This is a genomic window from uncultured Shewanella sp., from assembly GCF_947495455.1.
In the GTDB taxonomy this organism is placed as follows: domain Bacteria; phylum Pseudomonadota; class Gammaproteobacteria; order Enterobacterales; family Shewanellaceae; genus Shewanella.
On record NZ_CANLZC010000035.1, the window covers coordinates 1 to 48,945 of the forward strand.

Below are 48,945 nucleotides of genomic sequence, written 5' to 3' on the forward strand. Positions count from 1 at the left end.
TTCCTACTGCCTCTTGCAATACTGCTTCCCTGCACGGCTTTAACACTTAACGTCCTTGTGTTTGATAACTGGCAATCTTTGCCTTGCCCGTCATATCCCTATGCCATTGTCAATCCTTTGACAAGCTAATATCCTTAATCGGCATTTCCTACTACCTCTTGCAATACTGCTTCCCTGCACAGCTTTATCACACTCAAGCTTAGCAACACACCTCCTTGTTTAACGTCCCTGTGTTTGATAACCGACGATCCTTGCCTTACCGCCACGTCCCTATGCCATTGTCGATCCTTTGACGAGCCAATATCCTTAATCGGTACTTCCTACTACCATTTACAACACTGCTTCCCTGCACGGCTTTATCACACTCAAGCTTAGCAACACACCTCCTTGTTTAACGTCCCTGTGTTTGATAACCGACGATCCTTGCCTTACCGCCACGTCCCTATGCCGTTGTCCATCCTTTGACAATCCCTCCTTCATTAATGGGCATTTGCCATATCACTTGAAGTACTGGTTTTTAATACTCAAGTTTTGCAGCATTTGACGTCCTTGTATTACATTTTCCTGTTAAAATATGAGAATAAGTGACTTCCATGTCAACTGCTAGCATATCCTATGCCCAATTCTCATTTTGCTTCCTTGCTTGCCTATATAACTCGAAGACACATCTTGTGTTTTCTTGATAAACACTTAAATGAATAATATCCCTATCTAAGAGTAAACACTTCCTGTGTTCTTCTTCATTTAAGACTACATTGCTATCACTTATACATGGCTAGCACTCCTTGTGCCCATTGCTAAAAGAGCAAATGATATCCTTATCATTCATTACGCTCATCCTAAGCGCGGCTCTCTTTGATGCTTCCTTGCTGTCGTTCCACACTTCCTGTGTTTTATTTTTCTGCATAGATGAGAACATCCCTGTTAACTGCTAGCACATCCTGTACCCTCATCCATAGCATCCCTGCTTTTACTGCTCCTTGTATTTACCAATCAATATAGGATTGGACTTTCAACAAAAAGTGTTGAAAAATGATAAAAACTATCAAGTATCATCGAAAGCAATTCATTTTAGTTATCAAATAAAAGCTAAAGACCACTTCTATTTTATTTTCTTTATTCACTAGCTTAAAAAAACTTCGCTGCTTTTCGATAGGGTTATTTTAGGTTTTCTTCGAATAAAAAACACCGACCTTATTATGTATCTTCTTATTATCAGCATGTTTCATGTAGAACAAAATATCAGTAATACATTGAAAAAAAACATATTAAATCAAAGGTGGCGTCATTACCTCAACAAAAAAAGACCTATATCCCACAACTTTGTAGGATATGTCTTACATTCAGAGTGGCATTTACAACAAATAAGAACCACATAGAGAACAAAAAATAAACAAAAAGCTTATTTGGTTAAATAAAATACAAGTTCAGCACTTATAAAACCTTTTTTATACAGAAGTAACGGTTGATTAGGGTGAGTTAAAAGCTTTAGCATAGAAATAGAATAAGCCCTCAGGCCTTGCACTTAATACAGCACTGGCCCAAAAGTGATATGACAATATGGAGGATAGACAAAAAAATCGAGACGAATGAAATACTACAACAATAAACGGATCCATCAAGGAAAGATGGGCTGTGAACGCACATCTCTTGAAACATGACTTGATGGAAAACAGATTTGGGCAGAAAAAAATTTAGCTCAAATCTAACAGACCCTTCAAAAAACGGGCAACTGTCAGATCTGGTTTGAACTAGTACAGGGTAATCAATGGGATAAGTTTAAGATCCCTTTAGTAAAGTGATCAATTGTGATTCAAGCTCATCCTCATTCAAATCTTCTTGTGCAATAATTTCAATTCTTGAATCCATGACTTCATCAAACTCACTTAACTCCATTTCTCCCTCAACCCAGTTAATGCCTATGATCCCTTCATCAGTAATTAAGACTGCTTTCACTCTTACTGCCTTTATTGCACTAATAAATTGAAGCAAAAGAGACAAATCAAATTCATATTGAGGCGCAAAAACCCAAGCATAGGAATAATGTGCTTCAGCGAAGTGGTGCTTACACCATATACCTCGCTGATCAAACACAATATTCTTTGCATCATCAATTTCATCAAAAGCAGGAAATTGATAATGTGGAATACTACCAGACAATAGTAAACTTGGCTGGGATTGTGCTCTTGTATTTGACGCAACAGGCTCAAATTGTTTTTTTAAAGGTCGCGGTTGAGCCGACACAAAATGACAAGCATCATCCATATGCGCTAAAAGGGAAAGTGTCTCAATATCAGACTGCTCAGGCACTTTAGATGAAAACCTTAAACACTGGCTCTGCTTCAACCCCTTTTCTTGCAAAAATAGCATTAAGTTGACGAATTCATCATGGCGATATTCATCTGACTTGCTGGCCAAAATAATATCTGCAACAGCCAATTGCTGTAAAAAAGTATCATTGGTTCGATAACGACTTTCTACAACCTTGCGAGCATCCACCAAAGTAATACATGCTTGCATTGCTATCACATGTTTAAAATGTGGCTGAGTTAATGCTGTTAGCACTGCATCAGGATGACCTAACCCAGTCGGCTCAATAAGTAACCTATCGGGCTTAGCTTTAGTAATTAATTGTGTAATAGCCACCTGCATGGGGACTCCTGCAGCACAGCACATACAACCTCCGGCAACTTCTCGAATATGAACATCGGGTTGTTCCTGAGCAAGTAATGCACTATCAATACCGACATCACCAAATTCATTCACTAAAACGGCCCACCTTTCCTCCTTTGGCTTCACTAAAAATAGCTTTTTAATCAGTGATGTTTTTCCTGAGCCAAGAAAACCCGTTATGATATTGGTTGGTATTGCAGTTTGGATCATATCAATATGCCCTAAGATAATGATTCTATGAAAAAGTAAACACAGTCATATACCAATTCTATTATATAGATGATCAATTCAGAGCTTCTCAGGCTTTTCAATTCAAGGCGCATTTATGCAGTAATGGTGATTCCCTTTCAAATGAATGCAACGCTGAAGTGGAATGTCTGAGAAGCTCACTGTGTGCGGGTTTCAACATACTTTATGTGACTTAGCTGCTTTCGATATACGACTTCATGGATGAAGGAGGTAGGGCGACGTTTGAACCCAAGCCGAGAATCACTATTAGCTTCAATCATCTGCGACCACCATGGATGGTGGGACTGTCTGTTAATGCAGGAGCAATTAACGACCTTGCCTACAGCATGTTGAATTCCCGCTGAAAGATCACTTATGTAATAGAATTGGTATTACAATTAATAAGATTGACCTTTAAATTTAGATTTCGCCCCTTTTCTTCGAGCCCCTGCTTTGCTGCGATTCATTTTACCGCGTTTGTCAGTTGAGAAGCGGTATTTTTTTGTTTTTTCAAGTGCCGTATTCTCTCTATAACGAGCAGGTAAAGGCGCACCTAACTCATAACCCGGTAAAGTCACTTTCGGTAATGACTGTAAAGTAATGGCTTCAATTTCAGTTATAATGGCTTCATCTTGAGGAGAAACAAATGAAATCGCTCTGCCCTTCTCCCCTGCTCGTCCCGTTCTGCCAATGCGATGAATATAATCTTGAGGATCGTCTGGTAATTCAAGGTTAATCACTAATGGCAAAGAAGCAATATCTAAGCCACGTGCAGCAACATCCGTCGCCACCATGACACGAAGTCTGCCCGCTTTGAAACCCTTCAAAACACGATTACGTGCACCTTGTGTTTTATCACCATGAAATACGCCATTTTTTATTCCATCAAGCGTTAACTCTCGGCATAGATTATCCGCGCTTTCTTTTGTACTCACAAAAACCAAGACTTGCCGCCAATTATTACGCCCCACTAATTCTGACAGTAATTCCGTTTTACGGCGTTTATCGACTAAATAGACTTCCTGACTAATATTATCTCCCGTCGGCTGACGGGCCACATTGATCCAATGAGGTTTTGATAACATCTTTCCCGCGAGCTGTTTCACCTCATCATGATAGGTTGCCGAAAAAAATAACGTTTGATGCTGAGGTGCTAATTGCTTTTTAATCTTTTCAATATCACGAACAAATCCCATATCCAACATGCGATCGGCTTCATCGACGACAAGGTGAGCAACCTGAGAGAGGTTAACATGTTGTTGGCCAATATGATCAAATAGGCGTCCAGGTGTCGCGACTAAAAAGTCCACTCCAGACTGCAAAGCCTTACGTTGAGGATTCATATTGGCCCCACCATAGACAGCGGTCACTTTGAAAGGTAAAAACTGGCTATATTTCATAATACTCTGGCTCACTTGAATCGCAAGCTCTCGAGTCGGTGTCAATATTAACACCTTCACTCGAGACTGATGAGGCAATGCCTCATCATTAACCGATCCATTATCAAGTGCCGATTGAACCAACAACTGAAGTAAAGGTAAAGTAAATGCCGCCGTTTTACCTGTCCCAGTTTGAGCACAAGCCATCACATCATTACCTTGTAATGCTAAAGGGATCACCTCTGACTGAACCTGGGTTAATGCTTGATAACCACATTGAGAAACAGCATCGACAATTCTTGGATCTAAGCTGAGGCTAGAAAATTTCATGATAAACTCATAGGAGGGTTGTTAGGAGATAGTTGAGGCGCAAAGTTTACCAAGAAACCCCTGCTTTTAATAGCCAAAGCATGTTGCTTCCGTTAGTTTATCGCATTTTATTACCCGTATTATTGCGTGCTATGGCTCACTTTTCTCTAATTCAGTAAATTATCATGTGATAAGGTACGGTATAAATCATTCACCTTCGTGCTAAAATACTGATATATGTCCACCCAATGTCCAAGCCCAACTAAAACGCATGGATATATTCAACTAAACAAGCTGTTTATGCCAATCAATACAAAGTTTGACCAGTCAAAAATATTTACCCTGTCTATGCAAATTTATTATGAAGACACGGATTTTTCAGGTGTTGTTTATCACCCTAACTTTTTGAAGTATTTTGAACGAGCAAGAGAACATGTCATTGGCGCCAATACACTGTCCCAATTGTGGAAACAGCATCAACTGGGTTTTGCCGTTTATCGAAGCGATATGACCTGTTTTGAAGGCGTTGAATTTGCCGATGTCATTGATGTACGAACCCAGTTTTACTTTGAAAGCCAATATAGAACCCTATGGCATCAAGAAATATGGCGGCCTAACAGTAAACGAGCAGCGGTGATTGCCAATATTGAAATGGTGACTATGAATCAAGATCGCCAATTAGTCCCTATACCAGCACATGTGATGATTCAATTAGGACAAGATCCAGATTCAATACGTTGATCCCGCTCACACTTCCACTAAACAGACAGAATCAATAACCTTTTGTCGCTTTACTGTCACTTCCACAATGAAAGTGAATGATGAAAACAATAACTTCACTTTCTATACCTACCGCCAGTAAGCAAACAACCACAGATAATAGGCACTGGCATAAAATACCTGACACCTAAACCAATAAAACGGCTAATAGTCAAAAAGAAAAAATTAAAATACAATAAAGCCAATTAATTAGCTTAAAAACCTTATTGAACCCTTATCTTATTTAAGGGTATAGTATCGTTAACCTTTAGATAACAATAAACATAAAGTTAGCGTAAAAACATCACATACACTCCTTATCATTTTCTTTTGGAAATGGGATGTCCCCACGCTGAGATATTGGAATAAACGAATGAGTAAAACCTTCTCCACAGTCATACATCAAGAGATAAAACTATCACCCTCAGATGAGTTAATTTCAACCACTGACAAAAATGGAGTGATTACCTACGTCAATCAACAATTCATCGATATCTCAGGTTTTAGTCAAAATGAACTCATAGGACAAAACCACAATATTGTTCGACATCCCGATATGCCAAGTGCCGCTTTTAAAGAAATGTGGACAAAATTAAAGTCAGGGCAATCATGGAGAGGAATTGTCAAAAATAAGTGCAAAAACGGCCAGTTTTATTGGGTGGATGCTTTTGTGACGCCACTTATCGAAAATGGAGAAATTATTGGTTATCAGTCTGTTCGTATTGCTCCAAAAAGCCAATTCGTTAAAAACGCTGAAAAAATTTATTTAAAACTGAACCAAAAAAAATCCGTTTCCGATCCTATCAGCTTAACTCAAAAACGGATTCTGTCCGCTTTTAGTGCCAGTATTGGACTCCTCATTGCAGGCTATATTTGGGGATGGGGAGTCATTGTAGCGGGCATTTTACTCATGGGGATCAACTTAGCCATCTTTTACGACGAAGCTTTTCGAATCCCCTCAAAACTCATGGCAATGAAACATAACTATGACTCTATTAGTCGTTTTATTTATTGCGGCCGAGACACTTCATCCTTACTCGACTTTCAACTCATGATGAAAGATGCCAAATTACAAGGGGTGTTAGGCCGCTCTAGAGATCATGCTCAGCATATTGAAAATATTGCTGAAAAACTCGTTCTATCTACCCAACAAACCCATTCAAATCTCAATTTAGAAAACCAACAAATAGAACAAATTGCCAGTGCTATGGAAGAAATGGGCGCCTCAATAATCGAAGTCGCCAATAATGCTCAATCGACATCACTGAATATTGATGAAACCTGCCAACTTTGCTTAGATAGTCGCGATGCAATGCAAGATAATAGTAACAGTATCGATGCGCTAACAGCATCAGTCGTTGAAGCTGCAGCCAACGCACATCAGTTGAATAAAGAAGCAGAACACGTTGCTAGCGCAATGGGTGAAATTGATGCTATCGCCGAACAAACCAATCTCCTTGCACTGAATGCCGCCATTGAAGCTGCAAGAGCGGGTGAACAAGGTCGTGGCTTCGCCGTTGTTGCAGATGAAGTAAGAGCATTGTCTAGCCGAACACAAGAGTCTACCAATAGCATTTCTAAAAGTGTTGACAAAATGTTTAGTATGCTCAGTCGTTGGGCAAAACAAATGGACCAAAGTCAGTCCCAAGCACAACAATGTGCATTAGACACACAAAACTCTGCCACTAAGGTCAATACTATTTATCAATCTATGAACCATATCCATGATCTCGCTCAGCAAAATGCTGTTGCTGCAGAACAACAAAAGCAGGTCATAGGTGAAATAAACAAGAATATTTCTCAGATCAGTCAAGCCGGATTTGAAAACCTCAATGCGGTTAACATGGTCGAATCCTCTGTACTTGAGCTCAAAGTAAACGCTGAAAAAGCCAAGTCATTGAGGAAAACATTTAGTTAGCCCCTAAAAAACGTTTTGAATAATTATTCAAAACGTTTTTCTACCCAATAAAGCCAAAAACAAAAAAATAAAATTTATTAACTTATTTTCAATACTTTAAGGTGAGCGATAATCGCAGCAAACTCCTAAAGCGATATAAAATTAAGCAGCAAGCAAATATAATCACTGTATTTAACAATATAATTATTTTACATAGAAGGGATTTGGCGGTAGAGTTGCCGACTTATTTTTAAAATTGCGATAACGATTCTAAACGTTTGACTCATGTTTAAACATTGCATCAATACATGCAGGAAACACTCGCTATATGGGGTATAAAGAATGTCTACCAAAAAAACCCACAACTTAAAGACGATCCTCACTTTTATCGTTCCCTCTTTAATTGGCATATTATTGTTCATGACGCCTGTCAGTTATAATGATGCTATAACAATACCTATTGCTATTTTTGCAAAAGGGCTTGAAAGCCTCCTTGATGGTGTATTGACATCCGTTATTACCGGGATCGTTATTTTTACTGGCATCATGTCACTGATCACTAAGATTGCTCGCCCTCAATGGATCATCAAAAATGCATTCTTGCATTCCCTGTTTAATATTAGCCTTCCATGGTTAGTGATCCGCCTGCTCGGTACCGCCTTTATTATTCTCACTTTTTTCCAATTCGGTCCCGACGCTATTCGCTCTGAAAACACAGGCGCACTGGTATTAAATGACCTCTTACCCATACTTTTATGTGTGTTCTTATTTGCAGGTCTTTTATTACCCTTATTGCTTAATTTTGGCTTACTCGAACTATTTGGTAGCTTACTGACGAAAGTCATGCGCCCTATTTTTAACTTACCAGGACGCAGTGCCATTGATTGCATGGCATCTTGGCTAGGTGATGGCAGCGTTGGCATTCTACTCACCGCAAAACAATATGAATCTGGCTTTTATACCCAAAGAGAAGCAGCCATTATCGGCACAACTTTTTCCGCCGTTTCAATTACTTTTGCCTTAGTCATCATTTCACAAGTCCAACTGGAACATCTCTTCGTTCCTTTTTATCTGACGGTCTGCTTTGCAGGGATCATGGCGGCAATTATCGTCCCTAAATTACCTCCTTTATCTTGGAAAAAAGACACTTATGTCGATGGAACACCAAGACATCCGGACGATGAGGTTATTCCGGCCGATCACAGTGCCTTTTCTTGGGGAATACATTTAGCCCTCAAAAAAGCAGAAAACTCAGTGGGCGCTAAACAAACTTTTATCGATGGTTTGAAGAATTCTATCGATATGATTTTTGGTATTATCCCCGTCATTATGGGCATGGGAACCATTGCCCTTATACTCGCTGAATATACCTCTATTTTTGACTATTTAGGCATGCCCTTTATTCCATTATTGGAGCTTTTACATATCCCTGAAGCCACAGAAGCCTCAAGAACCATAGTGGTTGGTTTTGCCGATATGTTTATTCCATCGATACTCGCAGGCAGTATCGAATCTGATATGACGCGCTTTATTATTGCCGCCATGTCGGTCACTCAGCTTATTTATATGAGTGAAGTCGGTGCCTTACTCATTGGTAGCCGTATTCCCATCAATGTTCTAGAACTCTTTGCAGTGTTCATATTAAGAACATTAGTCACTTTACCCATTATTGCTGGTATCGCACATTTAATTTTTTAATCGAGATTAAAAAATAATCGACCATAAAAAAGAGCGGCCATCGCCGCTCTTTTTTATATCACTATACTTTCTTAAATCGCTTTCTTAAATCGCCCAACCACCAAAATAGAAAACCACTAACCCTAAAGTAATGATCAATACTCCCGGTTTAAGGGAGCGCCACTCTCCACTAAATAAGCGCCCGATCACCAAAGTCACAAACCCAAGCATGATGCCTGTGACAATATTACAACTTAATATGATGAATACGGCACAAGTCAGCCCTGCCATTGCATCCACTTTGTCGGTAAAATCAAGCTTAGTCACATTTGATAGCATTAATAACCCCACATACATCAATGCGGGTGCTGTCGCATAAGCAGGCACTAAATAGCTCAAAGGAGCAAGAAAAACCATCAACAAGAATAGCAAACCAACAATGGTCGCAGTGAGTCCTGTTTTTCCTCCCGCAGCAGTGCCTGCTGCTGATTCAATATAAACCGCTGCGGGTGCGCCACCAACCACACCTGCAAACATGCTGCTAACAGAATCAGAAGTTAATGCCTTAGCACCACCTTTAATATCGTCTTTCTCATCCAATAAATCAGCTTGCCCAGCGACTGCTCTAATCGTCCCTGTTGCATCAAAAATCGCTGTCATCACCAATGCAAGCACTATCGGTAATACCACAGGATTAATGGCACCCATGATATCCATTTGTCCAAATAAAGAATGCTCTGAACTAAAGTTCGGCATAGCCAATAAGCCTTGATACTGTACTTTAGGATCAAAAATAAGACCAAAAATAGATGACATAATCACCACAATTAAAATACCACCTGGTACTCCTTTGCGTTCAAGGCCAATGGTGGCTGCCAGTCCTATAACGGTTAAAATAACAGGTAAGCTATTAATATCCCCTAAAGTCACAGGTAATCCAGTATCATTTGCCACAATAAGCTGCACACTATTCGTCGCGATAAGGAGTAAAAATAGACCAATACCTATCCCCGTCCCATGAGCGATGCCTTTTGGCAAGTTACTCAACACCCACTGACGTGCTCCCGTAATACTGGCCAATGTAAATACCACCCCCATTAAGAAGATCGCACCTAAAGTCACAGGAATAGAAATCCCCTGCCCTAACACCATACTAAAAGCAGTAAAAGCCGTTAGTGAAATGGCACATCCAATCGCCATAGGTAAATTAGCCCAAAGCCCCATTAAAAGAGAACCAAAAGCGGCGATTAAACAAGTCGCAATAAAAACAGCTGCGGGATCAAAACCCGCACTGCCAAGCATATTAGGTACAACAATCACAGAATAAACCATCGCCAGAAAAGTCGTCAGCCCGGCTATCATTTCTTGACGTACAGTACTGCCCCTATCGCTAATCTTAAAATAACGATCTAACAATGTCCCTAATGGCGCTGTGCTCGTGGTTAGCGTCTGCTCAGACTTCATGTGATTATAACCTTAGATTTAATAGGAAGGAGATCAATAGATATCATTAGAAAGCTAAAATCACTCCTAGTAACTTATTGTTAATTTGAATAATATTTTCAAAGTCTATCTTCAAAAGACAGTTTTAAAAGCGGCTAGTTTACAGGATATGATGAATGTTAAATAGGTATGTTAGGCTTTCTATTAACCCTCAAATTAAAAAACAGAAATCCATATTTACAGCATATAAAAACAAGCTAAATTGATCATTTAGCTTGTTAAGCAAAAATTAAAACCCCCTTTATTTGAGTAAGTTTTTAAGGGTCGCGATAAAAAACTCGATATCTTTGCGGCTCACATCTCGATGTAATACTAACCTTAACGTTGTATTTTCAGTCACTAAAATACCTTTTTCTTTCAGCTGGCTCACTAGGTTTTTGACATCGAGATCCCCAAGCACCTTAGCAAATACCATATTGGTTTGAACCAAAGACAGATCCACTTCAAAGCCTTCTAACTGTGCCAATTCCTTAGCAAGATAGGTAGCATTATCATGATCTTCTGCTAATCTTTCCACTTGTTCGGTAATCGCAAGCTGAGCCGCAGCAGCGAGAATACCCGCTTGGCGCATTCCACCACCTAGCATTTTTCTCCAACGACGCGCTTTCTTAATTAAAAATGGATCCCCTAATAAAATAGATCCAACCGGCGCGCACAAACCTTTAGATAAGCAGATAGAAACCGAGTCAAAATACTGAGTAATCTGGCTAATTTCAATATTTTGTGCCACAGCAGCATTAGCGACACGCGCACCATCAAGATGCATTTTTAATCCATGATTAAAGGCAAGGGTTTGTGCACTTGCTAAATAGGATTGAGGCAACACTTTTCCGCCAATCGTATTTTCAAGACTCAGCAAACGTGTTTGAGCAAAATGCACATCATCGGGTTTTATCGCTGCTTCAATATCAGACAATAATAAGCTGCCATCAATTTGATTCATTAGGGGTTGAGGCTGAATACTCCCTAATACCGCAGCACCTCCACCTTCAAACTTATAATTATGCGCTTGCTGCCCACATAAGTATTCATCACCTCGTTCGCAGTGAGACATTAATGCAAGTAGGTTTGCTTGAGTACCAGAAGAAGTAAATAATGCAGCATCAAAACCAAAACGCTCTGCAGACATGGCCTCCAACGCATTAACGGTAGGATCATCACCATATACATCATCTCCCACTTCAGCATTCGCCATTGCCGCTCGCATGGCCTTTGTTGGCCTTGTTACCGTATCACTACGAAAATCGATCATTTCAACCTCATTAAAAATTATCTCAATGACATAATAAAATACAGGGTATTGCAAAAAACCAAAACGTAAATCAATATCGGCGGTCTCAAAAACCTGATTTTACCCACTGCAACACCGAAAAAGAATAAAATAAAGCCAACACGAAACAACCATGAAACTAAAATGATAACAGTTAGTGACAAAATAAGACTTATTAAGTAAAAACTGATTTATAAACATCCTCTTAATATGCTTATCATTCTATCCATGCTAATAAAAAAACACTCTAATCAAAATACACTAAGGCGACACTGATTTTTTATTCATTCACTCCCTTAGGTTCTCAAGTCATTTGAAACTGTGTATTTTGCTTTAACTATGTCATATACCCAATTAAAAATAATGGCGTATACAAAAAAGAATGCAAAGAACGCAGCTTCCAACAAAAAGGCCGACATCATACTTATTGATAAAACAAAAGCGACAACCGGCAAGGTCAATACAATTAAACCCATTTCAAAGCCGCAGGAGTGAAAAATACGTAATAGCAGTGTGCGATTAAGTCTATCGTAACCAAACTTCCAATCAAATATAAGGTTGTAAATATAATTCCATATGACTGCAAATAAACTCAGTCCCACCATAACCAAAGACATTGCCATACTGCCTTCATTCGTCAATAAATAAGAAGCAGGAATTAAAATCAATAAAGCAATAGATTCAAATAATACGGCATGGAAAACTCGACTCTTAATCATTCAAATAGCGCTCTTTTGCCTAACAAGTTGCCATTATTATCTAACACAAATACAATTATAAAAAGTTAGATACCATCACTTTTACTGATATGCCAACACTTGAGCAACTTAACGCATTTATCGCCACTGTCGAAGCAGGCTCCTTTTCGGCTGCAGCAAGAAAGTTAGGAAAAGTTCAATCAGCAGTGAGCCAACATATTTCAAATATGGAAGCAGATATAAACCATGCATTATTTCATCGATCAGGTCGATACCCCACGCTGACTAAACAAGGTCAACAATTGCTGCCACAAGCTAAAGCGGTCATTGCTCAACACGAGAGGTTATCCTTACAGATCCAATCTCTTGATTCTGTTGTCAACACTAGACTGACACTGGCTATTGATGAAGGGATCCCTTATACAAGACTCAGTGATACTTTAGAAAAAATAGCATCACTGTATCCTCAGATACATATTGAGATTTTATGTGCATCAAGCAAAGATATTGTCGAACTCGTTAAGCACAAACGAGCAACGGCAGGGATCATTTATAACGATGAGTTATACCCTGAGCATGTTGATTTTGAATCATTAGGTTCAGTACTCTTTGATATTTTTGTCAGCCCGGCACACCCACTCGCTCAAACCCATTCTCCTCATGTTGATATGTTAAAATTGCACCGACAATTAGTCATTGGCTCAAAAAACACTACATATATTAATGCATTATCACCGGATATTTGGCAGGCAGATAATTATTATATGCTATTGGAATTAACAAAATCAGGACTAGGATGGAGCTTCTTACCCCAACATTTATCAAAAGAAGCCCTAATGAATAAGCAAATTTGCAAGCTACCCATTGCATTTAATCAGCTGGGCTGGCAAGCCAATGTCGATATTATTCAACATAAAAGTGCTAGTGAGGATCTCATCAATCAGCAATTAAGACAACTACTCAAAACACTTCTTGCAAAATAATCATGCCCATTAACATTAATGGGCATGATTCACGGGTATAAAAGTATCATTTAGGAGGATAAGTTTTAAATAATGCGGCAACAGCCTGATTAACAGCTTCTGTTCTTGCCTGTGGCGATGTTTCCTGACGGATAGTGTCTTCTGCCGAACCACGCCAAATCAATTGATGGGTTTTATTATCTATCATATCAACAATTAATGTACCCACATTATATTCACGTACCGTGGTTTGCCCGCCAGCCATACCGCCCCATCCTGGACCAAAATAAGGGTGATAACCGTAGTAAGTATTAAAAGTATTCACATTGAATCGCTTATTGACTTTTGTCAGATAATTAATAAGTACATCGGCATCATTGGTATTCGTCAAGGTCAAACCTTTTAATCTTAATTGCTGCGCAATCGCCATACGCACTCTTTGATCCATTAATCCATCAAGATGATAAGCTGAATCTCCCATTCTCTTTTGGACCCAAGCATAGGTTTTTACCTGGCTAAAATCAAAACTGGGATTATAATCAGAATTGGTTTTTAACGTACTACAGGCACTCAGGGCAAATAACGCCAAAACAACGATTAGCTTCTTCATAGTCTCTCCATTAACAATGAAATATGATTGGTAATGATCCATAAAACAGTTTTGTTATTACCGATAACTCGATACATTTAGCATAGATTCAAAATCAGGGGTTTACAAACTCATAAGCCAATCATTTAAGTAAAAATAAGACAAAAGAATCCCATTTATAAATTGACTTATTTAAAATGCTAAATGATAATAATTATCAATTTCAACAATAAGGATGACTAGAATGTACTGGCTAATTTTAGGTTTCGTAGTGGTAAGCGCGATTATTGTCTTACTGCCACAGAATATGTCACTTGCCATTGCCGATGATCCCAAATTATCCAGTAAGAAAATAACCCATTTTATGCTACTTTTATTACCCATAATGGTGTTAGCTTGGCTATTGATCACCTTGATCAATGGCAATAACACGCATTTTGGTGCCACCGCCATCGGTTTTGTCCTCACTGCCTGCACAGTCGCCATACCAAGACTGCATAAACTGATACTTCCGGCCGCTATGCTAACAGCCCTTTGTTTTATCATGGAATCTATTTCTTAAGCCGCTATAAATAGTATAAGCAAATACCATTGGCAGTATTCACATTGGCAATATTCAATAGCCCCATTCACCAATTAATTTATATTTAAAAAATCGATATTAACTTCCTTCAAAAAATCACATCAATTCATGCAATAATGCCGATCAAACAGTAAAATGTTAAAAAATCATATTGAAGCTTACTTAATTTTGGTAAACTGAGTAGTAGAACCCTTAGCGCATTTATTTTTATGAAATTCGATCCTAATTCAAATTTAGTTTATAGCACAGATACAGGCAGGATCTCCCCCAGCCAAGTAGAGAAAGTCATTCCAGAAGGGGATGGGATCATTCGTATTCATAAAGAAAGTAAAGGGCGTAAAGGTAAAGGAGTATCCGTCATAAAAGGGTTAGCGCTGGATGAAAAAAACCTTAAAACCTTGGCACAGAAACTCAAGAAACAGTGTGGCTGTGGCGGAACCGTTAAGGATTTCAATATTGAAATACAAACAGATAACCGAGAATTATTAAAAAGCTTACTGGAAAAATTAAACTACACGGTTAAATTAGCAGGAGGTTAACCCCTCCTTCCACAGCTGATGGCTTTTAGGAGCACAAAGATGGACAGCTTACAAAATCACTTTTTAATCGCCATGCCATCCCTCAAAGAAACTTATTTTGAGCGTTCGGTCATTTACCTTTGCGAACATAATAAGAAAGGGGCAATGGGCATTATCATTAATCGGCCAAGTCCGATCCTATTAGATGAGTTATTACTCCAAATCAATGCCAAAGAAGATGATCACTCACACAATAATCCAGAGCAGAAAATACTGATCGGTGGGCCCGTCACCCCCGAAAGAGGCTTTGTTTTGCATTCCAGTAAAACTGGCTGGAAACAAAGTAAAACCCTTAACGATGAACTCATGTTAACCACATCACAAGACATACTCACCTCACTAGGCTCCAAAAATGCACCCAAAGAATTTATTGTGGCACTGGGAGCTTCTGTTTGGGATAGGGGTCAATTAGAGCAAGAAATAGCAGAAAATTCATGGTTAAGCATTCCCGCGAATAACACATTATTATTTGATGTCGATTATGATTTACGTTGGCAACATGCCACCCAACCTCTTGGGTTTGATGCATGGCAATTATCAAATCAAATCGGTCACGCATAACTAATCACCCATTAGGACGTTATTAATGGATTCACAAACAGTTTTAGGCTTTGATTTTGGTACAAAAAGTATCGGTATTGCTGTAGGCCAATCACTGACAGCTAGCGCAAGACCCTTAACCTCGATAAAAGCAGAAGATGGGATCCCACGTTGGGAGCAAATCGGTGAGCTCATTGCAGAGTGGAAACCCGATGTTATTGTTGTAGGCTTACCTCTTAATATGGATGGTACTGAACAAGAGTTGACAAAACGCGCTAAAAAGTTCGGCAACCGTATTCGAGGACGCTTTGAAATCAATGTTGAATTTCAAGATGAAAGATTAACCACTGCCGATGCAAAAGCCCGATTATTTGATATGGGGGGCTATAAGGCCCTCACTAAAGGGCAAGTGGATGCCATGTCCGCGGTACTCATCACCGAAAGTTATTTTGAAAATCAGTACCAATAAGCTCAAACTCAAGGGCTTTCACTATTCTGTGTCAGTGATCCGTGAACCTTAAAGAGATTCGTTCACGGGTTTCTCTAAACAACGGCAAACATTATTTTAAATAAGGCCTCACAAGATTTGCCATCATTTGAATATGTAAGTCATCATCATTTAATGCGCTAATATAACGATAGCGCTCTCCACCTGCTTCCTCAAAAATCAAACGATTCTCTTCCTCGATTTCTTCTAAGGTTTCTAAACAATCACTACTAAAAGCTGGACACACTACGGCTATATCTTTAACACCTTGTGTTGGCAAAGCCTCCATTGTGGCATCCGTATAAGGCGATAACCATTTCGCCTTACCAAAACGGGATTGAAACGTTGACATATAGTCAGTTTCGCTTAAACCGAGTTTTTCAACGAGCAATTGAGTCGTCTGTATGCAAAAACAATAATAAGGATCCCCCAACTTTAAATTCCGCTCAGGCATACCATGATAAGATAAAATTAATTTCTGAGGGCGCCCATTCAGTTCAAAATCCCGAGTAATGGATTCTGCCAGAGCATGAATAAAATCTGGATGGGTATGATAACCATTAATAAAGTGCAGTGAAGGCACAAAACGCCAATGTGATAACTCTTTAGCAATGGCATCAAATGCAGATGCTGTTGTTGGCGCGGCATACTGAGGGTAGAGAGGCAACACAACCAGTTTATCCACGCCTTCATTATGCATTTTCTGTAATGTGGTACTCACCGATGGCGAGCCATAACGCATACAAAAATCAACAACCACATCATCATCTAACTGCTTTGTTAACTTGAGCGTTTGCTTTTGAGTTATCGCCATCAATGGCGAGCCGAGTTTAGTCCAAATTTGTTGGTATAAAGCTGCCGACTTGGCTGGCCTAATTCTCAAAATAATCCCATGAAGAATAAGCATCCAAACTAATTTAGGAATTTCCACCACTCTAGGATCAGACAAAAATTCGGCTAAGTAACGCCTCACAGCCGATGTAGTTGGTTCATCAGGCGTGCCTAAATTCACAAGTAAAACACCGGTTTTACCACGAGACATATGCCCTTTATCTTTACTTAATCCTATATACTTAGCCAAATTTGCCTCTTAATGACTCATAACCAATAAGTGTCCTATTAAAGCATAAAATAACAATAATGATGATAAAATTTATTACAGAGTAAGAAGTCTGCTCACTTGCTCGATATTGATTGCTCATAACTTATACTTTCAGTTAACGTTTAAGCGCCTCTTTTGAGCCGAACCCTCTATTTAACTTCTCAGGTAGTTTAGATATAGACAACTTTGAAAACGATGAGCCTCCGGCTCTCAATGGTAATCAAAATATTAGTTTTATTAGCGCAGGTTTTGTTACCATTGAAATACATGATGTACCCAATAATCAAGTTTCGTAATTTGGAAAGTATCCATCGGCGGAATGTCTCTTGATAATACTCAAGCGGTCAGCTTCACTAGTGTCGATGTCAGTAGAACAGTCATCACACCCGATCCATTAAACATTATTTATGCTAATCCTGGCACAGCTGGAAGTATTACCGTTTCACTGTTTCAGGCTGATGATTCTCTCGTTGGGCACGGCGGGCATACTGTCAGTTTTACAGGCACTTACTTAGATGTTAATTTTATTACACATGATGACACAATTGACAATAGCGACGGTACCTACACAGCGACTTTTACTTGCCGTGGAAGCTATCCAAACAATGCAAATATCACGGCACATATTGATGGAATTGAAAGTGTGACTTTTCAAATAGATTGCGATTAACCATAAAATAATATCAATCCAAATCTAAAGTGACATTATCCAATGTATGAGTGAATGTGTTTTTTTCATTTGCGTTTAATTTAATCATTAAACGTAAATCATTTGCTGAATCAGCATAATGTAATGCATTATCATAGGAAATGTCCCCCCTGTGATATAATTGAAATAGTGCCTGATCAAAAGTCTGCATACCTTGCTCATTGGATTTCGACATAGTCTCTTTTAATAAATGCAATTCGTTTTTGGCAATTAAGCTCGATACTCTTGGCGTATTGATGAGTATTTCAATGGCAGCCAGTCTTCCTTCATCATTACAACTTGGCACTAATTGCTGAGCCACTATTGCACGTAAATTAAGCGATAAATCAAATAACAACTGTTGATGCTTGTTTTCAGGCACTAAATGCATAATACGATCTAAGGCTTGATTGGCATTATTGGCATGTAAAGTCGCCATACATAAATGACCGGTTTCGGCAAAGGATAGTGCAAACTCCATCGTCTCCATCGTTCGAATTTCACCTATTAAAATGACATCAGGCGCCTGCCTAAGGGCACTTTTTAACGCAGCATCAAACGTGAGACTATCAACACCAATTTCTCTTTGCGTGATCATAGATTGTCCATGCTCATGCACAAATTCCACAGGATCTTCTAACGTAAGAATATGCCCTCTAGAATGTTGATTACGATAATTAACCAGTGCCGCTTGGGAGGTAGACTTTCCCGTACCTGTCCCGCCCACCATAATAAAAAGCCCACGCTGACTCATCACTAGCTCTTTAAGTATCTTAGGAAGCTTTAAGTCATCCACATCGGGAATATGGGTTTCAATGCGCCTTATTACACACCCTGGCGCTTCTTTTTGCCAAAATGCGCTGACTCGAAAACGGCCCACATCAGGCAAAGAAAACGCGAAGTTTGCTTCACGAGTCTGATGAAATGTCTCTTTTTGCTCAATATTCATCAAAGCTTCCACAAAAGATAATGCATCATCTTTTGAAAACTTATCTTGAGACAGTGGCCTTAGCTCACCTGCTATTTTTGCACTAGGAGCAAAACAAGCTGAAATAAATAAATCTGACGCTTTTGTATCCACCATTTTAGTTAATAGCGATTCAATATCCATCTTTAAGACTCCATTATCTATGCAGACATAACAAAGATCCCTTAAAATTTCGGTTCAACATAAATCTTTATGATTTCAGTTAATTATGCTGACCGACATAGGACAAAAACCTTTAAAGTTTCGGCTTAACATACATCTTCATGACTTCAGTTAATTATGCTGACCGACATAGGACAAAAACCTTTAAAGTTTCGGCTTAACATACATCTTCATGACTTCGATTAGTTATGCAGGCATAACTAAGAACCTTTAAAATTTCGCGCTAGTATTAACACTTTTCTTCTCTGCATCTTCGCGAGTTATCACTCCGTGATTAAGCAATTCTTGCAAACATTGATCTAGCGTCTGCATACCATGAGTCATGCCCGTTTGAATAGCGGAATACATTTGCGGAATTTTATCCTCACGAATAAGATTACGAATAGCTGGCGTCGCCATCATAATCTCATGAGCGGCCACTCTTCCTCCTTCAATTTTTTTTATCAAGGTCTGAGAAATCACCGCTTGTAGAGACTCAGATAACATAGTGCGCACCATAGACTTCTCTCCTTCTGGAAACACGTCCACTATCCTATCAATGGTTTTAGCCGCCGATGTTGTATGCAAGGTGCCAAAAACCAAATGCCCTGTCTCAGCCGCCGTCATGGCTAAACGTATGGTTTCAAGATCTCGCATTTCTCCAACCAAAATAACATCGGGATCTTCACGCAATGCACTGCGCAGCGCCGCATTAAAACTATGAGTATCACGATGAACTTCTCTTTGATTAATAAGGCAGTTTTTATTTTTATGCACAAATTCAATTGGGTCTTCTATGGTCAAAATATGTTCATGCCGATTGTCGTTAATGTAATCGATTAATGCTGCAAGCGTGGTACTCTTTCCTGATCCCGTTGGCCCAGTCACTAAAACTAATCCCCTTGAAAAACTAGCCACTTTGATGAAAATATCAGGGGCATGTAATTGCTCTAAACTTAAAATGTCATTAGGAATAGTACGAAATACCGCTCCAGCGCCTCTTGCATGATGAAACGCATTGACTCTAAATCGAGCCAATTCAGGCACATCAAAAGAAAAATCAACTTCAAGATCAGTCTCAAAGGCTAATCGCTGTTTATCGTTCATAATGTCATAAACCAGTTGATGCACTGTTTCATGATCAAATACGGGAAGATTAATCTTTCTGACTTCGCCATCGACGCGTATCATAGGAGAAACATTCGCTGAAAGGTGGAGATCAGACGCATTATGCTTCACGCTAAACGCTAATAATTCTGTAATATCCATATTTCTTCAAATATCCATATTAAAGTTGAACACAATGACCAGCATTAAAAATAAACTTAAAGACTCTCAAAAAAGGATAGCTCAAGCAGCCAAAAACGTATCCCGTAAAACGCAAGAAATAAACTTACTTGCCGTCAGTAAGACAAAGCCTGTCAGTGATATTGTTGAAGCTTATCAGGCTGGTCAGCGCTTATTTGGTGAAAATTATGTCCAAGAAGCAGAAACAAAAATACGCGCTTTAAAAGAAACCTATGATGATATCCAATGGCACTTTATCGGACCATTGCAATCCAATAAAACCAAAACAGTGAGTCAACTCTTCGATTGGGTGCATACAATCGATAGAGAAAAAATTGCCACCCGCTTAAGTGAGCAGCGCCCACATACCCTTCCTCCCCTTAACGTTTGTATTCAAGTCAATATCGGCAAAGAAATCACTAAATCAGGTGTGCAATGCGATGAAATTATCACGCTTGCTCAACATATTAATACACTGCCCAATATTCAATTACGAGGACTGATGGCCATCCCTTCAGCCAATGTAAATGAACAAAAAGCCCGTTTAGAATTAGCCCAATTACACGCCTCTTTTATTGCTCTAAAACAGCTTTATCCGCAAATAGACACCCTATCTGTAGGCATGAGCCAAGATCTAGAGCTAGCCATCAAATACGGTTCAACTATGGTGCGCATAGGTACAGCGATTTTCGGTGCCAGAACCAATAAAAAGGAAACATAAAAGCAATTTTATCAAATCAACACAAAAACAGTGGTAAAATACAGCCAAGATGGGTAAAAATACCTTTTTAGCCAGTATGCTAATAACATCATTGGTGAGCCATTCAGCCATTAAATAGTGAAAGAGAGAAACCATGTCTCAAAAAAGTGTTTGTTTTATTGGTGCGGGAAATATGACACGCAGCATTGTTAGTGGGCTCATTAACAGTGGATATGCACCAAAACTAATTAATGTCACCAACCCAAGTCAGCCTAAACTCGATGCTATGGCAACAGATTTTGGCGTTCATACCTTTCAAAATAATCTTGAAGGGGCAAAACGTGCTGAGATTATTGTATTAAGCGTTAAGCCTCAGCTCATGCAACAGGTCTGCGAACAATTAAGCGCTTTAGACTTAAAGGGCAAACTCATTATGACTATTGCTGCTGGGATCACTGCCAAGCGCTATAGTGACTACCTCAAACAGCCCATAAAACTTATTCGTACTATGCCCAATACCCCCACACAGATAGGCATGGGATTAACAGGGCTTTTTGCCTGTGAGGGCGTATCATACGAACATAAAAGACTCGCAGAACAGCTCATGCAGACTGGCGGAGAAATTATCTGGGTTGATAAAGAACAAGAGCTCAACGATGTCATTGCCCTTGCAGGAAGCTCCCCAGCGTATTTTTTCTTGTTCATGGAAGCTATGGTTGAAAGCGCTGTCAAAAAAGGAGTGAATGAAAATAAAGCCAGACAAATGGCACAGCAAGCAGCCTTAGGTGCAGCGGAAATGGTCAAACACAACAGTGAGATCAGCTTGGCTCAATTGCGGTTAAATGTCACCTCTAAAGGCGGCACAACAGCACAAGCTATCGACACCTTTGAAAAAGGGAATTTAAGAGGCCTAGTTGATAATGCCATGACAAACTGTATTGCTCGAGCCGAAGAAATGTCCGAACAATTCTAACTTATCCACTTTTTACTAATTGAGTAACAATATGAATGCAATGAGCTTTTTGGTAAATACTTTATTTGATCTTTATTTAATGGTTGTCATATTGCGTATTTGGCTACAAGCAGCCCGTGCGGATTTTTATAACCCCTTTAGTCAGTTTATCGTCAAAGCGACTCAACCTATCATAGCACCACTGCGCCGAGTGATCCCATCGATGGGAAGATTCGATACCGCTTCTATTTTATTAGCCCTCATCGTTGTCGCGCTAAAATATACCATTTTAAGTCTCATGGTTGGAGCAGCATTGGATCTACCAACGCTTTTACTCATCTCCATTGTTTCAGTCTTTAAAGAGGCTGGTGTACTCTTATTCTGGATGCTGATTTTACGTGCCATTCTCAGCTGGGTGAGTCAAGGGCAAAACCCCATTGAAATGGTTATGGTGCAATTAACTGAGCCATTCTTAGGCCCAATAAGACGCATTATTCCTCCTATGGGCGGACTCGATTTATCTTTACTGGTATTAATGATTATTCTTAACTTCTTGAATATATTAATGGTTCAGTATGTTCCATACTGGGCAAGTGTGTAATTAGTATTCTTGAGTGGTGATGGTTTTGCCACTCAAATTCTCCTCTTTATATGAGGCCATATCGATTCCTACACTCGACTTCCCATCCAGTCACTTTTGAATAGACTAAAATAACACAATAGATAAAACACTAAGGAAAGGTATTATGTTGCTCGAACGCTTATCCAGTACAGTCAAAGCTCTCCTCATAGCAAGCCTATTATTTAGCCCCTTCACTTTCGCCGAACAAAAGCAAACTGTCGGTAATTATGACATTCATTATGTCGCCTTTGACAGTACCTTTCTCACTCCTCAAATTGCCAAAGAATACGGTTTAAAACGCAGTCGCTATACGGGAATTGTGAATATCTCAGTATTAAACAACAGTGATACAGAACATTCGGCCGTTCCAGTGGAGCTGTCTGGTACAGCCAATAATCTGCTCGATGCAAGGAAAAAATTAACCTTTAAAGAAATCAAAGAAGGCAAGGCTATTTATTATCTTGCTGAAATTCCTTATCGGGATGATCAAGAAATAAACTTCAATATTAATGTTAAATACGGCGCTAAGCTTAATACACAATTAAAATTCAAACATAAGTTCTATGTCGATCAATAAGCTTATATTGCATTAATTCACTCCAAGTTACTTATAACTGCAAGTAACTTGGAACATCATTTTCTTTCTAACTAACCCCTCTTTTTTCTATCACCTAACACTCGCCTTATGCCTTCGTGCACGTTATCATTGCGCGGTATTTTCAATGCCTATTTCAATATAACAAAAAAGGTTATTCCAATGAGCAAAATCGTACTGGCCAGCGGTAATAAAGGTAAACTCAAAGAATTTTCAGAATTGATGAATAACTATGGTGTCGACGTGATAGCCCAAAGTCAGTTTGATGTCAGTGACATGGCCGAAACAGGCACCACCTTCGTTGAAAATGCCATCATCAAGGCTCGACATGCCGCAAAAATCACAGGTCTTGCCGCCATCGCTGACGATTCAGGTATTGAAGTCGACTTTCTTCAAGGCGCTCCTGGCATTTATTCTGCACGTTATTCCGGCAAAGGCGATAAAGCTAACTACGAGAAAGTGCTCACAGCCCTTGCTGATACCACAAATCGTAGCGCACGTTTTCAATGTGTTTTAGTTTATATGCGCCATGCAGACGATCCTAGCCCTATCATTTGCCAAGCCGCTTGGGAAGGCAGCATTGGCTTTAGCCCAGAAGGCGAGCATGGTCACGGCTACGATCCCATTTTTATTCCACAAGAACATGAATGCACAGCAGCGCAATTGAGCAGCGAAGTCAAAAACGCACTTAGTCATAGAGGAAAAGCCTTGACCTTACTCATCACGGAAATGAAAAATAAAGGACTAATTAATTAATGCTAGTTCTGCCTCCACTAAGTCTTTATATTCATATCCCTTGGTGTGTTCAAAAATGCCCCTATTGTGATTTTAACTCTCATGGTCAGCAAAATGAACTTCCTCAAGAAGAATATGTTGATGCCTTACTCAAAGATCTCAAGCAAGATCTCCATTACGTACAAGGGCGCCATCTGGACACCATTTTTATTGGCGGCGGCACGCCCTCATTATTTGAAGCGAGTCAAATCGCTCGCCTACTAAAAGGCGTTGAAAAACTGATCCCTTTCAATAAAGCCATAGAAATCACCATGGAAGCCAATCCTGGAACATTAGAACATGATGATTTTAAAGCTTATCGAAAGGCGGGGATCACTCGATTATCCATTGGCGTACAAAGCTTCGCTAAAGAAAAGCTAAACCTCTTAGGCCGAATTCATGGCGAAGAAGAAGCAAAAAACGCCGCAACTCAAGCAGCACAAGCAAAATACAAGAGTTTCAATATTGATTTAATGCATGGCTTACCCAATCAAAATTTTGAACAAGCCATGTCAGATATTGACACCGCGGCTAAACTGGCTCCGCCCCACTTATCTTGGTATCAGTTAACCATAGAGCCTAATACCTTATTTCATTCTAAACCCCCACAACTTCCAGATGATGAAGTACTCTGGCAAATTTATGAACAAGGACAAAAAAAACTTGCGGCGCTAGGTTATGAACAATATGAAATATCCGCTTATGCCAAACCAGGATTTCAATGCCGGCACAATATTAATTATTGGCAATTTGGTGACTACCTTGGAATAGGTTGCGGTGCCCATGGTAAAATCACCGATCTTGCCAATAACACTCTATTACGTACCGTCAAAATAAAACATCCTAAAGGTTATCTTGCAGCTAGCAATTATACCTTTGATGTCAACATTATCGAAGAAGATGACAGAGCGCTTGAATATTTAATGAATCGCCTCAGACTCATGTACCCTATTCCTAAAAAGGAATTTGAGCAACGCACTGGGCTTTCAAGTAAAAGTATTCAATCGGGTATAGAAAAAGCCGTCACCAAAGGCTTATTAATCGATAGCCCAACACAATGGACCTTAACCGCAAAAGGCCACATGTTTGTTAACGAACTACTGGCACAATTCTGTTAAAGGCAACATGTTTGTTAAATGGTCACAGAAAAACGCCACCAAAGGAAACGCACCTGTTAACGAACCACTGGCACAATTCTGTTAAAGGCAACATGTTTGTTAAATGGTCACAGAAAAACGCCACCAAAGGAAACGCACCTGTTAACGAACCACTGGCACAATTCTGTTAAAGGCAACATGTTTGTTAAATGGTCACAGAAAAACGCCACCAAAGGAAACACACCTGTTAACGAACTGCCAGCACGATTCTGTTAAAAGAAACATTTTGAAACACTTGGTAACAAATAAAGCTCAACATTAAGTTTGAGCTTTATTATTATAGGGCCATTGAACATAACAAGGCCCATCATGAAGACATCGACTAATTTAAGCATTCTAGCTCTGTCTATTTCACTCACCTTTTCCACAATATCAATATCTAGTCAAACAAGCCTAACTGACTCCCCTGCTAATGAGGTTATTAGCAATATCGCCGCTGAAACTGAAACAGAAAAAGCCAATGCGCTTTTTGAAGCCATTTTCATGGAAGAATTGATGACAGATCCCATGGAACAAACGCGCTTAGGCATGAAAACCCATTATGGTGAATGGGGTGACGTAGGAGAAGCTGCCGATAATGAAAAAATAAAACGAGCTAAGCAACATTTACTTCAATTAAATCAAATTAACCCACAAAAACTGGATAAGCAAACTTTACTTAGCTTTCAGCTATTGACTCAAAAACTAAAACAACAAATTGCCAATGATCAATGGCGTTATCATACCTATCCTGTGAGCCAAATGAGGGGCTCACATGCAGGCATGGTCTCTTTTTTAATTAACCATCATACAATAGACAGCTTTGAAGATGCTAAAGCCTATATTAGCCGTCTAAATGCCATGCCAAAACGCTTAAGTCAGGTTGAAAACCAATTAAAAATAAGAGCGAATAAAGGCATTATCGCTCCAAGTTTCATTTTTCCCTACGTCATTTCAGACAGCCAAAATATCATTACAGGTTTTCCCTTTGATGATGGCGCGCCCAATGTCCTTTGGCAAGACTTTAGTCAAAAAGTTAAGGCATTAAATCTAGCTCAAACCACAGAAGCAGCATTATTGGCTTCAGCTAAAAAAGCATTAACAAAAAAAGTTCAACCCGCTTACAGTCAGTTTATTCGCTATATTAATCAACTCAGTAAACGCAGTAATAATGAAGCAGGTGTCTGGAAATTCCCACAAGGGGATGATTTCTATGAAGCAGCTCTAGCTAAGACAACCACAACTCAGTTAACGGCAGATGAGATCTATCAAATTGGATTATTTGAAGTCGAACGTATTCATGATGAAATGCGTGGCATAATGAAAAAAGTGGGCTTTAAAGGCACGCTACAAGACTTCTTTGTTCACATGCGAAACGATAAATCATTTTACTACCCTAACACAGAGCAAGGTAAAAATGATTACTTGCATGATGCAACCGCACTTATTGATAATATGGCGTTACGGCTTGATGAAAGCTTTAAAATCAAACCTAAGGCGCCGTTAATCGTAAAAAGAGTAGAAGCCTTTAGAGAAAAATCAGCAGGTAAAGCCTTTTATAACACCCCTTCAGCCGATAGTACACGCCCTGGTATCTATTACGCTAATTTATATAAAATGGAAGCTATGCCAAAATATCAAATGGAAGCACTAGCTTATCATGAAGGCATTCCAGGGCATCACATGCAATTAGCCATAGCACAAGAACTGAAGGGGATCCCTAAATTCAGAAAGTTCGGCCGCTATACTGCCTATATCGAAGGTTGGGGACTCTACAGTGAATATTTTCCTAAGGAAATGGGGCTTTATTCCGATCCTTATTCCGATTTTGGTCGCTTGTCTATGGAATTATGGAGAGCCTGCCGACTGGTTGTCGATACAGGGATCCATCAAAAGAAATGGACACGAGAGCAAGGCATTCAATATTACGTGAATAACACACCCAATGCTGAATCTGATGCAATAAAAATGGTTGAGCGTCACATTGTGATGCCTTCTCAAGCCACGGCTTATAAAATTGGTATGCTAAAAATCCTTGAATTACGCCAAAAAGCGCAGCAAGCATTAGGTGATCAATTTGATATTCGTGATTTTCATACATTGGTGTTAGCCAACGGTGCACTACCACTGAATATATTAGAACAACAAGTCGATCATTGGATTCAAGTAACCCAGAACTAAAAAAGCAAAAGGGGCATTAAAAGCCCCCTTTTTCACTTTATGGCTTTCTTTTCGCGTAAAGTTCTTTGTATTTTTCATCCCAATAAGGCGGGGTGCCAATGTGCCCTTTAATAAACTCAATAAAGGCGCTCACCTTAGGCGCTAAATGTTTGCGTCTTGGATATACAGCTTGTAATGGTAAATGTTGCGTTAATTGCCAATCACTAAGTAATGGCACTAAAGTGCCTTTTTCGATTTCATCTTCAAGTAAATAGCTAGCTAAATAAACCACTCCTAAGCCATTGATCGCTGCAGACTTTAAGGCTGGAGCATTATCAATACGGAAATTACCTGATACACCGATCTCACAGTAATCATCACCTTGCTTAAATTGCCAAGTACTGTGCTCATGCCACTCACCTTGATAAACCAAACAATTATGATCCACTAACTGTTCAGGTCTTGCTGGCCTGCCATGTTTTGCTATGTATTCTGGCGATGCCACTAATAAAAATTGGCATTTCATTAAAGGACGAGCCACCATGCCTAAAGGCAGTTGTTCCGATAGGGTCAACAATAAATCAAGCCCTTCGCTAACAATATCCACTTTATGATCTAATAAACTCACCTGTAATTCTAATTCAGGATGCATTTCCATAAACTTTGGAATAGCAGGAATAATGTGCATCGAACCAAAAGACTGAGAAATGCCAACCTTTAATAAACCACGTGTTGCATCATTTAAATTATGCACACTCGCAATGGCTTGATCTGCATCCCTTAATAACTCTTCTCCTTGAGAGTATAATAACTCACCCGCTTCGGTAAGACTTAAACTTCGAGTGGTTCGCTGAATAAGCTGAACACCCAATTTATGCTCAAGATCGGCAACTTGAGTACTCACTTTAGATTTAGAAATACCCAACTTTCTCGCTGCAGCACTGAAACTGCCAGCTCGGGCTACATGGGTAAAAATAGCGATAGGTTCCAACAGTTCTAACATTTAAATTGCCTTAAAGTCTTTACAGCACTAAAGATGCATTAATTCTTATGTATACCCATAGCATATGATGATAATCCATTGACTTATCATTCAGATGAGAACTTTATTTCAAAAAATCCGCTTTTTCGAAAATCAGTAAACTATATGAATAGGCAGTGATAATGTTTCCAGTATACCAAACTATTCCATTAACACATAAATAAGTGTAAAAACAAACCAATATACTCATTCATATGTAAACATTACATGATTATTAAGTATGGATAAAGTCAAAATAAAGTAATAGTAAAGCAGAGGTAAAGCCCAAAATAATTGAGCTTAACACGGTATGACTTTTTACAATCAGTTTAAAAAATAGAGCGTCCTAATCCTTGACACAAAGCTTCTAGCGCTGCAGTTCCCGCTAAAGAGTTACCATTTTTATCTAATTCCGGTGACCAAACACACACAGCTAAATCACCAGGGATCACGGCAATAATTCCGCCACCAACACCACTTTTACCTGGCATTCCAACACGATAAGCAAACTCTCCAGCTCCATCATAAAGGCCTGACGTTGCTAATAGCGCATTCATTTGCCGTGTTTGAACTTTAGTCATTAATTGCTCACCAGTGGCGCTTTTTCCACCGTTTGCAAGATATAACATGGCGCGAGATAAGTCTGCACAACTCATCCGTAATGAGCAATAATGGAAATAACTTTGTAAAACAGTGTTAACATCATTATTGAAATTACCAAATGACTTCATCAAATAAGCAATTGCTGCATTTCTTGCACTGTGCTGATATTCAGAAGCAGCCACTTTTTTATCGTAACTAATACTAGGGTTTCCACATAATCCCCTAACCACTTCTAACATTCTGTGTTTTGGCGCACCCAAACGAGATTGTAATAAATCCGCAATCACTAAAGCACCCGCATTAATGAAAGGATTTCGTGGCAAGCCCCTTTCAAGCTCAACTTGCACGAGAGAATTAAAAGATTGCCCAGAAGGCTCTTTACCGACTCTTGACCAAATTTCGTCTTCACTATAATGGCACAATGCCAGAGTTAAACTGAACACTTTTGAGATACTTTGTATCGAAAAAGGCTCTAAATAATCCCCTGCACCAATTGTCGTACCATCAATCGATGTAACCGCAATACCCAATTTATTCGCATTCACCTTGGCTAAAGCGGGAATATAATCAGCAACCTTGCCTTGTCCAAGTAACGGCCGAACAGTATCCATAACCTGCTCTAACAAGGCCAACTCAGGCATTAACTCCACCAAATATCATAAAGCTCACTCACTTCAACGTTTGAAACTGCCTTATCAGCCCAAAACGCCGTCACAGCAGCTCTATCATCTTGGGTACATTGACCGATTTTTTGAGTCGCAATAATCCCTTCCCATTCCTTATGACCGCCACCATGAAAACCTAATTTTCTTGGTTCAATGACATCATCAACAAATTGATCAACAATTAAATCTATTTGCTCCTCAGACACTGAATCATCAAAAGTCCAAGTGATATCAAATCCAAACTCTTGAAATTCATCAACGCGCAATTTCTTGCGTAAGCGGCGACTACGATTTGCGGCCATAATATGACTCCTATATAAAAAAATTAGCTAATGCGTTCAAACATCAAATCCCATACACCATGGCCTAAACGATGACCTCTCGCCTCAAATTTAGTTAAAGGCCTATGCTTCGGTCTTTCAACACATGTTCCCGTGACTGACAGATTCTTATAACCTGAAGCAGCATTCATCACTTCTAACATATGTTCACTGTAATTTTCCCAATCGGTAGCTAAATGAAACACACCACCAATCTTGAGTTTACGACGAATAAGTTCTGCAAATTCAGGCTGAACAATACGACGTTTATGATGACGCTTTTTATGCCAAGGATCGGGAAAGAAAAGCTGAACGCCAGCAAGTGAGCCATCTTTAATGCTATGCTCTAAAACTTCAATTGCATCGTGATGGTACACTCTCAAATTAGTGACTTCTGCCATTGCCGCATCGGCTAAACAGGCTCCGACTCCTGGCTTATGAACTTCAATACCAATAAAGTTTTTATGAGGTGCCGCCTTTGCCATTTCAACCAAGGACGCGCCCATACCAAAACCAATTTCAAGTACAGTATCAGCATCTCGACCAAAAACATCTACCAGTGAAATAGGCTCAGGCGTATAGCTTAGCCCCATAATCGGCCATTGTTGTTCCATCGCTTGAGCTTGGCCTTTTGTTAGCCTACCTTCACGTAAAACAAAACTTCTCACTTTTCGAAGGTATTTACCTTCCTCATTAAATTCAGCGGTCGTTACATCGCTCATTAGCGTCCTCGGCCTAGATAACAATAAGATTAAAAAAGGGCATTATCCAAAGTTAATCGAACAGTGCAAGAAATATGTGAGACTCCATGCTAGGGTCAGTCTCCCAAAGCGTTTAAAACCGAACATTATAAATGAAACATCTTTAAAATTATACTCGATGCCTTGTGCAATCCTTATCCTACTATGACTTTTGACTCTTGTGCTAAACAAGAGTCGCAGTTACACTGCGCGAATGAAAACAACTCCCCTTTTCTCAAAGCGAATTGTCGACTGGTATGACATTCACGGTCGCAAACAATTGCCATGGCAGTTAAATAAGACCCCCTATAAAGTTTGGATTTCAGAAATCATGCTACAGCAAACTCAAGTAGCTACTGTTATTCCATATTTCAATCAATTTTTAGCACGCTTTCCCGACGTCCTTTCATTAGCGAATGCGGAGCAAGATGAAGTATTACATTTTTGGACAGGTTTAGGTTATTACGCGAGAGCCAGAAACTTACACAAAGCAGCGCAACAGATCAGAGACAAATTCAATGGGCATTTCCCAACTGAATTTCAACAAGTATTGGATTTACCCGGCATAGGGCCCTCTACTGCTGGCGCAATCTTATCTTTATCTCTTGGCCAACATCATGCCATTCTAGATGGAAATGTAAAACGAGTACTTGCACGCCACGGCGCAATTGCGGGTTGGCCAGGGAAAAAACCTGTTGAACAAGCATTATGGACATTGAGCCATGAGCATACACCAAAAGACAATGTGCAAAAGTATAATCAAGCCATGATGGATATTGGCGCAACGATTTGTACTCGCTCTAAGCCTAACTGCCCTATTTGTCCTGTCGCAATAGATTGCAAAGCCCAATTAAGCGGCAAACAAAGTGAATTTCCCGGTAAAAAGCCCAAAAAGCCCCTTCCTGAAAAAGTCGCTTGGTTATTGGTAATGACATATCAAGATCAAGTGTTATTAAATAAAAGACCCCCTGCTGGTATTTGGGGTGGCCTATGGTGCTTTCCCGAGTTTAAAACAAAAAAACAGCTCAATGAGTACCTAGTTCAAGAGAATATCACTTTCGACAACGAAATCGAATTACCCGGTTTTAGGCACACTTTTAGTCATTTTCACCTCGATATTCAGCCCATTTTTATTGCTGTTTCAGGGCAAAAAGATCACCGAGTAATGGAACAAAATACCTCACTCTGGTATAACTTACCCAATCCACAAAAAGTTGGTTTAGCCTCAGCCACCGAGCGAGTTTTAGCCAGCTTACGTTCTATTTTAAATGAGGAATAAACATGGCTCGCACTGTCAATTGCGTCTATTTAAAAAAAGAAGCTGAAGGTCTTAGTTTTCAACTTTATCCAGGCGAACTGGGTAAACGGATCTTCGATAATGTGAGCAAAGAAGCTTGGGCCTTATGGCAAGCCAAACAAACTATGCTTATCAATGAAAAAAAGCTCAATATGATGAATGTGGATGATAGAAAACTCCTTGAAGAACAAATGATCCGTTTTTTATTTGAGGGAAAAGACGTCGAAATCGAAGGTTTTGTTCCTCAGCAAAAGAAAGATTAACTTTATTCGCCCTAGATGAATGAAGGAATAATACTTGGTAGTTGGACTATACACGATATCTTATTCCTTCCTTTTAAAACACACTGACTCTCAACTTAAGAGATTCACTCCATAAATGGGTTACTCATGATTTATTGCACTTTGTAACTCGTTTCTACCATGAAATCGCTTTAGCAATACCCGTGATACTTTTCGTTCTTTTTAAAGGGATAATTTAAACCCTTCATGACTCGCTTTAAATCCTAAATTCTCATAAAAACGCAGCGCATCAACTCGTGCTTTATTTGAGGTGAGTTGCACCATATTACATTTTCTTTGCTTCGCTCGCTCAATCGCCCATTTAAAAATCTGGGTGCCCAACCCTTTTCCTCGATGGGCTTTATGAACTCTGACTCCTTCTATTAAACAACGCCAACTGCCAATATATGTTAAATAAGGAATAAAAGTCAGCTGCAACATGCCTAGCACTTCCCCTTGCTCTTCCACAATAATTAATTCATTATTTTCATTCTTTATAATCGCCTCAAAAGCTAAAAGATATTTAGGATTAAGTGGATTCTTACCATCTTCACGTAACTTTCCCAACGGATCATCAAACAACATTTTCACCAAACAATCTAGATCTTTTCGTTCAGCTTGCCGAAATGACAACATATTCGCCTATCCTTTAAAAAAGAAACATAATATCAGAGTATTAACTAGAAAGAAAAAGACAATAATACCTAAACAAGATCCATTGATTTATTTTTACGATAAACTAAGTTTAAAAACAAGCTTTATCATTAGGTGAGAATGTTCAATGAAAAACTTATATTCATCTTATTTTATATCGGCTTTTTTATTCCTAATAATTGGCCACCCCCAAGCCAATGAAACACATACTCTACATCAATTTTTATTATTCGAATTCAATAGTCATGACCATTCATCTCAACTTATCTCCCATTTTCAAAAAATATTATTAGGATTAAATTATAGAGAAATAAAAGTAGTCAAAGATAACGCGAGAAAAAATAGCAAAATTAGAAGCACTCCATTTCCTGTTTTTGCCAATATTGCCCCTTATAAGCCAACAAGCATTCCTACCAGAAGTATCCTTTTCATGCAAAGCAGTATCCACGATGTCTTTCATGAAAGACGATTTGACATTATAACAACTGCTTATCAATTACAACAGAAAAGAATAGCGATTACAGCATTACCCAATATTCATGTTTGGCGAGATAGTAAAGGTAACATATGGACAATTAACCATAGAAGACTAGCCAGCATTATACTTGCTGGTAATATCGATAAAATTCCCGTCACTTGGATAAGTCAGAAGACATTAGATAAGAATAGATTTGAGTTTACAACGAAAGTTAAAGGAAAAAGCATAGACGCTTTTTTAACAAAAAATCTTATTATGACTATTAGTCACTAACACAGATTTTGTTTATTTTATTATGACAAGGACATGATCATAATCTATAAAGATATATGTTTTTATTCATGATGGAATATAACAATATTGCCATAGCTTTACACTCAGCATACAGAAGTTTAATCGTATAAGTTTTATCATAATCAGTAACTCACCCCCTTGATATTCATAAGGCCACATTATGACAATGACTTTCATGAAATCCCTTATTTATTCCAGTATGCTGATGTTAACTAGCACACAATTTGCTCATGCTCGGCCTCAACCTCCAAAACAGCCTAAATTTGACTTTATTAGTATTCCTATAGAAAACCCCAACACGGAAACAATTAACCAATTTCCCTTAGTCGATACAGGCCAAGTGACCACTTTTAATAACTACAATGCCATCAAAGCCCCACAAAAAGGGAATGCTTTTTATGGGCAAGATGCACAACATATCAAAAATAAACCGTCTTATACCAATAATCACGACGGCACAATCACCGACAATGTCACAGGTCTACAATGGCAACAATCATTTGAAGTCATGAGCTATCAACAAGCAATAGATAAATTAAAACATTTTAACCTTGCTAATCACACTGATTGGCGCCTACCCACCATTAAAGAAGCCTATTCATTGATGCTTTTTAATGGAGTGGACATTAGTGCAAAAGATATGTCAAAAGCGGGTCAACACCGTAAACCTTTTATCGATATCAATTATTTTGACTTTGAATATGGTGCAAATGGCAGGCGCCCCATTGATGTGCAAATGCTCACTTCTACGGTTTATCAAGGGACAACAATGGGCGGTAATCAAACCCTCTTTGGTGTTAACCTCGCTGATGGCCGTATTAAAGGTTATCCCTTAATGGATCCTCGCACCCGCACTGGAAAAATGTATACCGTCAGGTTTGTTCGAGGTAATACAAACTATGGTAAAAACCATTTTCAAAATAACAAAGACGGCACCATCTCAGATCTTGCCACAGGGCTAATGTGGCAGCAAAATGACAATCAACAAGCCATTTCTTGGCAAAGTGCTTTAGAACTGGCTCAAGCTCGTAATAAAGAAAACTATCTGGGCCACAATGACTGGCGATTGCCCAACGCTAAAGAATTACAAAGTATTGTCGATTATAGCCGCTCACCCAGCGCCACACATTCACCGGCGATTAATCCACTCTTTAATGTGACCTCTATTATCGATGAAGGCGGTAAGAAAAACTATCCATTCTATTGGACATCCACAACCCAGCAAAATCAACAAGGTGGCGGATCAGCAGTATATGTGTGCTTTGGTGAAGCATTAGGATTCTTTAAGCCTCCTATGTCAAAAGGGGCACCAAAACTGGAAGATGTCCATGGTGCAGGGGCGCAGCGCAGCGATCCTAAAGTAGGTAAGGCCAGTGATTTTCCACACGGTTTTGGCCCTCAAGGCGATGTGAGACGCATTGACCACTATGTTCGTTTAGTGCGCGATATCAATTAATGTTTTGATTCAACCTAAAGGGCATGTCGCAGCCCTTTAGGTTGAACATTTCTTACTCATATCAGAAACACTTCAAAAAAACTTCAAAAGAGTTCAATAATGGTAAAATTTATCCAATGTCTTACCACCACCAATAACCAAGTTATGACCACTTGCGTCGAGCACAAAATCCCAGCTAAAACTGCTATCTTGCATGTCAAAAAGATGAGTTAACTGCCATTTATTATTTATTTGTTTAAATTGCACCACGACTGGCGTCTTCAATAAAGGTCTATCGAGGTTAATAAATTGACCTTGTGGCACGCTGAAATACAATGAAAGGCCATCTTGAGCTAACGACATTTTTGTAAATACTTTAAAACTTTTTGCGAACTGATAGTTCAATTGCCAATGTCCATTTATTTCATCATAAAAATGTACTTCATCAACTGCAGCCACCGCAAGCCGATGTCCTGTACCATTCAGGCTCAACTGCTCAGCAAAACCTGCCACATGTCCTTCTATCACACCTGTTTGTTGCCAAGTTCCTTTATTCTCATTTGAGTCAATTGATTGAAAGTCATAAATGATTACTCTTTTATCATGTGGATCACTAATAGCGATTCGACGACCATCCTGTGCCAAATCCAAAGACAGCTCAAATAAGGGAACATTACTAAAATCACCCGATAAAGTTTCTTCTAATCGCCACCCTTCATTCACATAACGGTATACATATACTACAGAGCCCAACTGAGCATAAGAAGGATCGATACCCGTCACTAGTAACACTTTGCCATTTTGGCTCAACATCACTTTATGACCAAAATAGGTATCATCTAACTCATAAGTGTTTGCTTCACTGATCCCATTATGCAGCACTTGATTAATCTGCCATGTACCATTTTTATAAGAAAAATGTTTAACAACTCCCGTAGCAGAATGCTTTTGATACTGTAAATCATAAGTTTGATGATCAGGTCGAGAAACGACAAGATTTTGCCCCAAATAATCTAAACTCATGTCAAGATCAATATCACCAGTAAAAGGAAGGCGAGTTTGCAACTGCCAACCAAGAGGATCGCGTTGATATAAATAAACAATATGAATATTATTTTCCGTCGACGCTACATGACCAAGATACGATCTCTCGTAAGACTCACCTATCACTGCCATAACTTGCCCATTACCACTCATCGCCAACTTTGTGCCTAATAGTGCCAAATGACTTTCATTAGGCAAATAATGCTGCCCTATCGCCTGCGTTAATTCATATTCCGTTAGATGAACATAATTACTGGTATAAGTTTTCCCTGCATTTGTAGCAAGTATAAAAAATACAGGCTCATCTGTTAATAAAGCCGCTTTCAAAGATACATTCGCCCCTTGCTCAGTCGTTTTCTCCTCCAAAGGTTGACAAAAACTTTCCGTAGCCAATTGCTCATCATATAAACACACTTGATAATGCACATTGAAGGGTAAATGGCTTTTCCAAAATAATTGAAATTGCTTAGGCCCAATAGCATAAATTTCATCCAGAACAATATCACTTTTTTTGAATGAACTAACAGATTGGGGAGTTAATGGTGATTTCTGATGAACAGATGCTGCATAAACATTAATAGACCCGCTTAACACAAGTGTAGAAATGATGCTAAAGATCAATGTGATACCTTTGCGTAAAACAAGGCAAAACCTAGACACTCTATACATTTGGGACCATCCTTATTTCCATAACCATTTAATAACAGGTATTTTCAAGTGACTTATCCCAAAGGCTAGTGTTAATATTAGGCTTTAATTTATTAGATAAAACATAAACTTAATAGCAAATGAGATGAAGACAATCTATTATATATCTCACAAAAGGCCTATTTGGCTTTGGTCTTAATTTGGTATTAGCTTGGTATTAGTTCCCTATTAATTTATTATCAAAACGGAACCTAGAACATGAAACTACAGAGCTATAAAATAATGTATCGAGGTAAAAGTTGCTCCAACATTCAATCCATGAAATCGATATTAGTACATAAACAATAACAGTAATTATGAATAATACATTTTAACCAGCCAATGAACTCACAACCAAACACTTCCCTAAGGAACATGTTTGGCTGTCATTGGATCTTAACAATAGCGCATCAACTGATATCCCTGTGATACTTAGTGATACTTATTCTGTTTTAAAATTAGACACGCGCAGCGTCAGAGTCTCACCGAGTTTGGCCTGCTCTGTGGCATTTATTTCAACTTCTTTAGACAATCTTGACATCATAGAAGCCGCATCACTAATAGAGACAATGTTACTACTGATATCTTCGGTCACTAAATGTTGCTCTTCTGCGGCACTGGCTATTTGTGTGGCCATATCACGAATTTTCTCAACAGAAATTTCGATATTATCAAACACTATGCTGACTTGCTCAGATAAATCAAGCGCTTGATTAGACTGCATTAAATTAACATCCATGTTTTTTGATACTAACTTTGTTCGCTCTGTTAACATGCCAAGAATATGGTTAATTTCACCTGTTGAGTCTTGGGTGCGTTTTGCAAGGTTTCTCACCTCATCGGCAACAACAGCAAATCCCCGCCCCTGATCACCAGCACGTGCAGCCTCAATTGCCGCATTTAATGCTAACAAGTTCGTCTGTTCTGCAATCCCCTGAATAGTAAGTAAAATATTATTAATATTTTCAGTTTCCTGCTCCAACTCTTGGATCACTTGATTAGATTTTTGAATACTCACACCGAGCTCTTGCACGCTATTAATACTGGTTTTAATGACATCCTTACCATTTTGAGACGCTTTTAGTCCTTCTTGAGACACATCGGCAGTATCTGCACAGTTTTTCGCCACTTCATTAGCAGTCGCCGCCATTTGAGTCACGGCCGTCACCACTTGCTCAATGGCGATCAGCTGCTCTTTAGAAGACACTGCAACTTGAATAGCGCTATCATTAGCACCTTCGGACACACGATGAATATTACCGGCATGATTTTTAATTTCTTGGATCATGTCCTGTGTAGTGGAGATAAATTGATTAAACCAATTAGCTAATTCACCGGTTTCATCTTTACTCTTAATATTTAAGCGGGCGGTTAAATCCCCTTCACCTTCCGCTAACGTTTTCAGCTCTATTTTCACTTCATTGATAGGATCAACAATATGCTTGGCAAAAATCACTGCCAAGAAAACCAATAAAGCAACCAACACACCACTGACAATCACAGTCATCCAAATGAGCTGCTTTGCAGAAGCAAATATTTCATCACTTTGCTTAAAGCCAATAATTTTCCAACCTAATTTGGACGAGTTAACAATATTGGCCATATAGTGCGTACCATTGATATCCAAATCAACGACACCTGACTCTGTCTGTGCAATCCTTTGAAAATAAGGATCCTCAAGCGTCTTTAGTGCTTTAAAATTATTATCAGGATTATTGGCATCAATCAAAATATTGCCATTGCCTTCAACAATCATCAAAAAACCAGTATCACCAAATTTAATTTTTTGAGCCATTTCAGTCAGGGCTTTGACCGAGACATCAATAGCCACCACGCCTTCAAATTCATTTTTTTCATTTTTAAATGATTTTAAGACAGAAACATACACAGCATCATCGGGTTCCCAATAATAACCATCGATACGTTGAACTTGATCCTTACCCTTTTCACCTAACGCAAACCAAGGCTCATTACGAGGATCCCAATTTGCATAGTCTGCTGTACCTGGCCACTCCAAATATTGTCCATCCTTATTCCCCATATAGACAAAACCTAAAGTCGGATTATTTTGACCAACAGCACTGAATAACTCGAAAATTTCTTGCTCTCGACCGCCATTTGCTTTCGCCACTTGAGACGGTTTTCGTGATTCATTGAAATAAGTACTGATCTCCCCCTTATTCGTGGCCCGCACGATATCACTATCAGCTAAAAAAGACACATTGTAACTGAGCACATCAAAAAAATGACTAAATGACTGTTCGATAATGGCAATATCCACACTACTGGTCTGAATAAAGCTCGTTTTAGCATGTTGGATAACATTCTGCGATGTAATAACAGAAACAATTAACACAGGTAATAGTGCAATCGTTAAAAAGACAAATATAAGTTTACTACGGATCGTTAGCATTCAGCTCTCCTGCAATTGCTACGTAAATCATCCGCTTAACTTTAACATATACTTATACTGTAAAACCTAATATTTTAACTTTAAATACAAAATAGTCACAAGAATTTTCAAAGGCAGCAAACAATATTAGATTTCTATCTATTCTCAAAACTTGAATGAAACAAGTTTGTCACCTCTTTAGCTCATTTCGAACGGCCCATAAAGGTAAAATAATCGATAAGTTGCTCTAGCTCTTGCTCAGTTAAATGCAAATGGCTTGGCATTTTTGAATAACGAAACGTCTGTGGATCCCGAATATAGGCTTTAACCATATTACGTGAACGATAGTCCAAAATATTCTGTGGTGCATTAAGATCTGGCCCTATCATACCTCCTTGTTGATCCATAGCATGGCATTGGATGCATTCTTTTTTAAATATAGCAAAACCTTTAAACACCTTACTATTCAGACTTATGCCTTGAGGATAAACCTTAGGGTATTGATTTTCAAACTGTATCACTTCAATTCCTGTTACCTGCCAAGGCCAAGGAAAGCCCAATTCAGATGTTTGTTTTTCCCCCGTCCATACCAAGAAAAAAGGACCCGGATCGAGCTTATTTCCGTGACTTAAGATAGTTTGCCATCCTTGATCGACATCTAAATCTTTATAAACAAGATACCCTCCAGTCTGTTTAAAAATATCCCCGCTAGATATCGTTTTATATCCGTCAGCAGCAATAAAACTAATATCATTACTGGAATTATTTTGCCATTGTTGCCCATATACCCAGTTCAGTATATCTTGAATACGAAAGCCTTCATAATGCTTAACAGTCATTTTGTTTTCAGCATAATAGGGACTTGTGACTTCAATAGAGTGGCTGTTTAAGTTTTTCTGAAGTGTCGATAATAGAACGCTATCCACTGACTGATCATCAACTGAAAAAATTAAACTATCGGCCCCATTAGCCCAACTAAACCGACTCAAACATAACAATAAAAAAAAACCTTCCAGCCATAAAGTGGACTTAAATAGCATTTTCCCTTGGTTCTGATACATGCTCATCCCCTAACAATATCCAAAATGACTGAAAATACCGATTTTCAATCACCTGAATGTCATGACACTTAATAGCTTTCTTTGACACAAATGCTATCTTGGTTAGTATTACCCAAAATCAATAAAGCGCTAGCGATCTGGCACTGACTTAAAGAAAAGCTAATGACAAACAAAGCTTAGCCTTCATAAAAAAGGTGGCCAAATACTTTGGCCACCTTAACAAATATCCTGAATTACACTTCAATATCCATCGCGCTACCCAGCGCCGATAAATGGCTCAATATCTCGGCACTGGCTTTTTCCATTAAATCTAAATATTGAACCGCTTTGGCTTCATCACCTTGCTCAAGGGCATCCAAGGCTGAAATACCGTTTTGATGCAAGGCCACATGGGGCTTTTCTAATGCTCTGAAATAAGGCAAAGACGAATATTTCTCAGCACCTTCCCCTTGATAATACCACTTTCCTAAACGGCACATAGTATGATCGGCAAAATCACTCATGGTTTTATTCGACATGCCTAGCATGACTTTATACACTTCAAGCTTCCAAACAATATGATCCATTTTCACAGTCTGAATAAAACTTTTTGCCGTCGTATTACTGATCACTGCGTACATTTGCTGAGAAACAGAAACCACTTCTTTCGTTGTACTTTGGATCGACTCAGAATTTTCTCTCACATTTAAGCTATTTGTACCAACATCACCAATACCTTCTACAACACTGTCCATCCCTTGATTAATTTGAGTAATAAGAGAAGCAATTTCATTGGTTGCATCCGCTGAACGTTTTGCCAGCGCACGAACCTCATCAGCCACCACAGCAAAACCTCGCCCTTGCTCACCAGCACGAGCCGCTTCAATCGCAGCATTTAGCGCGAGCAAATTTGTCTGCTCAGTGATCCCTTGAATTAAATTAATAAAGCCATTAATACCTTCCGTTACACTCTTTAAATCGGCAATGGAACCAGAGACTTTATCGGTATCAGTATTGATTATTGAAGTCGCATCGACAGTCGTATGTAGCAGCTCAATGATATTATCAAATAATGAGATAGACCCCTTAAAATCATCGCGTTTGAGCACCAAAGAATTTGCTGAATCAGCAATTTCCTCTCGAACCCCGATAATCATTTCAGCAGAGTTCAACCACAATTCATTGAGACCTTGTTGATGGGTTAACGCTTGCTTGCCTTCTGATACCTTTTGGGCCAACTCGTCACTATTATTCGTTTTACTGGCCAATTCTTGTTTTAAAAAGGCAATCTCTTTAACTTGCTCTCTATTGATACGCTCAAGCTCTGCAATTTTTTTTGTACTTCGAAAAAACATTTCAATATTATCTCTATAGGATTTAAGCTATTCACTCACTAAGCTCAACAAATACACTGCAACACATAATACAATCAAACACTCAGTGTTTGGCACAACTCCAGTGGTTATGAAAGGTAAAAGCCCTAAAACTCAACGAGCCTTCCTTTGTTATTATCAGTTGAAAAAAATGTTGAAAATCAAAATAATCTAGTTATATCAACATTCTATATTTTTATTCCATATAATCCCTTAAATACTCATTTTTATAGCCTAAAAAAGTTAGTCTGTCAGGCTATCATATTTTTATAACTAATTAATTAATAGGTGAAATATGAATCATCATTGCTTAGAATGAGCATGACACCAACCACAGACAGCCACGACTTGAAAGAATGCCATCAGGCTGTACTTGAGTCATGCTATTAGAAGTATAAGCGACCAAAAAAAACCAGAACTCGAACAAAAAATTATCAAATTTAACAAAAAAAACCATAACAATCCTTTGTCACGAGCCATTCAGGCTCTAGATCATTATTATGTAAGATATTTTTTCACAAAAAATAAAAATAATTAAGATAAAAATACTGATATTGAAATCAAAGTCACATAAATATCCACTTAACTTTAGTTGACTATAGAGAAAGCCATTCTTTAACCGTTACCCCCCTAAACTTCAAGCGATATAGCTAAATCAATACCGCCCTCACCACAAGACTATTTCGCAGACTCTGACTCACAACCCCTCAATCCAATCATAACTAAGCCATAACTAAGCCATAGCAGCGCTTTTGAAACACATTCTCCATTAAGGTTAAAAACCTGTCACTGACACATCTAATTGGGCTAAATTTAACACTCACTCTTGTTAAAAAGAGTCGATATTTACGACTTAAAAAACTTCTAGTCCCAGATCATTGTATTGCACCCTGACCTATTGTACTCTTCGCACCATAAATAAAATAAATAATAACTTAAACGTGGACTTAATACTTTTGTCTGTTTTTTTTACCCATATAAAATCACAGTGTCCCAATAGATTATTCACTCTAATTAGAGTGATAAACATTCGATAGCGGCAAAACACAAACAATCAAAAATAAATAGCACATGTAATGGATAATAAACAGGCCGCAATGAAAGCTAAGCACCCCAATGCCACAACGACACCTGAAATGAGAACCTTCATTCAAGAGTCAACATTAAGCGTAAAACAGCTAGCCAAAGTACTTAACATCAGTGAAGCCACAGTGCGCAAATGGCGTAAAAGAGATTCGATTAATGATGGCTCAACAACTCCTCATCATCTCAATACCACACTCACTCCACTACAAGAATTTGTCGTTGTGGGGCTACGCACACAACTAAAAATACCGCTGGACAAGCTATTAAAAGCCACTCAAACCTTTATTAATCCATATGTGTCCCGTTCAGGTCTCGCTCGATGTCTTAAACGCCATGGTGTCTCTCAATTAAAAACGGTTTCTCAAAGTGCATTACGTGAAAACTATTGCAATCAATTACCACTAATGAAAGACAGTCATTTAATGACCTACACACTCAATTCGAAAACATTGGCACAAACCTTAGGTTTGCCAAGTGCTAATGGTCGCGATGTCGTTCAAGTGGTGTCTATTGTTATTCCAGCTCAATTGGGGCATTTACCGCATCCAGCCGAAGATGATGAATGTGCAGCACCTTTCGAACAAACTATTGATACCAGTCAACCTAGCTGTGTTTTTGTCGGTACCGATCCCACAAGCAACTGGCTATATCTCGATATTTATCAAGGCTGCCACAAACAAGCAGCTAAACGCTACATGACTTATGTGCTTAAATCAGGGCCCTTTCATTTACGTCGATTATTATCCCGTAATTATCGTATTTTCTTGAAGCAATTCCCCGATATGGCCAACACTCGCCAAAGCCCACTGTCTCACACAACGAATTCTAACATCGACGCAGACAGCTCTGCGATCACTGGAGACTCAATATGAGCTCAAAAAAAGATAACCCAACAAATGAGAAACACATGGATCCCCGTTTAAATAAACGATTAAAAGATACGCCCATTGCCATTGTCGGTATGGCCAGTTTATTTGCGCATTCACGCTATTTAGATCAATTTTGGGATCTCATCAGTGATCAAATTGATGGCATTACCGATGTACCATCAAGCCATTGGCAGGCTGAAGATTATTTCGATACCAATAAGAGTGCTCCTGATAAAACCTATTGCAAACGAGGGGGCTTTTTACCCGAAGTCGACTTCAACCCCATGGAATTTGGCCTGCCACCTAATCTTTTGGAACTAACCGATACTTCACAATTGTTGTCTTTATTGGTCGCAAAAGATGTCTTAGCCGATGCCGGGATCACTAATACATCAGATAAAAGTCATATTGGCATCACATTAGGTGTCGGTGGCGGTCAAAAAATCAGCCATAGTCTAGCCACTCGTTTACAATATCCTGTTCTGAAAAAAGTGTTTAAAGAAAGTGGCATCAATGATAAAGACAGTGAAATGTTGATCAAAAAGTTCCAAGATCAATTTGTTCACTGGGAAGAAAATTCGTTTCCCGGCTCATTAGGCAATGTCATTGCAGGTCGAATCGCTAATCGATTCGATTTAGGTGGCATGAATTGCGTGGTGGATGCTGCCTGTGCGGGCTCTTTAGCCGCCATGCGAATGGCCATTAGTGAACTGGTTGATGGTCGTAGCGATATGATGATAACAGGTGGCGTTTGTACTGATAACTCACCTTACATGTACATGAGCTTTTCTAAAACTCCTGCCTTTACCACCCAAGAAGTTATTCAACCTTTTGATATTAACTCCAAAGGTATGATGATAGGTGAAGGCATAGGTATGGTCGCCTTAAAACGCTTGAAAGATGCTGAAAGAGATAACGATAAAATATACGCCGTGATTAAGGGCGTGGGCTCCTCATCCGATGGTAAATTTAAAAGCATCTATGCTCCAAGACCCGAAGGTCAAGCAAAAGCACTTAAGCGCGCCTATGATGATGCAGGCTTTGCCCCTCATACACTGGGATTAATCGAAGCTCACGGGACAGGCACTGCGGCAGGAGACGTAGCAGAGTTCAATGGATTAAAAAGTGTCTTTAGTGAAGCTTGTGATAAAAAACAACATATTGCATTAGGCTCAGTAAAATCGCAAATTGGCCATACGAAATCCACGGCCGGTACCGCTGGACTTATCAAAGCGGCATTAGCACTGCATCATAAAGTGCTTCCCCCTACCATTAATGTCTCTCAGCCTAACCCCAAACTGAACATTGAAGACTCGCCTTTTTATCTCAATACGCAAACGCGCCCTTGGTTGCCTAGAGCGGATGGCGCTCCAAGGCGAGCAGGTATCAGCTCCTTTGGGTTTGGCGGCACTAACTTTCATTTTGTATTGGAAGAATATCAACAAGAACATAAAAGACCTGAGCGAGATGAAAAAAGTAACCTTGTCAATGGCTACCGTCAGCGCCGAGTGCCACAAACGTTTTTATTTAGCCAACCCACTCGCGATTCGCTTATCGAGCAATTAACCCAAATATTGGCCGATGCGAAAAAAAATCATCACGCCATTCATTCTATGGCTGAGACCTACTCCTTTAGAAAACTTAAGTCCACACATCCTCGAATAGGTTTTGTTGCCAATAACCATCAAGATTTGATTGAAAAACTCATCCTAGCTATCGGTGAACTCAATCAAAATAAAATGACCCACTGGACCTTACCCCAAGGCATTAGTTTTCGCGCCAAAGCCTTAGTCGACAATCATAAAGATGATACTCAGGCTTCAGCCAAAGTCGCCGCTCTTTTTGCTGGACAAGGCAGTCAATATACGAATATGGGCTTAGAACTGGGCTGTCACTTTCCTGAAGTTCGCCAGCAATTTACTCTAGCCGACAATGTATTTGGCCAGCACAATCTTGATCCTGTCTCACAACAAGTCTTCCCTCGTCCTGTGTTTAATAAACAAGACGAGAAAGCGCAAACAGTTAATCTCACTCAAACACTTTATGCTCAAAGCGCTATTGGTGCACTCTCGATGGGGCAGTATGACTTACTGACTCACGCAGGATTCAATGCCGATATAGTCGCAGGGCATAGTTTCGGTGAGCTCAGTGCCTTATGCGCCGCAGGTGTCATTAAGCGTGACGACTATTATCAACTGGCTTTTGCTCGTGGGCAAGCCATGTCTCAAATTCCTCAAGGCATGGATGCTGGCAGTATGGCCGCCGTGATTGCTCAGCAAGCGGGCTGTTTGCCTCAAATTCAAGGCTGTCTAAAGGATATTCAAGGCGTTGACATTGCCAATTTTAATTCGCCAACTCAATTTGTCATTGCAGGTGAAAAACAGGCTTTAGAAAGTGCGACACAAGCGCTCAAAAGCTTAGGCTTTAAGGTGATTACATTGCCCGTTTCAGGGGCATTTCACACACCACTAGTCGCCCATGCTCAAGCCCCCTTTGCAAAAGCCATTGATAAAGTCAGTTTCACTAAACCTCAACGACTGCTTTTTAGTAATAGCACAGCAAAAGCCTACACTAATAACGCCAACAGCATCAAAGCGAGCTTTAAACAACATATGTTGCAAGCTGTCAATTTTAGCCAGCAAGTTGAAGCCATGTATCATGCTGGTGCGCGGGTGTTTGTGGAATTTGGTCCTAAAAGCACACTACAAAAACTTGTATTAGAAACTTTAGCCGACAAAAAAGATGAATGCTGCGTTGTGAGTGTTAACCCCAAAGCCAGTTTCCATCATCACCAAAACAGCGATCAACAATTGCGTCAAGCGGCCATTGAAATGGCTGTTGCAGGGATCACTTTAGAGACTCTGGATCCTTACCAAGCCCCTACACGCCAGCCTGAAAAAGTCACGCCCATGACCATCAAGTTATCGGCAACAAACTACATCAGTCAAGGGACTCAGAACAAAATGGCGCAATCATTAAGCTCTGGTAAAATTTCACCCGAAATTCAAATTCAAGATAGGATCATTGAAAAAGAAAAAGTGGTTGAAGTTAAAAAGATTATCGAAGTAGATAAAAAAGTTGACGTTAACCAAGAAGCTAACCAAGCAGAAATAAAAGCCGTAGGCCAAGGGGTTAACCCAAGCGTTCATTCCCCCGTGACGCAAACGACACACACGACTACACAGCAAGCGAAAATCAATCCTCAATTAAAGAGTCAAAGCGCCGTGCCCAACGATAATTCAGCATTAAGCCAATTTTTTGCCGCCCAGCAACAAACAGCCCAGTTACATCAGACCTTCTTGACCATTCCGCAGCAATATAATGAGACTGTGACCCATATGATGGCTGAGCAAGCTAAAATGGCCAATGCTGGCGTGGATATTCCAGCAGCACTGGAACAATCTATGGCACAATTCCATCAACATCAAGCAGACACGCTAAAAAACCATGCGCAATACTTAAACTTACAGAGCCAAAGTAATCAAGCCGTACTGAACTTGATAAAGCAAGACCAAACCTTGCCTCATCAAAGCCCAAGTACTCTAAATGAAAGTAATCTAAATGAAAGTAATCTAAATGAAAGTAATCTAAATGAGAACGCTCTAAACCAAAACGATTCAAGCACACCAGTCCCAATAAATGAGCCTATTGTTCAACAAGATATCGTGCAAACAAGCGCTCAAGAATACAGTATAAAAGCATACGATAACCCTAGCACTCCAACAATCGCTTCTACACAAGAACCACTCAAGCAAGCCCTTTTCGAGGCAATACCAGCTCATCAGGCGCTCAGCACCAATAAACTTAATATTACAGACATTCAAACTTGCATGCTGAGTGTCGTGAGTGACAAAACGGGTTACCCAGTAGAGATGCTCAACCTTGAAATGGACATGGAAGCAGACTTAGGCATAGACTCCATTAAACGCGTGGAGATCCTCGCCTCAGTGCAAGACAAACTGCCAGAACTGCCTGAGCTCAATCCCGATGATTTAAGTGAATGTCGAACACTCGGTGAAATTGTCACTTACCTAAATAGCCAAAGCACTAGCACTAGCACTAGCACTAGCGCCAGCATACAGGCAACAAGCCAGAGCATTAAAATTGTTGAGCAAACGGCAGACATTCAAACTTGCATGCTGAGTGTGGTGAGCGACAAAACCGGTTACCCCGCAGAGATGCTCAACCTTGAAATGGATATGGAAGCCGACTTAGGCATAGACTCCATTAAACGCGTGGAAATCCTCGCCTCAGTGCAAGACAAACTACCCGAACTGCCAGAGCTCAATCCCGATGATTTAAGTGAATGCCGCACGCTAGGTGAAATTGTTACTTACTTAAATAGCCAAAGCCCTAACACTAACACTAGCACTAGCACTAGTATTCAGGCTACACGCCAGAGCAGTGACATAGCTGATATTCAAATTTGCATGCTGAGTGTCGTGAGTGACAAAACTGGTTACCCAGTGGAGATGCTCAACCTTGAAATGGACATGGAAGCCGACTTAGGCATAGATTCCATTAAACGGGTGGAGATCCTCGCCTCAGTGCAAGATAAACTGCCGGAACTGCCAGAACTTAATCCCGATGATTTAAGTGAATGCCGAACTTTAGGTGAAATTGTCACTTACCTAAGCTTACAAAATAATGGCTCGCAAAGTGATAGTAGCCAAAATTTGAATAACCAGAGCTTCAATAACCCAAGTATAAATAGCCAAATTGATAGCACAAATGCGAGCGTGTCTGGCACCAGCATGCAGGAACCCCATCAGAGCATTGAAATGGCAGACATTCAAACTTGTATGTTGAGTGTAGTGAGTGACAAAACCGGTTACCCCGCAGAGATGCTCAACCTTGAAATGGACATGGAAGCCGACTTAGGCATAGACTCCATTAAACGGATGGAGATCCTCGCCTCAGTGCAAGACAAACTGCCCGAACTACCAGAGCTCAATCCCGATGATTTAAGTGAATGCCGAACTTTAGGTGAAATTGTCACTTACCTAAGCTTACAAAATAATGGCTCGCAAAGTGATAGTAGCCAAAGTTTAAATAGCCAAAACGATAGCACAAGTGCGAGCGTGTCTGGCACCAGCATGCAGAAATCCCATCAGAGCATTGAAATGGCCGACATTCAAACTTGTATGTTGAGTGTAATGAGTGACAAAACCGGTTACCCCGCGGAGATGCTCAACCTTGAAATGGACATGGAAGCAGACTTAGGCATAGATTCCATTAAACGGGTGGAAATCCTCGCCTCAGTGCAAGATAAACTGCCCGAATTGCCAGAGCTCAATCCCGATGATTTAAGTGAATGCCGCACGCTAGGTGAAATTGTTACTTACTTAAATAGCCAAAGCCCTAACACTAACACTAGCACTAGCACTAG

40 protein-coding genes and 1 pseudogene are annotated in these 48,945 nt (G+C 39.5%); 23 read left to right on the forward strand and 18 right to left on the reverse strand.

The features are described 5' to 3' along the window. Nucleotides 1-1,542 precede the first annotated feature (1,542 nt). A pseudogene (locus tag Q0791_RS10955) lies at nucleotides 1,543-1,661 on the forward strand (IS481 family transposase); the annotation flags it as partial. 118 nt (nucleotides 1,662-1,779) lie between these two features. Here the strand turns inward: Q0791_RS10955 and Q0791_RS10960 are convergent. Together Q0791_RS10960 and Q0791_RS10965 are read right to left on the reverse strand one after the other, a co-directional pair. Next, on the reverse strand, nucleotides 1,780-2,883 hold the full coding sequence (locus tag Q0791_RS10960) for a GTP-binding protein (RefSeq protein WP_299006022.1): 1,104 nt from the start codon (nucleotides 2,881-2,883) through the stop codon (nucleotides 1,780-1,782). A gap of 416 nt (nucleotides 2,884-3,299) precedes the next feature. Beyond that, nucleotides 3,300-4,610: a DEAD/DEAH box helicase gene (locus Q0791_RS10965; RefSeq protein ID WP_299006024.1), complete on the reverse strand. Its 1,311-nt coding sequence runs from the start codon at nucleotides 4,608-4,610 to the stop codon at nucleotides 3,300-3,302. 279 nt (nucleotides 4,611-4,889) lie between these two features. Here Q0791_RS10965 and Q0791_RS10970 point away from each other — a divergent pair, with 279 nt between their 5' ends. From Q0791_RS10970 to Q0791_RS10980, 3 genes are all read left to right on the forward strand, one after another. Then, on the forward strand, nucleotides 4,890-5,330 hold the full coding sequence (locus Q0791_RS10970; protein WP_299006027.1) for a thioesterase family protein: 441 nt from the start codon (nucleotides 4,890-4,892) through the stop codon (nucleotides 5,328-5,330). Between the two features lie 391 nt (nucleotides 5,331-5,721). Further along, nucleotides 5,722-7,266 (forward strand): methyl-accepting chemotaxis protein, encoded by a 1,545-nt coding sequence (locus Q0791_RS10975; RefSeq protein WP_299006030.1) that lies wholly within the window; start codon nucleotides 5,722-5,724, stop codon nucleotides 7,264-7,266. A 321-nt stretch (nucleotides 7,267-7,587) separates the two neighbouring features. Then, nucleotides 7,588-8,943, forward strand: coding sequence for a YjiH family protein (locus tag Q0791_RS10980; RefSeq protein WP_299006032.1), 1,356 nt, complete (start codon nucleotides 7,588-7,590; stop codon nucleotides 8,941-8,943). 84 nt (nucleotides 8,944-9,027) lie between these two features. Here Q0791_RS10980 and Q0791_RS10985 read toward each other — a convergent pair whose 3' ends face one another. The 3 genes from Q0791_RS10985 to Q0791_RS10995 all read right to left on the reverse strand — a co-directional run bounded on the left by Q0791_RS10985 (nucleotide 9,028) and on the right by Q0791_RS10995 (nucleotide 12,414). Continuing rightward, nucleotides 9,028-10,386: an NCS2 family permease gene (locus Q0791_RS10985; RefSeq protein ID WP_299006035.1), complete on the reverse strand. Its 1,359-nt coding sequence runs from the start codon at nucleotides 10,384-10,386 to the stop codon at nucleotides 9,028-9,030. A gap of 280 nt (nucleotides 10,387-10,666) precedes the next feature. After that, nucleotides 10,667-11,677 carry a low-specificity L-threonine aldolase gene (gene ltaE / locus Q0791_RS10990; protein WP_299006038.1) on the reverse strand — a complete coding sequence of 337 codons (1,011 nt, stop codon included), beginning with the start codon at nucleotides 11,675-11,677 and terminating at the stop codon, nucleotides 10,667-10,669. A gap of 314 nt (nucleotides 11,678-11,991) precedes the next feature. Then, nucleotides 11,992-12,414, reverse strand: coding sequence for a PACE efflux transporter (locus Q0791_RS10995; protein ID WP_299006040.1), 423 nt, complete (start codon nucleotides 12,412-12,414; stop codon nucleotides 11,992-11,994). An 89-nt stretch (nucleotides 12,415-12,503) separates the two neighbouring features. Here Q0791_RS10995 and Q0791_RS11000 point away from each other — a divergent pair, with 89 nt between their 5' ends. Next, nucleotides 12,504-13,376, forward strand: a complete 873-nt coding sequence (locus Q0791_RS11000) for a LysR family transcriptional regulator (protein ID WP_299006043.1) — start codon at nucleotides 12,504-12,506, stop codon at nucleotides 13,374-13,376. A 46-nt stretch (nucleotides 13,377-13,422) separates the two neighbouring features. On the opposite strand, the gene Q0791_RS11005 is transcribed toward Q0791_RS11000, so the two are convergent. Then, entirely contained in the window at nucleotides 13,423-13,965 is a 543-nt protein-coding gene (locus Q0791_RS11005) for a DUF4136 domain-containing protein (protein ID WP_299006047.1), read from the reverse strand. Between the two features lie 223 nt (nucleotides 13,966-14,188). Here Q0791_RS11005 and Q0791_RS11010 point away from each other — a divergent pair, with 223 nt between their 5' ends. The 4 genes from Q0791_RS11010 (at nucleotide 14,189) to ruvX (ending at nucleotide 16,114) form a co-directional block, all read left to right on the forward strand. Next, the gene (locus tag Q0791_RS11010; RefSeq protein ID WP_299006050.1) at nucleotides 14,189-14,506 is read left to right on the forward strand and encodes a hypothetical protein; all 318 of its coding nucleotides are present in this window, start codon (nucleotides 14,189-14,191) and stop codon (nucleotides 14,504-14,506) included. Between the two features lie 230 nt (nucleotides 14,507-14,736). Continuing rightward, nucleotides 14,737-15,066 (forward strand): stress response translation initiation inhibitor YciH, encoded by a 330-nt coding sequence (gene yciH / locus Q0791_RS11015; RefSeq protein WP_299006052.1) that lies wholly within the window; start codon nucleotides 14,737-14,739, stop codon nucleotides 15,064-15,066. A 39-nt stretch (nucleotides 15,067-15,105) separates the two neighbouring features. Beyond that, entirely contained in the window at nucleotides 15,106-15,666 is a 561-nt protein-coding gene (locus tag Q0791_RS11020; protein ID WP_299006055.1) for a YqgE/AlgH family protein, read from the forward strand. A gap of 25 nt (nucleotides 15,667-15,691) precedes the next feature. After that, entirely contained in the window at nucleotides 15,692-16,114 is a 423-nt protein-coding gene (gene ruvX, locus Q0791_RS11025) for a Holliday junction resolvase RuvX (protein ID WP_299006058.1), read from the forward strand. A gap of 91 nt (nucleotides 16,115-16,205) precedes the next feature. On the opposite strand, the gene hemH is transcribed toward ruvX, so the two are convergent. Continuing rightward, nucleotides 16,206-17,213, reverse strand: a complete 1,008-nt coding sequence (hemH, locus tag Q0791_RS11030; protein WP_299006061.1) for a ferrochelatase — start codon at nucleotides 17,211-17,213, stop codon at nucleotides 16,206-16,208. A 340-nt stretch (nucleotides 17,214-17,553) separates the two neighbouring features. On the opposite strand from hemH, the gene Q0791_RS11035 reads away from it, so the two are divergent. Continuing rightward, nucleotides 17,554-17,904, forward strand: coding sequence for an invasin domain 3-containing protein (locus Q0791_RS11035; RefSeq protein ID WP_299006064.1), 351 nt, complete (start codon nucleotides 17,554-17,556; stop codon nucleotides 17,902-17,904). A gap of 13 nt (nucleotides 17,905-17,917) precedes the next feature. Here Q0791_RS11035 and Q0791_RS11040 read toward each other — a convergent pair whose 3' ends face one another. Beyond that, complete coding sequence (locus tag Q0791_RS11040; protein ID WP_299006067.1) at nucleotides 17,918-19,033, reverse strand: PilT/PilU family type 4a pilus ATPase; 1,116 nt, start codon at nucleotides 19,031-19,033, stop codon at nucleotides 17,918-17,920. A gap of 249 nt (nucleotides 19,034-19,282) precedes the next feature. Continuing rightward, complete coding sequence (locus tag Q0791_RS11045; RefSeq protein WP_299006070.1) at nucleotides 19,283-20,320, reverse strand: type IV pilus twitching motility protein PilT; 1,038 nt, start codon at nucleotides 20,318-20,320, stop codon at nucleotides 19,283-19,285. Nucleotides 20,321-20,354: 34 nt separating this feature from the next. Between Q0791_RS11045 and Q0791_RS11050 the strand changes: the two genes are divergently transcribed. The 7 genes from Q0791_RS11050 (at nucleotide 20,355) to Q0791_RS11080 (ending at nucleotide 27,298) form a co-directional block, all read left to right on the forward strand. Then, nucleotides 20,355-21,059 carry a YggS family pyridoxal phosphate-dependent enzyme gene (locus tag Q0791_RS11050; RefSeq protein WP_299006073.1) on the forward strand — a complete coding sequence of 235 codons (705 nt, stop codon included), beginning with the start codon at nucleotides 20,355-20,357 and terminating at the stop codon, nucleotides 21,057-21,059. 133 nt (nucleotides 21,060-21,192) lie between these two features. After that, on the forward strand, nucleotides 21,193-22,011 hold the full coding sequence (gene proC / locus Q0791_RS11055) for a pyrroline-5-carboxylate reductase (protein WP_299006076.1): 819 nt from the start codon (nucleotides 21,193-21,195) through the stop codon (nucleotides 22,009-22,011). 31 nt (nucleotides 22,012-22,042) lie between these two features. Beyond that, the gene (locus tag Q0791_RS11060; protein ID WP_299006079.1) at nucleotides 22,043-22,591 is read left to right on the forward strand and encodes a YggT family protein; all 549 of its coding nucleotides are present in this window, start codon (nucleotides 22,043-22,045) and stop codon (nucleotides 22,589-22,591) included. 145 nt (nucleotides 22,592-22,736) lie between these two features. Further along, entirely contained in the window at nucleotides 22,737-23,189 is a 453-nt protein-coding gene (locus tag Q0791_RS11065) for a DUF4426 domain-containing protein (protein WP_299006081.1), read from the forward strand. Between the two features lie 180 nt (nucleotides 23,190-23,369). Continuing rightward, complete coding sequence (gene rdgB / locus Q0791_RS11070; RefSeq protein WP_299006084.1) at nucleotides 23,370-23,963, forward strand: RdgB/HAM1 family non-canonical purine NTP pyrophosphatase; 594 nt, start codon at nucleotides 23,370-23,372, stop codon at nucleotides 23,961-23,963. Then, nucleotides 23,963-25,099 (forward strand): radical SAM family heme chaperone HemW, encoded by a 1,137-nt coding sequence (gene hemW / locus Q0791_RS11075; protein ID WP_299006086.1) that lies wholly within the window; start codon nucleotides 23,963-23,965, stop codon nucleotides 25,097-25,099. Before rdgB ends, hemW begins: the two co-directional genes overlap by 1 nt. A gap of 348 nt (nucleotides 25,100-25,447) precedes the next feature. Then, nucleotides 25,448-27,298 (forward strand): DUF885 family protein, encoded by a 1,851-nt coding sequence (locus Q0791_RS11080; protein WP_299006089.1) that lies wholly within the window; start codon nucleotides 25,448-25,450, stop codon nucleotides 27,296-27,298. A gap of 37 nt (nucleotides 27,299-27,335) precedes the next feature. On the opposite strand, the gene Q0791_RS11085 is transcribed toward Q0791_RS11080, so the two are convergent. The 4 genes from Q0791_RS11085 to trmB all read right to left on the reverse strand — a co-directional run bounded on the left by Q0791_RS11085 (nucleotide 27,336) and on the right by trmB (nucleotide 30,608). After that, nucleotides 27,336-28,280 carry a LysR family transcriptional regulator gene (locus tag Q0791_RS11085; protein ID WP_299006091.1) on the reverse strand — a complete coding sequence of 315 codons (945 nt, stop codon included), beginning with the start codon at nucleotides 28,278-28,280 and terminating at the stop codon, nucleotides 27,336-27,338. 347 nt (nucleotides 28,281-28,627) lie between these two features. Next, nucleotides 28,628-29,542 (reverse strand): glutaminase B, encoded by a 915-nt coding sequence (glsB, locus tag Q0791_RS11090; protein ID WP_299006094.1) that lies wholly within the window; start codon nucleotides 29,540-29,542, stop codon nucleotides 28,628-28,630. Continuing rightward, nucleotides 29,542-29,868 carry a 50S ribosome-binding protein YggL gene (locus Q0791_RS11095; protein ID WP_299006096.1) on the reverse strand — a complete coding sequence of 109 codons (327 nt, stop codon included), beginning with the start codon at nucleotides 29,866-29,868 and terminating at the stop codon, nucleotides 29,542-29,544. Before Q0791_RS11095 ends, glsB begins: the two co-directional genes overlap by 1 nt. Before the next feature lie 23 nt (nucleotides 29,869-29,891). Beyond that, entirely contained in the window at nucleotides 29,892-30,608 is a 717-nt protein-coding gene (gene trmB, locus Q0791_RS11100; RefSeq protein WP_299006099.1) for a tRNA (guanosine(46)-N7)-methyltransferase TrmB, read from the reverse strand. A 232-nt stretch (nucleotides 30,609-30,840) separates the two neighbouring features. Between trmB and mutY the strand changes: the two genes are divergently transcribed. Both mutY and Q0791_RS11110 read left to right on the forward strand, forming a co-directional pair. Further along, nucleotides 30,841-31,905: an A/G-specific adenine glycosylase gene (gene mutY, locus Q0791_RS11105; RefSeq protein WP_299006101.1), complete on the forward strand. Its 1,065-nt coding sequence runs from the start codon at nucleotides 30,841-30,843 to the stop codon at nucleotides 31,903-31,905. 2 nt (nucleotides 31,906-31,907) lie between these two features. Beyond that, nucleotides 31,908-32,186, forward strand: coding sequence for an oxidative damage protection protein (locus Q0791_RS11110; protein WP_299006104.1), 279 nt, complete (start codon nucleotides 31,908-31,910; stop codon nucleotides 32,184-32,186). Between the two features lie 201 nt (nucleotides 32,187-32,387). Here the strand turns inward: Q0791_RS11110 and Q0791_RS11115 are convergent, their stop codons facing one another. Beyond that, nucleotides 32,388-32,840, reverse strand: coding sequence for a GNAT family N-acetyltransferase (locus Q0791_RS11115; protein ID WP_299006107.1), 453 nt, complete (start codon nucleotides 32,838-32,840; stop codon nucleotides 32,388-32,390). A gap of 145 nt (nucleotides 32,841-32,985) precedes the next feature. Here Q0791_RS11115 and Q0791_RS11120 point away from each other — a divergent pair, with 145 nt between their 5' ends. Continuing rightward, a complete protein-coding gene (locus tag Q0791_RS11120) occupies nucleotides 32,986-33,609 on the forward strand; it encodes a hypothetical protein (protein ID WP_299006110.1) in 624 nt (207 codons plus the stop codon). A gap of 181 nt (nucleotides 33,610-33,790) precedes the next feature. Next, complete coding sequence (locus tag Q0791_RS11125) at nucleotides 33,791-35,086, forward strand: DUF1566 domain-containing protein (protein ID WP_299006113.1); 1,296 nt, start codon at nucleotides 33,791-33,793, stop codon at nucleotides 35,084-35,086. Between the two features lie 93 nt (nucleotides 35,087-35,179). Here the strand turns inward: Q0791_RS11125 and Q0791_RS11130 are convergent, their stop codons facing one another. The 4 genes from Q0791_RS11130 to Q0791_RS11145 all read right to left on the reverse strand — a co-directional run bounded on the left by Q0791_RS11130 (nucleotide 35,180) and on the right by Q0791_RS11145 (nucleotide 41,583). Beyond that, the gene (locus tag Q0791_RS11130) at nucleotides 35,180-36,778 is read right to left on the reverse strand and encodes a hypothetical protein (protein ID WP_299006116.1); all 1,599 of its coding nucleotides are present in this window, start codon (nucleotides 36,776-36,778) and stop codon (nucleotides 35,180-35,182) included. A gap of 460 nt (nucleotides 36,779-37,238) precedes the next feature. Next, a complete protein-coding gene (locus Q0791_RS11135) occupies nucleotides 37,239-39,209 on the reverse strand; it encodes a methyl-accepting chemotaxis protein (RefSeq protein WP_299006119.1) in 1,971 nt (656 codons plus the stop codon). A 182-nt stretch (nucleotides 39,210-39,391) separates the two neighbouring features. Beyond that, a complete protein-coding gene (locus Q0791_RS11140; protein ID WP_299006121.1) occupies nucleotides 39,392-40,249 on the reverse strand; it encodes a cytochrome c in 858 nt (285 codons plus the stop codon). 233 nt (nucleotides 40,250-40,482) lie between these two features. Further along, entirely contained in the window at nucleotides 40,483-41,583 is a 1,101-nt protein-coding gene (locus Q0791_RS11145) for a methyl-accepting chemotaxis protein (RefSeq protein WP_299006123.1), read from the reverse strand. 1,094 nt (nucleotides 41,584-42,677) lie between these two features. On the opposite strand from Q0791_RS11145, the gene Q0791_RS11150 reads away from it, so the two are divergent. Then, nucleotides 42,678-43,559 (forward strand): phage terminase small subunit-related protein, encoded by an 882-nt coding sequence (locus Q0791_RS11150; RefSeq protein WP_299006125.1) that lies wholly within the window; start codon nucleotides 42,678-42,680, stop codon nucleotides 43,557-43,559. Beyond that, on the forward strand, nucleotides 43,556-48,945 hold a 5,390-nt coding region (locus tag Q0791_RS11155; RefSeq protein WP_299006127.1), incomplete at its 3' end, for a type I polyketide synthase. The genes Q0791_RS11150 and Q0791_RS11155, both read left to right, overlap by 4 nt.

Bases quoted from the DNA above. Each gene is read 5' to 3' on its own strand.
- Q0791_RS10960 (WP_299006022.1), bottom strand. From the start codon at position 2,883: ATGATCCAAACTGCAATACCAACCAATATCATAACGGGTTTTCTTGGC.
- Q0791_RS10965 (WP_299006024.1), bottom strand. From the start codon at position 4,610: ATGAAATTTTCTAGCCTCAGCTTAGATCCAAGAATTGTCGATGCTGTT.
- Q0791_RS10970 (WP_299006027.1), top strand. From the start codon at position 4,890: ATGCCAATCAATACAAAGTTTGACCAGTCAAAAATATTTACCCTGTCT.
- Q0791_RS10975 (WP_299006030.1), top strand. From the start codon at position 5,722: ATGAGTAAAACCTTCTCCACAGTCATACATCAAGAGATAAAACTATCA.
- Q0791_RS10980 (WP_299006032.1), top strand. From the start codon at position 7,588: ATGTCTACCAAAAAAACCCACAACTTAAAGACGATCCTCACTTTTATC.
- Q0791_RS10985 (WP_299006035.1), bottom strand. From the start codon at position 10,386: ATGAAGTCTGAGCAGACGCTAACCACGAGCACAGCGCCATTAGGGACA.
- ltaE (WP_299006038.1), bottom strand. From the start codon at position 11,677: ATGATCGATTTTCGTAGTGATACGGTAACAAGGCCAACAAAGGCCATG.
- Q0791_RS10995 (WP_299006040.1), bottom strand. From the start codon at position 12,414: ATGATTAAGAGTCGAGTTTTCCATGCCGTATTATTTGAATCTATTGCT.
- Q0791_RS11000 (WP_299006043.1), top strand. From the start codon at position 12,504: ATGCCAACACTTGAGCAACTTAACGCATTTATCGCCACTGTCGAAGCA.
- Q0791_RS11005 (WP_299006047.1), bottom strand. From the start codon at position 13,965: ATGAAGAAGCTAATCGTTGTTTTGGCGTTATTTGCCCTGAGTGCCTGT.
- Q0791_RS11010 (WP_299006050.1), top strand. From the start codon at position 14,189: ATGTACTGGCTAATTTTAGGTTTCGTAGTGGTAAGCGCGATTATTGTC.
- yciH (WP_299006052.1), top strand. From the start codon at position 14,737: ATGAAATTCGATCCTAATTCAAATTTAGTTTATAGCACAGATACAGGC.
- Q0791_RS11020 (WP_299006055.1), top strand. From the start codon at position 15,106: ATGGACAGCTTACAAAATCACTTTTTAATCGCCATGCCATCCCTCAAA.
- ruvX (WP_299006058.1), top strand. From the start codon at position 15,692: ATGGATTCACAAACAGTTTTAGGCTTTGATTTTGGTACAAAAAGTATC.
- Q0791_RS11035 (WP_299006064.1), top strand. From the start codon at position 17,554: ATGTCTCTTGATAATACTCAAGCGGTCAGCTTCACTAGTGTCGATGTC.
- Q0791_RS11040 (WP_299006067.1), bottom strand. From the start codon at position 19,033: ATGGATATTGAATCGCTATTAACTAAAATGGTGGATACAAAAGCGTCA.
- Q0791_RS11045 (WP_299006070.1), bottom strand. From the start codon at position 20,320: ATGGATATTACAGAATTATTAGCGTTTAGCGTGAAGCATAATGCGTCT.
- Q0791_RS11050 (WP_299006073.1), top strand. From the start codon at position 20,355: ATGACCAGCATTAAAAATAAACTTAAAGACTCTCAAAAAAGGATAGCT.
- proC (WP_299006076.1), top strand. From the start codon at position 21,193: ATGTCTCAAAAAAGTGTTTGTTTTATTGGTGCGGGAAATATGACACGC.
- Q0791_RS11060 (WP_299006079.1), top strand. From the start codon at position 22,043: ATGAATGCAATGAGCTTTTTGGTAAATACTTTATTTGATCTTTATTTA.
- Q0791_RS11065 (WP_299006081.1), top strand. From the start codon at position 22,737: ATGTTGCTCGAACGCTTATCCAGTACAGTCAAAGCTCTCCTCATAGCA.
- rdgB (WP_299006084.1), top strand. From the start codon at position 23,370: ATGAGCAAAATCGTACTGGCCAGCGGTAATAAAGGTAAACTCAAAGAA.
- hemW (WP_299006086.1), top strand. From the start codon at position 23,963: ATGCTAGTTCTGCCTCCACTAAGTCTTTATATTCATATCCCTTGGTGT.
- Q0791_RS11080 (WP_299006089.1), top strand. From the start codon at position 25,448: ATGAAGACATCGACTAATTTAAGCATTCTAGCTCTGTCTATTTCACTC.
- Q0791_RS11085 (WP_299006091.1), bottom strand. From the start codon at position 28,280: ATGTTAGAACTGTTGGAACCTATCGCTATTTTTACCCATGTAGCCCGA.
- glsB (WP_299006094.1), bottom strand. From the start codon at position 29,542: ATGCCTGAGTTGGCCTTGTTAGAGCAGGTTATGGATACTGTTCGGCCG.
- Q0791_RS11095 (WP_299006096.1), bottom strand. From the start codon at position 29,868: ATGGCCGCAAATCGTAGTCGCCGCTTACGCAAGAAATTGCGCGTTGAT.
- trmB (WP_299006099.1), bottom strand. From the start codon at position 30,608: ATGAGCGATGTAACGACCGCTGAATTTAATGAGGAAGGTAAATACCTT.
- mutY (WP_299006101.1), top strand. From the start codon at position 30,841: ATGAAAACAACTCCCCTTTTCTCAAAGCGAATTGTCGACTGGTATGAC.
- Q0791_RS11110 (WP_299006104.1), top strand. From the start codon at position 31,908: ATGGCTCGCACTGTCAATTGCGTCTATTTAAAAAAAGAAGCTGAAGGT.
- Q0791_RS11115 (WP_299006107.1), bottom strand. From the start codon at position 32,840: ATGTTGTCATTTCGGCAAGCTGAACGAAAAGATCTAGATTGTTTGGTG.
- Q0791_RS11120 (WP_299006110.1), top strand. From the start codon at position 32,986: ATGAAAAACTTATATTCATCTTATTTTATATCGGCTTTTTTATTCCTA.
- Q0791_RS11125 (WP_299006113.1), top strand. From the start codon at position 33,791: ATGACAATGACTTTCATGAAATCCCTTATTTATTCCAGTATGCTGATG.
- Q0791_RS11130 (WP_299006116.1), bottom strand. From the start codon at position 36,778: ATGTATAGAGTGTCTAGGTTTTGCCTTGTTTTACGCAAAGGTATCACA.
- Q0791_RS11135 (WP_299006119.1), bottom strand. From the start codon at position 39,209: ATGCTAACGATCCGTAGTAAACTTATATTTGTCTTTTTAACGATTGCA.
- Q0791_RS11140 (WP_299006121.1), bottom strand. From the start codon at position 40,249: ATGTATCAGAACCAAGGGAAAATGCTATTTAAGTCCACTTTATGGCTG.
- Q0791_RS11145 (WP_299006123.1), bottom strand. From the start codon at position 41,583: ATGTTTTTTCGAAGTACAAAAAAAATTGCAGAGCTTGAGCGTATCAAT.
- Q0791_RS11150 (WP_299006125.1), top strand. From the start codon at position 42,678: ATGGATAATAAACAGGCCGCAATGAAAGCTAAGCACCCCAATGCCACA.